This window comes from Chitinophaga varians (assembly GCF_014529945.1).
Taxonomy (GTDB): domain Bacteria; phylum Bacteroidota; class Bacteroidia; order Chitinophagales; family Chitinophagaceae; genus Chitinophaga; species Chitinophaga varians.
This window is the reverse complement of record NZ_JACVFB010000003.1, coordinates 749,728-807,398: the sequence shown is the minus strand read 5'-3', so window position 1 is coordinate 807,398 and position 57,671 is coordinate 749,728. Positions and strand designations below refer to the sequence as shown.

Genomic DNA, 57,671 nt, shown 5'->3' with positions numbered 1-57,671 from the left:
GGTTTTGAATTTGAAATTGTGGATATGGACGCTCACCGTATAGATAAGGTACTGGTAACACCACCTGTGCAAACTGAAGAAGAGTAAAACCTACCATCCCCAAAAGCAAGTATTTGCCGCATGCGTACTTACCCGTAATTCGTGAATGTCCGGGTGGATTTATTTGATTAAATCCATCTTTGTACTATTTTTGAGCACTTTTTCACATAAATAAATAAATAATATAATATAAAATGGTTGTATTAGGAAGTAAGTCGCTGACCCTCGATGAGGTGTACAGAGTGCTTTACGCCGGCGAAGAGCTGAGCCTGGACGCAGCGGCATTACAGCAGGTGGAAGCCAGCTTTTTATTTCTGCAGAAATTTTCTGCCAAAAAGCTGATCTATGGTATCAACACCGGTTTTGGACCGATGGCCCAATACCGTATCAGCGACAGCGATACCTTTCAGCTGCAATATAACCTGATCCGCAGCCACAGCACCGGCGCGGGCAAGCCGCTTTCTCCGGTGATCACCAAAGCGCTGATGATAGCCCGTTTGAGCAGCTTTATGCAGGCCCATTCCGGTATTCATCCGGAAGTGACCATCCTGCTGAAGGACCTGATCAACAAAAACGTATATCCCTGCGTGTTTGAACACGGTGGCGTAGGCGCCAGCGGCGACCTCGTACAGCTCGCTCACCTGGCACTGGTACTGATCGGCGAAGGAGAAGTATGGTATGAAGATAAAATGCAACCTACGGCGGAAGTATTCGCCCGCCTGGGATTAAAACCCATCGGTATTCACGTGCGCGAAGGACTGGCCATCATCAACGGTACGTCCGCGATGACCGGCGCCGGCCTCGTGAACCTGATACAGGCCAGACAGCTGCTGGGATGGGCCGTGACCCTCTCCGCTATGATCAACGAAATCGTGGAAGCATTCGATGACCACCTGTCGGCCGAACTGAATGCCGTAAAGATGCACGTAGGGCAGAACACCGTGGCCGCCAAAATGCGGGAAGTATTACAGGGCAGCCGCATGGTAAGGCACCGTCCGGACCATCTCTACAAAGAACTGGAAGAAGAGATCTTTAAAGATAAAGTACAGGAATACTATTCCCTGCGTTGCGTGCCCCAGATCCTGGGCCCTGTGTATGATACCCTCATACAGGCAGAGAAAGTAGTGATACACGAGCTCAATTCCGTGAGCGATAACCCGGTTGTGGACCACGAACTGGAAAACGTATTTCATGGCGGCAATTTCCACGGCGATTATATCTCATTGGAGATGGACAAGCTGAAGATCGCTACCACCCGCTTGTCGATGCTGGCAGAGCGACAGCTCAATTACCTGCTGAACGAGAAGCTGAACCACAAGTTCCCGCCGTTTATGAACCTCGGCAAACTGGGCTTCAACTTCGGTATGCAGGGCGCACAGTTTACTGCCACCTCTACCGTAGCGGAAAACCAAACCTTGTCTTTCCCGATGTATGTGCACAGTATTCCAAATAACAACGATAACCAGGATATCGTGAGCATGGGCTGTAACTCCGCGCTGATGGCCAATAAGGTGATCGCCAATACCTTCGAGGTGCTGGCTATCCACACACTGACCATCATACAGGCGGTAGATTACCTGCAATGCCAGGACAGACTGGCTGGTTTCTCCCATAAGGTATACCAGGAAGTGAGGGCAATTTATCCTAAATTTATTGAGGACAGTCCTATGTACAAGGACCTCGGCAAGATTAAGGAGTACCTGTTATGTAATGAGCCGGTAAAAATGTTCTGATTTCCCTCCGGTACCAGCAGCATAAATGCGGTGGTCCGTAATTCGTAATTCGTAATTCGTAATTTCACATGAAGTGTGCCTTAATTACAGGAGGCTCTCGCGGTATTGGCAGGGCAATATGTATTAAAATGGCTGAATTGGGATATCATGTCCTGATCAATTATAAAGGCAATGAAGCCGCCGCTCAGGACACCCTGGAAGCGGTGAAGGCAAAAGGCAGCAGCGGAGAGCTGTTGCAGTTCAACGTAGGCGATGCCGCCGAAGTGCAACATGTGCTGGGCGGATGGGTAGAGCAAAATAAAGATCAGCACACCATTGAAATTCTGGTGAATAACGCCGGTATCCGGGAAGATTCCCTGATGTTCTGGATGACCGAAGCCCAATGGAGCAATGTATTGAATATCAGCCTGAATGGCTTCTACCACGTGACCAAACAGGTGCTGAATACGATGCTGTTGAAGCGTTATGGCCGTATCATCAATATGGTATCATTATCCGGCATTAAAGGGCTTCCGGGACAAACCAATTACTCCGCCGCCAAGGCCGGCGTAATTGGCGCTACCAAGGCGCTGGCACAGGAAGTGGCCAAGCGGGGCGTTACCGTGAATGCTATAGCGCCCGGCTTCATCAAAACAGATATGACCGCAGAACTGAATGAGAAGGAACTGGCGGCACAGGTGCCGATGAACCGCTTCGGTACGCCCGAAGAAGTGGCCGAAGCCGTAGCGTTCCTGACATCCAAAGCAGCCGGCTATATCACAGGAGAGGTGTTGAACATCAACGGAGGTCTCCATACTTAAAAAGCAGTTTGTACATGAACCGAGTAGTGATCACTGGAATGGGAATCTACTCCTGCATCGGTAAAGACATGCAGGAGGTAAGAGATTCATTGTATAAGGGCAAATCCGGTATTGTACTGGACCCGGAGCGTAAGGCATTCGGCTACCGTTCCGGCCTGACCGGCCATATAGCGCGCCCCGAGCTGAAAGGGTTGCTGGACCGCCGGTCGAGGCTGATGATGCCCGAACAGGCAGAATTTGCGTATATGGCCACCCGTGAGGCACTTGCCCAGGCGGGAATGGACCAGGACTATATTGACAAAACCCCGGTGGGCCTGTTGTACGGCAACGACAGCTCGGCCAAACCGGTGGTAGAGGCTACAGATATCATGCGGGAGAAGAAGGACACCATGCTGGTAGGCTCCGGCTCCGTGTTCCAGACCATGAACTCCACCGTGAACATGAATCTGGCCACTATTTTTAAGCTGCGGGGAGTTAACTTCACCGTGAGTGCGGCCTGTGCCAGCGGCTCCCATGCTATCGGCCTCGGATACATGTTTATCCGCAACGGCATGCAGGATGCCGTGATCTGTGGCGGCGCGCAGGAAGTGAACGTATATGCCATGGGTAATTTCGATGCCATCGCCGCGTTCTCTGTCCGTGAAAATGACCCGGCCAGGGCTTCCCGGCCTTTTGACCGCGACCGCGACGGCCTGGTGCCCAGCGGCGGCGCAGCCACCGTTATCCTCGAAAGCCTGGAATCAGCCCAGCGCAGAGGCGCTACCATCCTCGGCGAAGTACTGGGCTACGGATTCTCCTCCAATGGCAGCCATATCTCTAATCCTACGGTGGACGGACCGGTACGCTCCCTGCAAATCGCTTTGCAGGATGCCGGCCTGAAAGCAGCGGATATCGAATACATCAACGCACACGCCACTTCCACACCGGCAGGCGATGCCAGCGAAGCCAGTGCCATCTACGAAGTGTTTGGCGCTTCCAACCCATTCGTCAGCTCTACCAAGTCCATGACCGGCCACGAATGCTGGATGGCCGGCGCCAGCGAAATCGTTTATTCTATGCTCATGATGCAGCACGATTTTATCGCCCCAAATATCAATCTGGAAAACCCGGACGGCGACGCGGCTAAACTGAATATTGCCACAAAGACAATTGATAAAAAATTTAATATATTTTTGTCCAACTCTTTCGGCTTCGGGGGAACTAACTCGTCCCTCATCGTCAGAAAATGGAATGGAATGTAGAATTTTGCTATTTATTCATTTTGTCATTTGTTTATTTAAATGGTCCCTGCAGCTGAAAATAATCAAATGTCCAAATAACCAAATAGCTAAATGTTTTAACTTTGGAGGATAAAATCAGGATTGGGTAAGATTAACCGCTATAAATTATTTTAAAACGACCTATATCTGATTCGCACATTTTATGGATATCAAGGAAATAATAACTGTTACGAACAAGTTTCTGGTGGAGGAGTTTGAGGCGAACCCCACTGACATTAAACCTGAAGCTAACCTCAAATCCACGCTGGATCTGGACAGCCTGGATTATATCGACATGGTGGTAGTGATAGAAGATAATTTCGGTTTTAAAGTTAAACCGGAAGACTTCCAGTCTATCGTTACCTTCCAGGATTTCTACGATTATGTAACGGCTCGTGTTCAACAAAAAGAACTGGTATAATGCCATCCTGGCAGGGAAAGTCCAAAGGAAATAAGCTGGGTTACAGTATCTTTATTTTCATATTACGATATGGAGGTGTTTACCCTGCTTATTTTCTGTTGAGATTTGTCGCTTTTTATTACTTTTTATTTTCCCGGAGCTCTTCCAAACCCATCTATCATTACTTTCATACCAAAATAGGTTACGGCAGGTGGAAGTCATTACGCAGCCTGTATCGTAACTATTATATATTTGGCCAGACACTGATCGATAAGATCGTTGTCATGGCCGATATGGCTAATAAGTTCTCATTCGATTTTGACGGGGAACACCATCTGCGCGAGATGGTGGCCGGCGGACGTGGCGGCATTCTGCTGAGCGCCCACCTGGGCAACTGGGAAGTAGCGGGACACCTGTTTAAACGGTTGCAGACCCGTATTAATATTGTCATGTTCGATGGAGAGCATCAGCGTATCAAGGAATACCTTTCTTCCGTGACCGGCGACAGAAATGTGAATATCATCGTGATCAAGGATGATTTGTCACATATCTACGCCATCAACGAAGCCCTGAGCAATCAGGAGCTGGTGTGTATGCATGCCGATCGTTTTCTGCCGGGCAACAAAACCGTGACCGCCCCGCTGTTGGGCCACGACGCCCGTTTTCCTATGGGCCCTTTCCTGTTGGCGTCTACTTTCCGCGTACCCGTTTGCGTGGTATTTGCCTTCAAGGAAACGGCCACCCATTATCATTTTTACGCTACGGAGCCCCGTTCCTACCATGGGCGCCGACAACAAGGCGTAGAAACAGCCGTGGCCGATTTTACCGCCCTGCTGGAAGAAAAGATCCGCCGTTACCCGGAACAGTGGTTCAATTATTATGATTTTTGGGAATAATCCGTGTTTTTACGCGCAAAAATGTCGAAGAATTCGATTTATTTCGTGTTTTGTCTATAAATAATAACTTGTGCAGATGTTTATTCATTCAGACGATATTACCGCTTACATTCCCCAGCGTACACCGATTGTCATGATCAGTGGCATCCTGGAAGTGGATGGCCCGAAAACCCGTACCGCCCTGCATATTGCACCCGATAACGTATTTGTGGAAAACGGCGTGCTCATGCCTCCCGGCCTTATGGAAAATATAGCCCAAACAGCTGCCGCCCGTATTGGCTACATCGCCAGACAGGAAAACAGCCCCGTACCACTGGGCTTTATCGGCGCAGTCAATAACCTCGAGATATTGGAACTGCCTCCCGCAGGACAAACCATCGAAACAACCACGGAAATTGGCGGAGAAGTGTTCAACGCCACGATGGTGACCGGAAAAGTAATGTACGACGGCAGAGTGATGGCACAGTGTGAAATGAAAATTTTCATCAACCCGCTTAATAAATAAATTATGATTATCCGTAAAGTTTTTACCCTGACCATTCTTATCTGTAGCTGCTTCATCAGTGCTACACAGGCCCAGAAACTGAAAAACTTTCTGGAAAACACTGATACCCCCTTTACCTGGCTGGGCGTGGATTTCACACAGGCACGCCTGCTCGGTGATGCCGCCGCCAGCGATATCAACCGCCATTTCGCCGGTATCAACGACGTGATCAGAAATGAGCCTAAAAAATACGATGTGAAAGGCGCTTTCCATCGCTCCAGCGTGGAATTCGATCTCAGCGAAACCAATCAGAGAAATGCCGATATCAACGTCGACAAAATGAAGTCGGAAAATGAAGCTGACTACAGCCGCCTGAAACCGGAAGATATCACCAAACTGGTGAAAGGCTACAAATTCGGCGACAAAAAAGGTATTGGTGTGCTGTTTGTTATGGAAGGCATGAGCAAAACAGAAAAAGAAGCCGCCATGTACGTGACCGTAGTGGACATGAGCTCCCGCAACGTGCTCATGACAGAACGCATGACGGGCAAAGCACAGGGCTTCGGTTTCCGCAACTACTGGGCTTACACCGTACATAAAGTACTGGAACACATCGACTACAAAAAGCTGAAAGAAAAATATGCGGACGCGAAAGATCCTGTAGAAGAAGTACCGGTAGCTCCTAAGAAAGAAACTAAAACGGCGATCGCTAAAGAAGAAAAAGCAAAAAAAGCGCCGAAGAAGAAAGGATAAACCATTTGGATATTTTGTTATTTGGGAATTTGATCATTTAAAGGATTCTCTAAATGATCAAATTCCCAAATGGCCAAATAACAAAATAATATGGACTCAATAACCGAATGCACCGAATTTCCGGTGAAGTTTAACGAAGTGGATTCACTGAGCATAGTCTGGCATGGCCACTATGTAAGGTATTTTGAAGACGGAAGAGAGGCTTTCGGTGAAAAGTATGCTTTACGTTACCTGGATATTTTTAATGCCGGATTTACTGCACCCGTGGTGAATATACAGTGCGACTATAAACGTCCGCTGCGTTATGGCGATCGCGTAAAGGTGGAAACGACCTTCGTAGACGACCTCGCGGCCAAGATCAGATTTAACTATGTGCTTTCCAATCCCGCTACCGGTGAAATCATCGCTAAAGGCTCTTCCGTGCAGGTTTTCCTGGACAAAGACACGGAGCTGTTGCAGTTGACCACACCGACTTTCTTTACCGATTGGAAAAACAGACACTTGTATAACCACCTTTAGATAATGGATGATGGTCTTCGTAGTTGCAGATAATATTGTTGGGCCGCTGGGCGTGAATACGGATGAAAATTTTGAACAGGTCATCCGGGGCAATAGCGGCATCCGTTTACAGGACCGTGAAGACTATGGCCCTGCACCCTTCCATGGTGCGATGATGCCCCATGATATGCTGGAAAAAGCCATACAGGGTCTTAACATCGAAGACTATACGAAATTTGAACAGCTGGTGATCGCTTCCGTTACGGAAGCGTTGTCGCATACAGACATAAGCCTGTCAGATCCCCGTACGGGACTGATTATTTCTACCACTAAAGGAAATATTGAACTGCTGGAACAGCAGGAGGAAGGAGTGATACCACCGCCTGCACAGCTGCAGCCCGCCGCTACGGCCAATAAAATAGCGGACCGTCTCGGTGCCGTCAATACGCCCATGGTGATCAGCAGTGCCTGCATATCCGGACTGGTGGCCATTATCACAGGTCAGCGACTGATCGCTGCCGGCAGGTATGATCATGTAGTGGTAACGGGGGCCGATGTGCTCACCCGTTTTGTATTGTCCGGTTTTCAATCGTTTCAGGCGGTGAGCGCCGTGCCTTGCCGGCCTTTCGATGCCGACCGCACCGGCGTGTCGCTGGGTGAAGCTGCGGCTACCATGGTCCTCAGTAAAGACCCGCACAACGCCACCATTGTACTGGGCGCCGGCGCTATCAGCAACGACGCCAATCATATTTCCGGCCCTTCCCGCACCGGCCTGGAGCTGGCCGCCGCCATGCAACTGGCCCTCAAAGGCAGCGGCCTTCAACCGGAAGATATCGGATTTGTATCCGCTCACGGTACCGCCACACTGTACAACGATGAGATGGAAGCCAAAGCCCTGCATCACGCAGGACTGGCAGCCGTGCCGGTCAACAGCCTCAAAGGCTATTATGGCCACACCCTCGGCGCCGCCGGGCTGGTGGAAGCCATTATCAGTGTAAAAGCCATGAAAACCGGCGTTATACTGCCCACCAAAGGATACGAAACACCCGGTGTAAGTATGCCTGTCAACGTTAGCAATACCCTGCGCCAACAATCGTCCCGCCACTTCCTCAAAACGGTGTCCGGCTTCGGTGGTTGCAATGCAGCCATGATATTCAGCAGTTATGAATTACGAATGACGAATGACGAATTGGGAGCTAACTCCCATGCATAAGTCACTCCTAATTCGTTATTCGTAATTCGTCATTCGTAATTTTTCAAGATTTATGTTTAACAAGGAAACGAAAACAGCATTACAGGCAAAAGAAGCAGCATTGTGGCTGGCCTTCGCTCCGATAGCTTTCCAGGCTACGAGGGCTCTGCGCGACATGGGCATTCTGAAAGCAGTGAGTGACAGCGGATCTGCGGGCATCACCATTGAGGAGATAATGGAAAAAACCAATATGAACCGCTACGCAGTGAGAGTATTGCTGGAAGCCGGTTTGGGTATGGAACTGGTGATCGTGAACGATAAAAAATATACACTGACCAAAACCGGATATTTTATCCTGCATGATCAGCTCACCCGTATCAACATGGACTTTACGCAGGATATCTGCTACAAAGGGATGTATCATCTGGAAGACAGTCTCCGCAATGGTAAACCGGAAGGCCTGAAAGAGCTGGGCCCATGGGACACCATCTACCCAGGTCTGTCTCTCCTGCCACCGGCAGTGGGCAAAAGCTGGTTCGACTTTGACCACTACTACTCTGATCTCGCCACCCCCGGTGCACTGGACATCGTTTTTGAAAATAAACCCAAACGCCTGCTCGATATCGGTGGTAACACCGGTAAATGGGCGCTGGCCTGCACCGCCAAAGACCCGGCCGTAGAGGTAACCATCTTCGATATTCCCGGTCAGGCGAATATCGCGCAGCAGAAAATGAAAGATGCCGGCGTGGCCGACCGTGTGCATTTCCATATCGCCAATATCCTGCATGAGGACATCCCGTTCCCTAAAGGATTTGACGCCATCTGGATGAGCCAGTTCCTCGACTGCTTCTCCGAAGCTGAAATCGTGTCTATCCTTTCCCGCTGCCGTGAAGCACTCAATGACAACGGCACCATCTACATCCTGGAACCATTCTGGAACCGCCAGCAGTTTAAGTCGGCCGCCTTCTGCCTCCAGCAGACGTCCCTGTATTTTACCGCGATGGCGAACGGTAACAGCCAGATGTACCATACCGATGACTTCTTCCAGTGTATCCACGATGCAGGACTGGTGGTAGCGGAAGAGAACGATAAGATGGGGCTCAACTATACGTTGTTAAAAGTTAAAAAACCCTGATTATTTAGCTATTTGATTATTTGGGTATTTGATTATTGGTGTTAGCTGTGGAATTCACTTAATGAATGAAACACAGACAATAAAAAAATGTCTAAATAAAAAAATGAACAAATTAAATTTTACCGTATGAAAACTGAACAAGTAGATGTTTTGGTGATAGGTGCGGGACCTGCCGGTACAGTAGCGGCGTCTATTATCCACCAGGCGGGTTACAAAGTGAAAATCGTTGAAAAGATGAAGTTCCCCCGCTTCGTGATCGGCGAGAGCCTGCTGCCCCGCAGTATGGACGCGCTGAATGAAGCAGGCTTCATCGACGCCATTAAGGCCAAAGGTTTTCAGGAAAAATTCGGTGCCAAGTTTGTAAAAGGCGATGCGCTCTGCGACTTTACGTTCAAGGAACAGTATACGCCCGGCTGGACCTGGACCTGGCAGGTGACAAGAGCTGATTTCGATAAAACACTGGCAGATACCGTAGAAAGTATGGGCGTACCGGTTTCTTACGAAACAACGGTAACGGATATACGTTTTAACGGCACTGATTCAGTGACCACCATAGAAGACAAAGACGGGAACAAATCCACTATCGAAGCCCGCTTCATCGTGGATGGCAGCGGCTATGGCCGGGTGATCCCGCGTTTGTTCAACCTGGAAAAAAATTCCAGCCTCCAGCCGCGTAAAGCGCTCTTCTCCCACACGGTAGACGTACGCCGCTCCATGGCGGATGAACCTAACCGTATCACCGCAGTGGTGCATAAAAAAGGTGTCTGGATCTGGATTATCCCGTTCTCCACCGGCGTTACCTCCCTTGGTTTCGTGGGCGACCCTGAGTTTTTTGCACAGTACCCCGGTACCGACGAGGAAGTGTACCGTGCCCTGCTGGAAGCAGAACCCTATACCCGCGAACGTTTCCGCGATGTGGAACTGGTATTTGAGCCAAGAGTGCTCCAGTCCTGGTCTGCCACCACCGATAAGTTTTATGGAGATGGTTTTGTGCTGACCGGCAACGTGACAGAATTTTTGGACCCGATTTTCTCTTCTGGCGTAACTTTGGCCTGCGTTTCCAGTCAAACAGCAGCCAAACTCGTGATCAAAAAACTGCGCGGAGAGGAAGTAGATTGGGAGAAAGAATATATGGAGCCTACCCTGCAAGGGGTGAATACCTTCCGTTCCTATGTGATGGCATGGTACGAAGGCACGCTGGACACCATCTTCTTCAAGAAAGACGCAGACCCGGTGATCAAAGGACAGATCTGCTCCGTACTGGCAGGATATGTCTGGGATATGAGCAATCCGTTTGTGAAAAACCACGAAACGGCGCTCAAACGCCTGGCCCGGACCATAGAATTAACAGAAAAATTAAAAAGCAGTTCAGAGATTGAATAGCGCGGAAGCATATATTACAGGAAGTTGTATCATACGGCATCACGGCATCTGGTTAAACGGAGCCTTGTTGTGGGAAGCTGACCGGAGCATGGAGCTACAGGAATGGCTGCGGGCCGGATATGACCGGTTTTCCGGACAGTATCCCAAGTTCCATAAAATGGATGCCCTCAGCAAACTGGGATGGCTGGCAGCGGAAGTGCTGCTCAAACATGCCCCCGTGCAGGCGCTGTCGCCGGAAACAGTGGGCATGGTGTTGTCTAACCGCAGTGGCAGCCTGGATACAGACATCCGTTATTATGCCACGGTGAAAGATATCGCCAGTCCGGCCCTTTTCGTATATACCCTCCCTAACATTGTGATGGGGGAAATCTGCATCCGGCATGGTTTTAAAGGAGAGAATATCTTCTTCGTGTCCGAAAATTTCGATGCGGAGCTGATGAGCAGTTACCCTGCGCAACTGCTCGCTACCACGCCGCTACAGGCTTGCCTTTGCGGTTGGGTGGAAGTGATGGGCGATGACTACGAAGTAGCGTTGTTCCTGCTGGAGCAAACACCGCGGGGAATGGCCCAACGGGCAACAGCCGGAGCGCTGAACGAGCTCTATAAAATGTCTAAATAATAAAATATCAAAATCGTAATGGAACAGCTGATGGCAGATCTGAAAAAACAGATCATCGAACAATTGAATTTGCAGGAAGTAACACCGGAAAGCATCAGCAACGATGAACCGTTGTTTAAAGAAGGGCTGGGTCTCGATTCTATCGATGCGCTGGAACTGATCGTATTGCTGCAACAGCATTATAACATCCGTATCGCCAATCCTGAACAGGGACCGGAGATCTTCTACTCCATCCGTTCTATGGCGGAATTTATTGTTGCTCAACAAACAGCCAAAGCATGAGTGAAAAGGTGTGGATAGCAGGTGGCGGCGTCATCAGCGGCATAGGCCTGAACTTACGTGAATGCCTGCAGGCTTTCCGTGAGATGAAACCGGGCATGGGTGCCATGAAATACCTGTCATCTGTGCACCGTAACACTTTCCCCGTAGCAGAGGTGAAGGCAGATAACGACATGCTGGCGGATATGGCCGGATTACCGGAAAATATCAGTCGCACCGCGCTGCTCAGCCTGATCGCTGCCAGGGAAGCGTGGCAATCGTCCGGCCTGGACGATATCTCCCGTTACCGTGTCGGATTGGTGTCCGGCAATACGGTAGGCGGTATGGACAAAACGGAAGACTTTTTCGCGGAATATCTGGCAGACAACCGCAAGGGCCGTCTGCATCAGGTGATGCACCACGAATGTGGCAGCATTACCGAAATAGTGGCCGACGCCCTGGGCATCCGGCATCACGTGTCTACCATTAGTACGGCCTGTTCTTCCGGCGCTAACGCGCTGATGTACGGCTACCGGCTGATACGCAATAATATCGTGGACGTGGTGATTGCCGGCGGTACAGACGCATTGACCCGCTTTACGCTCAACGGTTTTAATACCCTCATGATCCTCGACCAGCAACCTTGTCGCCCTTTCGATGAAACCCGTACCGGGCTTAATCTGGGGGAAGGCGCCGGTTATGTGGTGCTGGTGTCCGACAGCCTCGCTGCCCAACTCCAGCCCTGGTGCCGCCTCAGCGGTTTCGCCAATGCCAACGACGCCTATCACCAGACGGCTTCATCGCCCGACGGCACCGGCAACTACCTGGCCATGAAAGGCGCACTGGACATGAGCGGACTGCAGCCGCAGCAGATCGGGTATATCAACCTGCATGGTACCGGTACCGGTAACAACGATGTGTCTGAAGGTATTGCCATCAACCGCATCTTTGCGCCGCATTTCCCGGCCATGAGCTCCACCAAATCATTCACCGGGCATACATTAGGCGCCAGTGGCGGTATTGAAGCGGTATTATCGGCTGTCTCCGTGAAAGAAGGGATTATCTATCCCAATGCGCGTTTTGAGCACCAGATGAAGGAACTGCCGTTTACACCGGCCACCGCCTGGTCCGAAGGCAATGACCTGCGCCATGTGATGTCTAACTCCTTCGGTTTTGGTGGTAACTGTTCCAGCCTGGTTTTTTCCAGTTTTTAGTGATTAAAAAGAGATGATGTTGACGATCTATATAAACGGCACCGGTTGTATTTCTCCGCAGGAAACTGCGGCAGGAGGACCTTTGCTGGCCAATCTGCGCGAATATGAGCAGGTAAAGCTGGCAACGGTAGATCCGGACTACAAGCAGTGGATCGATGTAAAACAGATCCGCCGCATGAGCCGCGTGGTAAAAATGGGCGTTGGCGCGGCCAACCTCAGTCTGCAGGCCGCAGGCATCACACAGCCGGACGCTATCGTGACCGGCACCGCTTACGGTTGCCTCGACGATACCGGCGTGTTCCTGACCAAAATGGTGAATCAACAGGAAGAAATGCTGACGCCTACCGCTTTTATCCAAAGCACCCACAATACCGTAGGCGGACAGATAGCGCTGCTGCTGGGCTGCAACGGCTATAACAATACTTTCGTGCACCGGGGCTTCTCTTTTGAAAATGCCCTGCTGGACACCGTGATGATGCTGCGTGAAGGCAGTGCGCAAAATATACTGGTAGGCGGACTGGATGAACTCACCCCGCATAGTTACCAGATACTGTCCCGCTTCGGACTGTATAAGAAAGAACCGGTGAAAACCATGGAGCTGCTGAAAAGCCCCACCCGTGGCACTATTGCCGGAGAAGGCGCCGCTTTCTTTACCCTTGGCACCCAACCGGAACAACATACCGTCGCTGAACTGACAGGCATCAGCACCCTCTACAAGCCCATGTGGGAAGGAGAGGTGATCGGCCATATCATGAAGTTCCTCGAAGACAACAACTGTACCCCCAACGATATTGATCTCCTTGTTACCGGCAGAAACGGTGACATCGATCAGGATGACATTTACGAGGAAGTAGTGGAAGCCTTGTTCCCCGAACATCCGGAAGCGAGCTTCAAACATCTCTGCGGCGAATACCCGACTGCTGCCGGTTTCGGTATGTGGCTGGCCAACAGCATCCTGGCCGATCAGGCAGTGCCCGATGTGGCCATGTTCTACGGCAAGGCGCCCCGCAGCATCAAAAAAATATTATTGTATAACCATCATCAGGGTACGCATCACTCCCTGATTTTGCTCTCTCATGTTGAATAGCCGGACCGCAAATATCATCATCATCACGAGTGTGGCCATACTGCTGGGCATCAGATTGTCCGGCCTGTACCCGTTGTCGTTCTGGTGGCTGGTACTGCCGCTGTTGTTACTGCTGCCTTTTTATATCAGAGGCGCCATGAACATCCGCTCTGATTTCTTCATTAAAACCATCTGCGCAGCACCGACCACAGAAAATGTGGTAGCGCTCTCCTTCGATGACGGACCGGAGGAAACACATACGCCGCAGATCCTCGATATCCTCGATCAACATCAGGTGAAAGCCGCTTTCTTTTGTATCGGCAAAAATATCGAGGGCAATACCCACTTACTGCAACGGATACACGCAGAAGGTCATGTGATCGGTAACCATACCTATTCGCATGATTTCTGGTTCGATATGTATACCAGCAGCACCATGGGGAAAGACATGGAAAAGATGGACTCCGTGACCATCAACGCCACCGGGCTGCAACCGCGCCTGTTCCGCCCGCCATACGGGGTCACCAATCCCAATCTGGCGAGGGCCATCAAAAGAAACAATTACCTGCCTGTGGGCTGGAGCATCCGCTCTATGGACACGGTAGCGACAGATGAAAATAAATTATTGCAGAAAATCATGTCGGAACTGCACCCCGGTGCGGTGATCCTGTTGCATGACACCTGCGGCATCACCGCCAGTATCCTGTCCCGGCTGATCAGCGCCATCAAAGCGGAAGGATACCGGCTGGAAAGGATGGATAAAATGTTAAAAGTGCCAGCTTATGTGTAAATGGATGATGATAGGTGTGATCTCCCTGCTGTCGTTGCAACTGCATGCGCAGTCGGGTTTTAAACCGGTCACCGACCTGTCGGTCGTTAAAAAGGAATTTGCCAGGGCTGCCCAGCAGACCCAGAGTATTCAGTGCGACTTTGTGCAGGAAAAGAACCTGAGCATGCTCTCTGATAAAATTACTTCGAAAGGAAAATTCTGGTTCAAGCGGGAAAATAAAGTCCGCATGGAATATCAGCAGCCTTCCTATTATCTGCTGGTGATGAACGGAAAAGACATCCGTATCAAAGATGCCCAGAAGGAAAGTAAAGTGTCTGGCAAGAACAACAAGTTGTTTGAACAGATCAATAAAATTACAGTCGACTGTGTACGCGGCACTGTGCTGGACAATACCGACTTCACCACCAAAGCATATGAAAATGCACAGAGCTACCGGCTGGAGATGGTGCCTGTCAACAAGGCCATGGCTGGTTATTTCAAGACGATCACCCTGGTAGTGGACAAAAAAGATTTTACGGTGTCGAGCATCACCATGGCAGAGCCATCCGGTGATGATACGAACATCAGCTTTTTACATAAACAAGTGAATGCGAATATTCCGGATGCGGTATTTGTGGTTAAATAGTGTACTGTTAGTGACGTTGCTGACCAGCTGCACCTCCGTTTATAAAGGGTTGCGGCGCACCGAAGGTAATGTGGACTGCATCCGGCAGTTCAGCCCTGCTTTCGATGCCACCTTGTACAGTACGCAGGTCAATATTCTGAAGCATCACCTGAGCGGACTGCTGTTTTTTAAACAGATGCCCGACAGCAGCCTGCGGGTGGTATTTGCCAACGAGATGGGATTTAAATTCTTTGATTTCGAATTTGATAAACAGGGAAATTTCACCAAACATTACCTGTTGCCCAGGATGGATAAAAAAGCGGTGGTGACCACGCTGCGTAAAGATTTCGAGCTGGTGCTGCTGCGGCCGGACCTTCGTCAGGCACATGTGGCAACGGATAGCCGGTACCGTTATACCGTAGTGCCCACTGAAAAGGGTCATAACTATTATATCACGGATAGCGCCTGCACGCAGTTGGTACGCATAGAGAAATCCTCTGTGCGCAAACCGGTGGTAAAGGTGTGGATGGAGCACTATACGCAGGGTACGCCGGACACCATCCGTATCGAGCATCAGCACTTCCGGTTCAATATCTCGCTGCAAAAAACACACAGATAAAGCACGAATTACGAGTTGACCGAAGCGGAGAAAGGACTATTTAAATATCAAAATATCAAAATATCAAAATGCTAAAAGGAAACTTTTACAACATTAGAACCGTCGTAAATGAAGATGGCCAGGTAACCCTCACCCTGGAACTGAATGCTGCACATCCTATTTTCGGTGGCCACTTCCCGGAACAGCCGGTGGTGCCCGGCGTATGCATGATGCAGATCGTCACCGAAACGCTGGAAGATGCCGTACAGCAGAAAGTACGGCTGCAGAAAGCCGGTCTGATGAAGTTCCTGAACATGATAGACCCGGTACAGCAACCGCTGGTAGATGTGAACCTGACTTACAAGGCAGAAGAGAACGGAGGATGGAAAGTGAACGCCACCCTAAAAAGGGAAGCCACCACATTTATGAAATTTCAGGGAGTATTTAAATAAGTGACAACCAACAGTACACATAACGAACATTTTGAGCGTCATCGCGCGGCGGTGCTCATTCCTACCTACAACAACGCTGGTACGCTGGAAGAGGTAGTGAAGGGAGCACTGTCCTATACCTCGCACGTGATTGTCGTGAATGATGGTGCTACCGATCATACCAGCACTATTCTCGAGAAATATCCTGCCGTACATAAAGTATCGTATAGCCCTAACCGTGGCAAAGGCATTGCGCTTCGCCGGGGTTTCGAATATGCGCTGACACAGGGATATGATTATGTGATCACCATGGATGCAGACGGACAGCATTTTGCCTCCGACCTGCCCGGTATGCTGGACAAAATCAATACCCATCCGGAAACACTGGTGATAGGCGCCCGCAACCTGAACCAGGAGAACATGCCTGGCAAAAACAGTTTTGCCAATAAGTTTTCCAACTTCTGGTTTTATGTGGAAACAGGCCTGAAGGGGCCAGACACACAATCAGGCTACCGGTTATACCCGCTGCGCCGCATGGGCCGTACCCGCTGGTGGTGCACCAAATATGAATTTGAAATAGAAGTACTGGTGCGTAGCGCCTGGAAGGGGGTGAAGATAGACTGGACACCGGTGAAAGTGTATTATCCGCCTGCAGAAGAAAGGATATCCCACTTTCGTCCGTTTCAGGATTTTTCGCGCATCAGCGTATTAAATACGGTATTAGTATTGATTACTTTTCTGTACATCAAACCGAGAGACTTTTTTCTGTGGATGCTGAAAAAAGAGAACTGGAAGAAGATGTGGAAAGAAGAAATACTGAACGCCGAAGAATCTAATGCACGCAAAGCTGCGGCCATTGGTTTCGGCGTATTTATGGGTATTGTGCCCATATGGGGATTCCAGCTGCTGGTGGCCTTTCTGGTATCCGTTAAACTAAAGCTCAACAAAGCGTTGGTGTTCCTTGCAGCCCACGTGAGCACGCCGCCGTTAACTCCCTTCGTGATCTTTTTCAGTTTCCTGGCAGGAAAAGTATGGATGGGAAGATCAGCCAAAGATCTGTTGTTTGATAAACATTTTTCCATAGCCGCAGTAGGGGATAACCTGCTCCAGTATGTTTTCGGCGCCATTACACTGGCTATTGTCGCCGGACTGGCAGCATGGGCTATCAGTTATGCCTTACTGGCCATATTCAGAAAAAACAAATAAATACTTACGAATTGTCTATTACTAATGGCTTCACCACTCGTAATTCCTAATTCGTAATTCGTAATTGATTCATATATGAGCAGTCTTTTCGTAGCGATTTATAATTTTTTTGACCGTCACAAGCTGGCGTTATGGTGTTGTACCATCATAAGCTTTGTGCTGGTTGGCTTTTTCGCGTCGCGTATCAGGCTGGAAGAAGATATTACCAAAATACTGCCGCAGGACAAGAAGTTGGATAAGTTGCAGCAGGTTTTCCAGGATTCCAAATTTGCCGATAAACTGGTGGTGACGCTGTCCTGGAAGGATACCAGCAAAGCGCCGCTGCCGGATAGCCTTACCGCCTGCGCCGCTTCCCTGGTGGCCTCCGCCGGTAGCCAGTTGTCGCCTTACATCCGTCAGATACAGGGGCAAACAGAAGATGCTCAGGTAATAGGCATGATGGACCTCATCCAGAAAAATCTGCCCATCTTCCTGGAATCGGGCGACTATACGAAAATAGATAGCCTGCTGGCGCCGGAGCAATTGCAACGTTCCCTGCAATACGATTACAATACGCTGATCTCCCCCGCAGGGCTGGTACTGAAGAAAGTAATACAGGCGGACCCCGTGGGTATTTCCTGGATAGGCATCAAAAAGCTGCAACACCTTCAGTACGATGATCAGTTTGAATTGTACGATAACTATGTGATGACGAAAGACCACCGTCATCTGATGATATTTATTACACCGGCTAACCCTCCCGGTGCTACGAAAATCAATGCTAAGTTCCTGGCGGGACTGGATAATATCAAAGACAGCCTTTCCCGCCAATTCCCTGACGTGAGCGTCAGCTATTTCGGTGGTACCGCTGTTTCTGCCGGCAATGCCACGCAGCTGCGGCAGGACACACTGCTTACGCAGGGCATCACCATTGTACTACTGGTAGCGTTGATAGCGTTGTTCTTCCGGAAGAAACGGGCTCCCGTAGTGGTGATGCTGCCGGTGATCTTCGGCGGACTGTTTTCCCTGGCCTGCATTTACCTGCTCAAAGGACATATTGCCGTGATGGCATTGGGCGCGGGCGCTGTGGTGCTGGGCATTGCGGTGAACTATTCGCTGCATGTGTTCAATCACTATCGCCATACTGCCGACATCCGGGAAGTGATTGCCGATCTGGCCACGCCCATGACGCTGGGTAGCTTCACCACCATCGGCGGTTTTCTCTGTTTACAGTTTCTGGGCTCACCGATGCTGCGCGACGTAGGGCTGTTTGCCGCCCTTAGCCTGGTAGGCGCCGCGCTGTTCTCCCTGATCTTCCTGCCGCACTGGATTGTGCTGGGCAAAAAAAGCAGCCAACCGGCGGAGCATCATGACAACTGGCTGGACCGCTTCTCCGCGCTCAGGCCGGAGCGCAATAAATATCTGGTGGGCGCTATCTTCCTGCTGACGATCGTGTTTTTCTTTACCGCCCGCAACGTGTCTTTTGAAAGTGACATGATGCGGATGAACTTCATGTCGCCGGAGCTGAAGGCCGCAGAAGCACACCTGAATAACATCAATGCCTATACGGCGCAGTCTGTGTATGTGGTGTCTGACGGCGACAACCTGGAAGCGGCACTGGAAAACACGGAACAACTGACGCCCGCCATTAGCCGACTGCAGACAGCTGGTATAGTGAAAAAATATGCCGGCGTGCAAACGCTGCTGTTGTCTGAGAAAGAACAACAGGCCCGCATAGAACGCTGGAAACATTACTGGACGCCGGAAAAACAGGCGCAGCTGCTTACCTGGCTCCGCAGCCACGGCGCAGCAGTGGGCTTCAGCGCTACCGCTTTCGATAGGTTTGCTGCCTTGCTGAATACACCTTATCAGCCTATGGCGAAGGAAGATCTGGAAACCTTCCGCAAAGGCACACTGGGTGATTTTATCATCGAGAAGAACGGCCGTACTTCTATTGTAACGCTGCTGAAAGTAGACCCGGCGCGTAAAAAAGAAGTGTACGCGGCCCTCGATCAGCATGCACATACCACCGTACTGGATAAACAATACGCTGCCAACCGATTGGTGGAAGTGATCAAAGATGAATTCAACAGCATCGCCTGGATGACCTCCACACTGGTGTTCCTGGCCCTGTTGCTGTCATACGGCCGCATAGAGCTGGCGCTGATCACCTTTATCCCGATGGCACTCAGCTGGGTGTGGATATTGGGCATCATGGGATTGTTCGGTATCAAGTTTAATATTGTCAACATCATCCTGTCTACCTTTATTTTTGGTTTGGGAGATGATTACAGCATATTTATGATGGATGGGCTGTTGCAGGAATACAAAACCGGCAGGAAAACCCTGTCGTCTTTCAAATCCTCTATCTTCCTTTCCGCTATCACTACTATTCTGGGACTGGGTGTACTGATCTTCGCGCAACATCCGTCGCTGAAGTCGATAGCGCTGATTTCCATTATCGGTATCGGCACCGTGGTATTGATTTCTCAGGTGATGATACCGGTGCTGTTCAACTGGCTGATCACCAACCGCGTGAACAAAGGCTATGCGCCCTGGACCTTCAAAGGTTGGGTGCTGTCCGTATTTTCATTCCTGTACTTCACCATCGGCTGTCTGATCATGACGCTGCTGGGTAATATCCTGATCCGTCTTAATCCGGTCAATAAAGAAAAGGGCAAGCTGCTGTATCACCGTATCCTGTCTGCCTATACACACAGTGTATTGTATATCATGACCAACGTAAAGAAACGTATTATCAATCCGGACAACGAGCAGTTGAAAAAGCCGGCAGTGATCATCAGCAACCATCAGTCCTTCCTGGATATTCTGGTGTCTACCATGCTGCATCCGAAAGTGATTCTGCTCACCAACCAGTGGGTGTGGCGGTCGCCGGTATTCGGCGCCGTGGTACGGCTGGCCGACTACTATCCGGTGGCAGATGGGGCGGAAGGTGCTATTGATAAGCTGAAAGCACGTGTGGCAGAAGGATATTCCATCGTGGTGTATCCGGAAGGTACGCGCTCTCCTGACCCGGTAATCAAGCGTTTCCACAAAGGCGCTTTCTATATTGCAGAACAACTGGGCCTGGATATTCTGCCGATCGTTATTCACGGCACCGCCTACACGATGTCGAAAGGCGATTTCCTGTTGAAAGACGGTCACGTGACGGTGAAGTACCTGCCGCGCATTACGCCGGAAGATCAGCGCTGGGGAGATAACTACAGCGCCCGTACGAAATCTATCAGCCGTTATTTTAAACAGGAATATGAAAACCTGCGCCAGGAGATAGAAATACCTTCTTATTTCCGGGAGCAGCTGAAATACAACTTTATCTATAAAGGACCTGTGCTGGAATGGTATATGAAAGTAAAAACCAGCCTGGAACGCAATTATGAACTGTTTCATCAGCTGCTGCCTACAGAAGGCCGTATCCTGGACCTTGGCTGTGGATATGGTTTTATGAGTTATATGCTGGCCTATGCGGCGCCAGGCCGGGAGATTACCGGCATAGACTATGACGAAGAAAAAATTATCACTGCGGCCCATGGTTACGCTAAACCACAGAACCTGCAATTCATCCACGGTGATATTTCAGCTACACCGTTCGAAAAATATGATGCCTTCATTCTGAGCGATGTGCTGCATTACCTGCAACCTGACGAGCAGGAACAGCTGCTGCAACAGTGCATCAGCAGGCTCACGCCCGACGGTGTGATCGTGGTACGGGACGGTGATGCAGACAAAGCCAGGCGGCACGAAGGCACAAGATTTACTGAATTTTTATCAACCCGGGTAATAGGATTTAATAAGACGAAGAACAAGGAATTATCGTTCTTTTCAGCCACGCATGTGCGTGGTCTGGTAAGCAAATATGGAGCAGTAGCAGAAGAAATAGACAATACCCGTTATACATCCAATGTAATATTTGTTATTAAAAAATCCCCCCAAAAAAATTATGCACAACTATGATGTGATCATTATCGGCAGTGGTCTTGGCGGACTGGTATGTGGAGCCATCCTCAGCCGGAATGGTTATAAAGTACGCATATACGAAAAGAATCGCCAGCCAGGTGGTTGTTTGCAAACCTTTTCCCGCGACAAAGTCATCTTCGACTCCGGTGTGCACTATATCGGCGGACTGGGGCAGGGTGAGAACCTGTACAAAATATTCTCCTATCTGGGCATTATGGACAAGCTGAAGCTGAAACGGATGGACACCGACGGCTTCGACCATATCAATTTGGGCACAGAAGATAAAGTATACCGGATGGCGCAGGGCAGGGACCAATTTATCCGCACCCTGGCGGCCGATTTTCCGGGGGAAACCGACGCCCTGCATGCCTATTGCGATAAGATCAGCGAAGTGTGCAGCAAGTTCCCGCTGTACAACCTGCGGCTGGGCGACTATGACGAAAAACGCAGCGTGCTGCCATTGAATGCCGCCAGCGTGATCGAAGGTTTTACCGACAATTACAGACTACAGCAGGTGTTGGCAGGCAATAACCTGTTATACGCCGGCGTAAAGGATAAAACACCTTTTTACGTACATGCGTTGGTGTTAAACAGCTATATGCAGAGTTCCTGGAAATGTGTGGATGGCGGCTCGCAGATAGCCCGCCTGCTGTGCCGGTGCATTACCGAAAATGGCGGAACTGTTATTCGTAATACCGAAGTGCGGAGGATCGTTGGCCAGGGAGACCGGGTGGACCATGTGGTGCTGGAAAGCGGAGAAAAGGCGAGCGCCGATTATTTTATTTCCAACCTGCATCCCGCCCAGACAACAGCCATCACAGAGAGCGATGCCATACGCGGTGCTTACCGTACCCGTATGCAGCATCTGGAGAATTCCACCGGGGCTTTTGTACTCAATGTGGTATTGAAGCCCGGTACATTTCCCTATCTCAATCATAACTACTACCACCATGCCACAGATGATGCCTGGGCAGGGATTGATTGTACACCGGACCAATGGCCGCAGACCTACGCCATTTACGTATCTGCCAGCTCCCGGCATGAAAAGTATGCCGACTGCCTTTCCGTGATGACATATATGCGTTACGACGAGCTGGCGCCCTGGCAGCATACTTTTAATACCGATAGGATGGAATCCGGCAGAGGGGCTGACTATGAGGCTTTTAAAGTACAAAAGGCAGAGCAGCTGATGGCGGCGGTAGCGCAAAAATTCCCGGACTTCCGCCACTGTGTGCAGTCGTATTCCGTGGCTACTCCGCTTTCCTACCGGGATTATATCGGTACCAGCGACGGCAGCATGTACGGTATCCTGAAAGATAGTGCAGACCCGCTACGGACCATGGTTTCGGCCCGTACCCGGTTGTCTAATTTGTATCTTACCGGGCAAAACCTGAACTTGCATGGTATTTTAGGGGTGACCATGAGCAGTGTGATCACTTCCGCAGAACTACTGGGAATGGAATTTTTGGTAGAAGAAATTAATCAGTCAATACTCAAATAAAAGTGGAAAAGAAAAAAAGAAGCGGATGGCGGAGACTGGGGCGGGTGCTGTTATATACGTTTGGCGCCATCCTGTTGTTGTTCGTTGCGCTGGCCATATACCTGGTGTCTGTCAGCCGGATGACACCGCCGCAGATAGCCGATCAATCGGCCTTGCAGCTACAACGCAAAGCGCTGGACAGCACCGCCTGGACCATTGGCAATAACTGGTTCCGTAAAAGCAACAGCGGGCTGTATGAGATGTATGTGGAAGGCGCTCCTTTCGAAAGAGGAGTGATCAATGGGAAGTTGTCCGGTGAACTGATCCGTCATCAGGAAGATGTTTTTGTGGAACAGATCCGCAAAATGATCCCTTCTGCGTCTTATCTCCACTTCCTGAAATATTTCATCGGTTGGTTCAACAGAAACCTGAGTGATCATGTGGCGGAGGAATTCAAGGAGGAGATCTATGGAGAATCTTTCTCAGCGGCTGCCGGTTACGACTTCATTGGCAGCAACTATGAAAGGCTCATGAACTACCACGGCGCCCACGATATCGGCCATGCCCTGCAAGGCATGATGCTGGTAGGCTGCACCTCTTTCGGTACGTGGAACAGCAATTCTGCCGACAGTAATCTGATTATCGGCCGCAATTTTGACTTCTACATGGGCGACAAGTTCGCCGAGGATAAAATGGTGGTGTTTTATCACCCCGATAAGGGCCATAACTTCATGTTTGTTACCTGGGGCGGTTTTACCGGCGTCGTATCCGGCATGAACGACAAGGGACTCACCGTGACGATTAATGCCGCCAAAACCAGCGTGCCTACCGGCGCTGCCACGCCTGTGTCGCTGGTGGCCAGGGAAATACTGCAATACGCCCGTAACATACAGGAAGCCTGGGCCATCGCACAAAAGAGAAAGATGTTTGTGTCTGAATCCTTCCTGATCGGCTCCGCGGAAGATAACAAAGCAGTCGTGATCGAAAAGACCCCGGAAGGCATGGACCTCTATGATCCTAAAAAGAACTTCATCACCTGCACCAATCACTTTCAGGGCGATTCACTCGGTAGCCTGGAATCCAACAAATTACAAATCAAAGAAAGCGCTTCGGAATATCGTTACGAACGTTTAAACGAGTTGCTGAAAGAAAACGGGCCTAACACGGTGCAGAAGACCATCAACATACTGCGCGACCGCAAAGGGCTGCACGGCGCCAATATCGGTTTGGGCAATGAAAAGGCGATCAACCAGTTCATTGCGCATCATGCCATCGTGTTTGAGCCGAAGAAAAAAATGGTGTGGGTATCTGCCGCGCCATGGCAGCTGGGGCAGTTTGTGGCATACGATCTGAATAAAATCTTCAGCATGCATGGCCTCGATAGTGATCATGAAGTATACGATAGTGTACAGCGTGTTCCTGCCGACAGTTTCCTGCTGACCAACGAATACACTTCCTTTAAAGTATACCGCCAGCTGAAAGCAGCACTGCAGGATGGCAAAGACATCGATACCAAAGCACTGGTCACCTCCAATCCGGAGTATTATCACACTTATGTGCTGGCAGGTGATTACGATTTCAAAAAAGGTAACTTCGCGGAAGCAAAACAATACTATGAAACAGCGCTCACCAAGGTGATAGCCACCAAAGGCGAGGAAATGCATATCCGCAAACAGCTGGAACAATGCAATGCTAAACTGTCAAAGAAATGATTGTTGGTATAGGCACAGATATCACGGATGTAGCGCGTATCGCAGCAAGACTGGCTAAAAGCAGTTTTCGCGACCTCGTGTTTACGCCATTGGAGATCGCTTACTGTGAGCAGCAGGCAGCGCCACAGGAGAGTTATGCCGCCCGCTTTGCCGCGAAGGAAGCATTCCTGAAAGCATTGGGCACCGGCTGGGGCAACGGCGGCGTGAACTTTAATGAAATAGAGGTCCGCAACGATGCGGCCGGAAAACCGGAACTGTTTCTGCTGACAGACAATGCCCGGTTTACATCGCTGGGTGTTAAAAAAATATGGGTGTCCTTGTCACATGAAAAAAATGCTGCCGTGGCAATGGTAATTCTTGAAAGCTGAATATCGTAACATATGTACATTCCCGATATAGAACTACAGTCAAAAGCCGCCATCAGGGCATTTCAGGAGAAGGAAGTCCTGAGGCTGCTCGGCTATCTGCGTGAGTTTTCTCCCTTCTACAGATCGTGGTTCAAACAACATGACATACACCCTGATAAAGTCCGTTCCCTGGAAGCGTTCAGCCTCATCCCTCCGGTAACCAAACAGGAGCTGCAGGAGCATAACTGGGAGTTCCTTTGCGTAGATAAAAGCCATATCGCGGAATATACCACTACCTCCGGTACTTTAGGGCGTCCGGTGATCATTGCGCTCACAGAGAAAGACCTGCAACGCCTCAGCTATAACGAATACATCTCCTTCTGCTGCGCCGATGGTACCGATAGCGATATTTTCCAGCTGATGCTGACGCTGGACCGTCAGTTTATGGCCGGTATGGCTTATTACAACGGTATCCGCAAACTGGGCGCCGGCGTGCTGCGCGTAGGCCCGGGCGTGCCCAGCATGCAGTGGGAGAATATTCAGCGCATCAAACCTACCACTATCGTAGGCGTGCCTTCTTTCATCGTGAAACTGATAGCCTACGCCAGGGAGCATAATATCAACATCAACGAGACGTCTGTCCGTAAAGCAGTTTGTATCGGTGAAAATATCCGTAACACCGATTTCTCGCTCAACGTGCTGGGCAAGAAGATCACCGAGCAGTGGAATATCCAGCTCTATTCCACCTATGCCTCCACAGAAATGCAAACGGCCTTCACCGAATGTAAAGCAGGCAAAGGCGGGCATCATCATCCTGAATTGCTCTATGTGGAACTGCTGGATGAAAACAACCAGCCCGTGGCCCCGGGACAGGAAGGAGAAGTAACCATCACCACGCTGGGCGTGGAAGGTATGCCGCTGCTTCGCTATAAAACCGGCGATATCTGCCAGTATCACGACGAAATATGCAGCTGCGGAAGACATACGCTGCGACTGTCTCCGGTTATCGGCAGGAAAAAACAAATGATCAAATACAAAGGCACTACATTATATCCGCCTGCCCTGTTCGACCTGCTCAACGATATGGAAGAAGTGAAAGAGTTTGTGGTGGAAGTATATTCCAATGAACTCGGCACCGACGAAATACTGATGCACGTTTGGCCCACAGAAGAGTCAGAGGAAATGGACCGGAAGATCAAATCCTATCTGCAGGCTAAATTAAGGGTGATACCACAAGTGAAGTATTGCGGCCAGCAGGATATTATGCGGATGCAGTTTCCGGAGAACAGCCGGAAGCCGGTGAAGTTTGTGGATAATAGGAGTTAAAATGCCAACATTTCAATAAATGCTTTAGCTGCCCCGAGCGTCAATGCCGGGGCTTCTTTATGCGGCGTATGTCCGATGCCCGGTACAATATACTGTGAAGCATTACCGCTCACCTGACTAACGGTTTTTTCCACCTGTGCCATCGTTCCATATTCGTCTGCTTCTCCCTGAATAAATAACAGTGGACAAGTAATTTCGGGTAAGAAATGTTCGATGTTCCAATCCCTGAAATCCGCGCGGGTCCATGTTTCTGTCCATGCCGCGAAAAGCGCGTCTGTTTTGTCGCCATGATACTTTTGCAAGCGTTGTGGCAGGGTCGTAGTTTGATATACATGCATGGCATCCCGTATACCCTTCAGCGTTATATCTTCCACGAAAATATGCGCTGCTTCACAGATAACGGCTTTTATCCGCTCGGGATACTTGCCGGCGGTAATCAAAGCAATAGAGCCGCCATCGCTGTGACCGAACAGTATCACCTGCTCCATTTCCAGATGCGTGAGTAATCCATTTAGTGTAGCTGCTTCCGTTTCCATGTAGCTGACGGGCCTTTCGCCCGCGGGCATCGGTGCTGACAGGCCGTAACCGAGGCGGTCGTATATGAGCGCATTGCATTGGGTAGCATCTGCCAGTTGTTGGGGAAACTCGCGCCATAAAGCGGTGCAGCCCAGGGAATCGTGCAGGAACACGATGACCGGTCTGCCGGGATATTTTTGATAGTGGTGAACTGCCAGTCCGTTGAATGAAAAAGAACGGGTATCCATCTTTCCGAAGTTTGAATAGCTATTTCCGCAAGGATAACTTTTATATTAAAACTCCATCACCGCATTCGCCTTCGGATTATCCAGTTTGGTGCTTTGCCTTTTTCCACCTACGATCACGTGTATCATATTGATCTGCGTGGGATGTTGCTGATATAACAGGTCATTCATCACGCCCACTTTCTTCGGTACAGTAACGTTATCAGCGGAGAGGAAACTCCAGACGGCATCTTCTTCTATCTTATAGCCCAGAAAACGCAGCGGCACTTTTTTGCCGTCGAGGGTGATTTGCAGATGCTGGGAGAGATATGCAGCGATCATTTTGTCTACCTGTTGCCGGTTGACCGGTTTGATGATATCGAAAGATGTTTTGTATTGTGCTTTGAGGGTATTTTCCAGGTCGTCAGCGAAAATACGGCAGCTGACTTCCAGCTCCTTTTTGGCAGCATTGTGCGTAATCTCTGTAACACTCACATAGAACGGGTGCAGAATGGCCATCCAGGCCACTGTCCACCATTTACATAATAATAACCCCACTAGACTATTTTTTTTTGGGAAAATTAATTTTTACTTTCTATAATTACCAAATTTAGACAAAAGAAGGGCAATGGATCTGATGTATTTTGAGCTGGGATGGCAACATATACTCAACTGGGAAGGTTATGATCATATACTTTTTGTGATTGCCCTGAGCGCTATTTATGTGGTGAATGAATGGAAAAAGCTGCTGGTCCTGGTGACCGCCTTTACTATCGGACATTCTATTACGCTGGCTTTGAGTGTATTACACATTATTCGGGTATCCAGTTCGCTGGTCGAGTTCCTGATTCCGGTAACCATCTGTATTACAGCGCTATCCAACATTTTACGAAGAGATGAAGCACCGCAGCACCTGCAGCTCAATTATTTTTATGCTTTATTTTTCGGGCTGATACATGGACTGGGTTTTTCCAACTACCTGAAAAGTCTGCTGGGTAGCCAGGCAAACATCGTCAAACCGCTGCTGGGATTCAATATCGGACTGGAATTTGGCCAGGTCCTGATTGTGGCAGTGGTGATGCTGGTGGCCGGCATTATCGTCAATATCGGGCGGGTAAGCCGTCGCGACTGGAACATGTTTTTATCTTCTGCCACCTTTGGTGTTGCCTTCCTGATGGTGATCCAGGGTGTGAGAGCGCTGTTGAATAACTAAAATCTAAATCTGAAATCGTAAAAACCTCTATGAGAAAAAATCTTTACCTCCTGGGTATCTTATGCAGCACAGCGATGGCACTGCAGGCACAGAATCCGGGATCTAACCACGGTAACCGCTTTGAGCAGCTGGGCACTATGCTCCAGACGCCCAATATGTACCGCTCCGCTTCCGGTGCTCCCGGGCCTAAATACTGGCAACAGCGGGCAGATTATGAGATCAACGCAGAACTGGATGACACCAAACAGCGGCTCACCGGCGCTGAAACGGTCACCTATTTCAATAACTCACCCGACCCGCTGACGTACATCTGGCTGCAGCTGGATGAAAACGAGCACGATCCGAAAAGTGATAACCGCAGCTTCGATGGCAGCAAAATAACCGATAAGATGACCCTGCGGGACATCCGCGGTATCCTGCCGCCTACAGGCGATCTGGGCGTGAAAATCGTGAAGGTGACGGATGCTGATGGCAAAGCGCTGCCCTATACCATCAACCAGACCATGATGCGTATCGATCTGCCTAAAACGCTGATGCCGGGCGAGAAGTACCGTTTCAAAGTAGAATGGTGGTACAACCTGTCCGACCGTATGACCACCGGCGGCCGCGGAGGGTATGAATATTTCCCGGAAGATAAAAACTACCTGTATACCATCACCCAATGGTATCCCCGCCTGGCGGTGTATTCCGACTTCCAGGGATGGCAGAACAAACAGTTTACCGGCAGAGGAGAATTTGCCCTCACCTTCGGTAATTTCCGTGTACGCCTGACCGTGCCTTCCGACCATATCGTAGGGGCTACCGGCGAATGCCAGAACTATAAAGAAGTGCTGTCTCCTGCGCAATATCAGCGCTGGCAGCAGGCACAGAGCAGCAAAGAGCCGGTGGAAGTAGTGACGCTCGATGACGCAAAGAAAGCCATGCAAAACAAAGCCGGTAGCCGTAAAACATGGGTCTATGAAGCGCAGAACGTACGTGACTTCGCCCTGGTGTCTTCCCGCCGCCTGGTATGGGACGCACTGGCTGCGAATGTGGAAGGCAATAAGGTAATGGCCATGTCTTACTACGGCCCGGAAGCTTATCCGCTGTATCGCCGTTATTCTACCAAAGTGGTAGCACATACCCTGAAGTCCTACTCCAGCCATACCATCCCATATCCTTATCCGGTGGCTATCTCTGTAGAAGCGGCCAACGGTATGGAATATCCGATGATCTGCTTTAACTACGGCCGTGCGGATAAAGATGGCACCTATTCAGAATCCACTAAAAACGGCATGATCGGCGTGATCATCCACGAAGTGGGCCACAACTTCTTCCCGATGATCGTTAACTCCGACGAGCGGCAGTGGTCCTGGATGGATGAAGGCCTCAATACTTTCTGCCAGTTTATGGCTGAACAGGAATGGGACGGCAACTTCCCTTCTTCCCGTGGCCCCGCTCATAAGATCGTGGACTATATGAAGATGCCGAAAGATCAGCTGGAGCCTATTATGACCAACTCAGAAAATATTATTCAGTTTGGTCCGAACGCCTATGCTAAACCGGCCACAGCACTCAATATCCTGCGGGAAACCGTGATGGGCCGCGAGCTGTTTGATTTCGCTTTCCGTGAATATGCACGTCGCTGGGCATTTAAACATCCCACACCGCCCGATTTCTTCCGTACCATGGAAGATGCTTCTGCGGTAGACCTCGACTGGTTCTGGCGTGGATGGTTCTACACCATCGAACCGGTGGATATTTCCATCGACAGCGTAAAATGGTACAACCTCGCCAGCAAAAATCCGGCTAACCGCAGCCAGCAGGCTAAAGCGGATTATGAGCGTAATATGGACCACGTGGCCCGCCAACGTAACAAAGCTGCCGGTACTAAATTTGCAGTGGACCAGGATACCAGCCTGCAGGATTTCTACAGCAAATGGAACCGCTTTGAAGTAGCGCCGGAAGATAAAGCCGCTTATGATCAGTTTTATAACAACCTGACACCGGCGGAAAAAGAAATGTATGACAGCAAAAAGAACTTCTATGAGGTGACTTTTTCCAATGTAGGCGGACTCGTGATGCCGGTCATTTTAGAATGGACGTTTGCGGACGGCACTAAAGAAACAGAACGTATCTCTGCGTATATCTGGCGTAAGAATGAAAATCAGGTGACCAAAGTATTTGCCAAAGATAAAAAGGTAGTATCACTGAAGCTGGACCCGCTCCGCGAAACCGCTGATATCGATGAAAGCAATAACAGTTGGCCAAGAGAAGCTGCTCCGTCCCGGTTTGAGATGTTTAAGGATGGTGGAGGAGTGAGAGGCGCTTCTACCGGCGATAACCCGATGAAAAAAGCCCTTAATAAATAACGTTGATGAAATACACGCTCACCCTCTTACTGTTGTTTTTCGGCCTGCAAACGCTTCGTGCGGCCAATGTGGACACTGTCAACATCCCCAGCGCGACGATGCACCGCAGCTACAAATGTGTGGTCGTAACGCCCGCTTCCTATAAAGAAGGCACCCGCCGCTATCCGGTAGTGTACCTACTGCATGGCTACAGCGGCAATTATGCCAACTGGGTCACCAAAGTACCGGCCATCAAGGAACTGGCAGATACCTATCAATGCATGATCGTATGCCCCGACGGCGCTTTCATGAGCTGGTACCTTGACAGCCCCCTCGATAGCTCCATGCGCTTTGAAACCTACGTAGGAAAGGAGATACCGGCTTACATCGACCAGCATTACCAGACCCTGCCCGATCCGCGCCACCGCGCTATTACCGGGCTCAGTATGGGAGGACATGGCGCGTTGTATCTGGCCATCAGGCACCCGGAAATGTTCGGTGCTGCCGGCAGTATCAGCGGAGGGGTGGATTTCAGACCATTTCCTAAAAGCTGGGAAATTGTAAAGATGCTGGGGGAACCTGGCAAAGACGGGGCTAACTGGACCGCCTATACGGTAATGGGACAGCTTAATAAACTTCAGCCAGGCACGTTGCCGATGATTATTGACTGCGGCGTGAAAGATTTTTTCATCGATGTGAACAGAGCGCTACATCAGAAGCTGCTTGAAAAAGGAATTGATCACGATTATACAGAACGGCCGGGACAGCACGACTGGAGCTACTGGAGCAACTCCATCCACTACCAGCTGCTTTTCTTCCACCGTTTCTTTCAATAACCGATACTAAGGCATAAAAAATGAAGCCGTCCCGGGAACGGGGCGGCTTTTTAACTTGCTAATATGTCCTGTTGATCTATGAAAATGTGAATGTGAATGTCGTTTTTGTTGAAAAAAAGCGGCCGTAAGCAGGATTGCAAGCGGCCGGATTATTTTCATGTGACCTAAGTTGAATGCTAAGCGAAATCAGTTGCTTTGTACAGTCCCAGATAGGCGCGGGCGACAATGACTTTGGCATAGGTTTGTCTGTTTGTTGATGACGTAGTACGCCCCCTGTACACCAGAATCGCAGGTGAATCGCAAAAACTTTCAGTTATAGGTACTTCATGTTTTTCATCACGTGTTATCAGAACTATTTTCGTTATCAGCCTAGAAGTCGGGGCAACAGTAAGATGGTACCATCGGAAATGAATTTTTTTTAATGTGTAATGTGTACGCATTGGAAAGGCTGTCATCCGGAGATTCATCTCTTTAAATCATCATAACGTCGGGGTCTCTCAAATTTTCCTCCTCACGTTACATCGTAGCCCCGGGAAACCTGGGTACAAAATAAAAAAGCCGGTCCTCGATAGGACCGGCATTTTTTTTTATGCACGCGATTCAAAATAAGTATATCAACAAAATCAGTGCGGTAAATCCCACCAAAGCCTTACGCCGCCGTTGTCCTGTGCACCTGGGCCCAGCAGCTGGATGGCTTTTTCCACTTCTGCTTTATTGGAAGTGTACTCTGTATTGGGGAATGGTATCCTTCTGATCTGTACGTCGGTGTTGATGGTACCGTTGCTGTAGTTGTTGACCACAGGGAAGAGTTTGGGATAGCCGGTCCTGCGGTATTCAGTCCAGGCTTCCTGTCCTTCCGGATACATGGCGATCCATTTCTGGGTGATGATACGTTCCAGTTTTTGCGCTTTGGAAGCAGCGTCATCCCATTTGATGGTGATGTCAGACATGGCCGCGTGGTTGTTTTTAGCCTCGCGGGGATCCACGTAATCGATCGGTTTGCTGCTGTTATCAGCCACGTAAGCATTTACGGCTACCGGATCTGCGTCCCACTGTGTGAAAGAGGTACGGATACCTTTTTCATACAGTTCACCTGGTGTGCCGCCAGCGTTGCTCCATCCGTTGAGGGCTGCTTCTGCGCGCAGGAACCAGATCTCTGCGGAGGTCATCAGCTGAAGGGGAGTGGTGGCCTTGAAGGTTTTGTTTTCTGCAACTGCCGGAATGGAATAACCGGTGTAATCCGGTTTGGCAGTCACCAGGCTACCGATACGGATACCTTTGTAAGTGCCGGGATAAGCAGTGGCATGGTCAAAATATTTCGGGAGGCGCGGATCTTTATAACCTACCAGGATAGATTCCATGGATGCGTTCATGGCGTTGTCTGTCCAGGCGGTAACGATGGTGTACAGCGGGTTTTTCAGGCCGAAACCGGAAACGGTGGCGTTGTCCCTGTTGATTTCCATCACACCGCCATTGGCAGGGTTCAGGGCTTTTTCACCTTCTTCTTTCGCTTTAGCGGCAGATACGCCGGCTATACGAACAGCGAGGCGCAGACGCAGGGAGTTAGCAAATTTAACCCACTGTTTGTAGTCGCCGCCATACAGCATATCGAACTTACCGAAGAGGGATACGCCAGGGTGTGCTGCGATGTAGGTGTTCAGCGTGGTCACGGCGGTGTCCAGCTCTTTGAAGAAGCGGGTGTACACGTCTTCCTGTTTGTCATAAGAGGAAGAAGTTCCACCGCTACCGTAGCTGCTGTAAGGGATAGGACCGTAGATATCGGTTACCCGGTGCATCGCCTCTACTTTCAGGATGAGTGCTACAGCCCAGAACTCAGGAGCTGTTTGGGCGGCGCCTCTTCTTTTCACTTCATAGATAGGCGCCATCACGTTGTTGTAGGCCAGGTTGAAGGCGGAAGCGTTCCAGCCGTCTACCAGTGAGTACGTCATGTTATTGATGTTACCGCGGAAGTTATTTGGCGGCATCAGATAACCGGAGTATACGTCGCCCATCAGGTTCTGTTGCAGCTGAAAGTCGCCGTTGGTATTATTGAAGTTAAAATAGATGGAAGACTGGATCTGTGGGAAGAAACCGCCGATATAGTTGAAGTCGGGCTTCAACGCGTCTTCGGTCAAACCGGTATTATCCGTGTTGTACTCCTCGAAGTTTTTTGTACAGGCGTTGAGGCCAAGGAGGCCAACCGCCAGCGCGATGACTGCCATCGGCTTGTATAGTTTGAAGCTGAATTTTTTCATCTGTGTTGAATTAAAGGTGAACATCATTAGAAACCAACATTCAGGTTAAAGCCAAAGCTGCGGGTAGCGGGCATACCGAACATATCCACACCAGAGAGACCGTTGCCGGTAGACAGCGCGATTTCAGGATCGAAAGGTGCTTTTTTGGAGATATACCAGAGATTTCTGCCTACAAGGGAGAAACGGAGGCTTTTTACAAAGCCATGGCCCAGCGCTTTGGAAGGAATACCATAACCGAGGGACAGCTCTCTTAATCTTACTACGGTAGCATCATACATGTATTCACCGCTCACACCGTCACGACCGCCAACGGTACCGTACCATTTTTCGGCGTCTACGCTGGTAACAGGTTGTTTGGTGCCTTCATAGATACCGTTGATGGCCACACCTTTAGCTTTGCGGGCATCTCCGCTTCTTTCAGACACACCGTATTTGTCCAGTACTGCTTCGGTCATAGACATTACTTTACCACCGAATTTGCCATCAATCAGGAAGCTCAGGGTGAAGTCGTTGTAAGTGAAACGGTTGTTCCAGCCACCTTGCCATTTAGGGTTGGCATTACCTACCAACTCAAGGTCAGAGCTTACCAGCGGCGTACCATCAGAACCGATGAGTATGCGGCCGCTTTCATCCCTTTTCAGTGTTTTACCATAGATATCACCATAAGAACCGCCTTTGGCCATGATAGAAGCAAAGGTGTTGGAACCTGCTGGTGTCAGGATAAACTGATCAATGTTCTCTGCCAGTTCAATGACTTTGTTCTTGTTCTGAGAATAGTTCACCGTAGTATTCCAGGTGAATTTGCCGGACTGGATAACGTTATAGCCCAATACGACTTCAATACCGCTGTTCTGGATGTTACCAGCGTTGATGAAGCGGAAGCTATAACCGGTTCCGGGAGGCACGGCAATCTGGAAGTACTGGTTAGTGGTATTTGTTTTATAATAGGTAAAGTCGAAGTTCAGTCTGTTGTTCAGGAAACGCCATTCTGTACCGATTTCCAGTGATTTGGTTTTTTCCGGTTTCAGTTCTTTGAAAGGCGCCTGGTTGTTGAACAGGAACGTACCACCTACCTGGCCCAGCCTGTTGAGCGGGTTGGTCACATACCAGGGAACGGTGTTACCTACGATGGCATAAGAGCCGCGCAGTTTAGCGTAGCTAACGGGTTCTGGTAAGTTAAACAGCTGATGGAGCATGAAAGAAAGGCCGGCAGAGGGATAAAAGTAGGAGCCGTTTCCGGTGAATGCCAGGTTGGACGACCAGTCATTACGTCCGCTGAGGTCCAGGAATACCAGGTCTTTATAAGAGAGGTTCACGTTGCCGAATGCTGCCTGCAGCTGGCTGTGGTTCTCTGGTACGGTCTGGATCAGGCTGCCCGGGGTCATGTTCTGAAGGGTGAAGAAGTTGGCCACGTAGAGGTCGCCCAGGTAGCTGTCACCGTTCATGCCTTTGGTACGGGTATCATTGATGCTGGTACCTAAGAGGGCATTCAGTTTGAAGTTGCCGATGCTTTTGTTCAGGTTCAGGATCAGGTCACCATAAAACTGTGTGGTGGTAAGGTTGCTCATGATGTAGCGACCATTGGCACCTGACAGTACGCCGTTGGTACCTGCATAGAACTGACCATCGTAAGTATCGTTGGTACGGTCCATGTTACCGCGGGCCTGGAGATATAACCAATCATTGAAATCATATTTGGCGCTGGCGTTGAAGAGTGTTCTGTTACGTACGGCCTGGCTGGTGTTTTTGTTAACGATCCAGTAGGGGTTCTGTTGCACGTCTTCATTGAAAGGCCAGTTCTGCAGGTTGATCTGACGGGTCTCATCAAATTTCGTGTAGCCGTTTTTGAAAGGCGCCATATCGCGGCCTCTTGGGAACAGGTACAGACCAGTCAGCGGGTTGAAGTACAGACCGTTTACCGGACCGTTGTCGAGTTTCTGGCTGATGATGTTTACGTTACCGTCCAGTGTCAGTTTATCGTTCAGGAACTTAGCTGTTTCCCTGAAAGAGAAGTTATGGCGGTTGAGGTCATTGCCCGGAATAACGCCTTTGGCGTTGGTATTGGCATAAGAGAAATATGTCTGTGCTCTTTCGTTGCCAGCAGTAAAGTTGATGGAATTGATCCAGGTGTTGCCGCTGCGGAAGAAATCAGATACGTTGTCATGTGCGTTGGTGATCTCTGGTCCCCAGCTTTGTGTAGAGCCATCTTTGGTGGCGCCATAAGCGTTCTGCAGCTGGGGTTTGTAAGCTACTTTATCGAGCGTGAAACCACTGGAGAATTCTACTTTAGCGTTACCGGCTTTACCTTTTTTGGTGGTGATGAGGATAACACCGTTGGCTGCCTGGCTACCATACAATGCGGAAGCGGAGGCGCCTTTTAATACGGATACGCTTTCGATATCGTCAGGGTTCAGGTTGGAGATACCGTCACCACCGTCACGACCAGGCGTAAAGGTTGTTGTACCGTCACCACCCCAGGTGCTGTTAGGCTGTTGGGTAGAGTAGTTGGTCATAGGGATACCATCTATCACATACAGTGGCTGGTTGGTACTTTGAGCGGATTTAGCACCGCGGAGGGTTACCTTAACGGAACCGCCTACACCGGAACTGCTCCTGCTCACTGTAATACCAGCGGCTTTACCGGAGATAGAGTTCATGACGTTAGCGTCTTTAGCGGTGGTCAGTTCTTCGTTGCCCAAACGTTGGGTGGAATAGGTGAGTGATTTGGCCGTTTTTTTCACGCCGAGTGCGGTTACTACCAGTTCATTCAATCCTTTTACATTGTCGTCTAATCTTACATCAATTGTTGCACTGTTGCCAACTACTGCTTCATGTGAACCGAAGCCGATGGAGGAAAATACCAATACGTCGCCGGCCTTGGCATTAAGATGATATTGGCCGCTGGCATTGGTTTGTGCGCCTTTGGTAGTACCTTTTACCTGAACGGAAACACCTGGGAGCGGCGCGCCTTTTGCATCACGCACGGTACCACTGATTTCCTTTTCCTGTAAAATGCTACGGAATGAAGCTGTGGGCGTATAAGTATAGCCGGCAGCCTTCGCATATGCATTGTCTGCTAATATGGAAGTGAGCGCCAATCCCGTTACAGCACACACTTTCATAAGGCGTAGGTTTTTTTTCATACTTGCCTTTTTTTTGGTTAATAATTGGTATTTAAATGTTGTGGATAAGATTTGGTCATGTATCGCGTGCCTGCTGATACAATACGCTGTCACGTGCTGCCTGGAAAATACGCTCCCCGTTAGCATGGCGAAAGCCATCCTTTACCACTTGTTTTTTATAAGTTGACGTGGTTTGTTAGCACAGGTATCCCCTTCGGATATACAACACGCGTGTGCCGTGCTGATTCCGTTATAGTTTTTCGTGCCTGTTTTTCTTACATGAAATTTTTATTTTGAATGAAATTACCTCGCTAATGTTTTCATTTGGACGAGCGCATCATAAGCACTACAGGAAGGAAGTCGTATGTTAATGGAAATGGTACTACAGTCATCAAAAAAAAATTACGAATTGCGGAAAAACCAAAATTCGTAAATCAAAAAATCAAAAAATAACAAAATGACTATTTGGTGTCCCACCATAATTGTGTCCCGCCGGTATCAGGCCCCTTTAACATCGCCTTGGCACGCGTCAGTGCTTTGGGATTGGTCACCTGTTCTATCTGGGCAAAGGGCAGGCGGCGGATGAATTTTTCGCTATTGATGGTATTATTGCTGTTGTTGATCACTACGGGAAACAACTTCGGGTAGCCGGTCCTGCGGAACTCCGTCCACGCCTCCTGGCCTTCGGGGAACATGGCGATCCACTTTTGCGTGATAATACGTTCCAGTTTCTCTTCGGGCGAAGCCTGCTCATTCCACTTAATGGTAATGGTACTGAGGTGCTTGCTGCCTGCCGGTACGTTGTTGTCCTTGTTGATGGGGTCTACATAAGGCCTGGGTTTGCTGGTGTCATTTTTCAGATAGTCGTTGACGTTAGAGATGCTGTATTGCTCAAAGGAGGTGCTGACACCTTTCTCGTAATTATAGGCTGCGCTGCCGGCGCCGTCCCATCCATTCAGGGAGGCTTCTGCTTTAAGGAACCAGGCTTCTGCCACTGCCATGTACTGGATCTTATTGTCAAGCCGTACCAGTTTGGAATAACCCGAATATTGTTCCTTCAGGGAGATACGGATACCATTACGAATACCATGATATACATCCTTGCCTTCATCGGTACTCACAAAATAGCGGGGCAGGCGCGGATCATTATAGCCGGTGAGGATAGATTCCATGGGAGCGCTCATGCGGAGGTCGGCCCATGTATAACACATGATGTTGAGCGGGTGGGTGACGGGGGAAATGTCTACGGCAAAAATATCTTTGGCATCCTGCAACAACCCCAACGGATGCTTCAGCGCGGCTTCCCCTTCTTTGCGCGCTTTGTCTTTATCCACCCCGTTGATGCGGATAGCCAGCCGTAGCCGCAGGGTGTTGGCAAATTTGATCCATTTGGTATAATCGCCCTTGTATACCAGGTCAAAGGCCTGGAAACGTTGGGGACTGCCGCTGTTCACGTAATTGGTCAACAGATTGATGGCGGTGTCCAGGTCATGAAAGAAGGTGTAATAAACCTGCTGCTGCGAATCGTATTCAAAGGTGTTTTCGTTGTTGGTATCTCCGAAGTGGCTGTAGATAATAGGGCCGAAGATATCGCTGATACGGTGCATAGCCTCCACTTTCATAATGGTGGCCAGGGCATAGAAGTCCGGATACTTGTCTCCGGCTTTCTGCTGTGCAAACACACAGGGTTTCATCACCCAGTGATAAGCCTCGTTCCAGGGATTGTTGTTCCAGATGTAGAGCAGCCCATAGTTGGTGTTATTGATATTGCCTTCAAACGGCGTGGGCGTCATCATGTACCCGGAGAAAACATCTGCGTTGAGGTTTTGCTGCAGCTGTGCGGTAGGCGGGTGGTTATAGTGTATCAGGTACAACTGTGCCTGGGTAATAGGGGCCCCCATCAGCTGATAGTCTCCTTTCAGATCACTCTCGGTAAAGTCGTATGGATTTTTGTTGATATCGGTGAACTTCCCGGTACAACCGCTGACCAATGTGAGGATGACGATAACCTGCAGTAAAATAAGTGTGCGTGTATACATCATAGTTAGTTTTTTAAAATCCGAATTTCAGGTTGAGGCCCATACTGCGTAGGGACGGCAGTCCAAACACGTCTACACCCTGCAAACCGTTGCCGGAGCCCATGGAGATGTCCGGGTCGAAGGGCGCGTCCAGTTTAAAGAAAAACAGGTTTCTTCCGATGACGCCTACCCGCATGGTGCGCAGCCACTTCCACTTCAACGGCACTACATAGCTGAGGCTGAGCTCCCGCAACCGGATATTGGTGGCGTCGTACATATACATTTCTCCAATGCCGGAACGGCCGCTGATGATGGTGTAATAATTGGCGGCATCTATTTTACCAGTATAGGGCGTGCCGTCTGCCAGCGCTGCGTTGAGGGCTATGCCGCCGTTGTCGCGGGCTTTGGCGGTGGTTTCGCTCACACCGTAAAAATCCAGTATCGCCTGGGTAACACTCATTACTTTGCCGCCAAAACGGCCGTCGATCAGGAAGCTTAAAGTAAAATTGCGGTAATAGAAACTGTTGTTCCAGCCCAGCATAAAATCGGGACTGGGATTGCCCACTTTCTTGAAAGTGCCCACGGTGGACAGTTTCCCGTTTTCATCCACGATAATCTGGCCTTTTTCATTCCGCTTCAGTTCCTTGTTGGAATAAATATCGCCCCAGGAACCGCCTTCCTGTATGAAAGAACCAAACATGTTCACGCCAAAATCGGTGAGGGTAAACATGTTGCTGGTGTCTGCGCCCGCAATGTTGTTATTGCTCAACTGCAATACTTTATTGCGGTTGGTGGAAAAGTTAATGGTGGTGGTCCAGCTGAAACCCTTCTCCTGTACAGGCGTTGCGCTGACGGAGGCTTCCAGGCCTTTGTTCTGGATATTGCCCATATTGAGGTAATAGGTCATAAATCCGGAGCCGGGAGGTGCGGGCACTTCCATGTATTGTTTATAGTTATTGTTTTTGTAGAGGGTGATATCTGCATTGAGCCTGTTGTTGAACAGGTGCACTTCCAGGCCTGCTTCAATGGAACGGTTATCTTCCGGCTCAAGATGTATACCGGGATAAGGAGTCCGGAGATTGAGCAGTACCCTGCTCACACCGGCGGTCGTCTGCATAATGAACGGAGCGGGGTTGGACGCATAGCTGGCGATGTCATTACCTACTTTGGCGTAGGAGAGGCGCGTACGCAGCAGGTTAAAGGCTTTGGGCAGTTTAAACATATCGGTCCATATGGCCGACAGGCCGGCTGAGTAATAGAAGTATCCTTTCCCGAGGGTAGGGGTGAAGGCAAACGTACTGGACCAGTCGTTACGTCCGGTGAGGTCCAGAAACAGGAAATTCCTGATACCCAGTTGAGCGTTGCCGAAGACGGCCTGTAGTTGTTTTTGCTCCACGGAATGCTGCGCATCCAGTGATTTTTCGGCGATATTGGACAGTGAGAATTTATTGGGATAATTGAGGCCGGGTTCTGCATTGGGATTGGCGCCATTGAAGGACCGTTCATGCGCTTTGAGGTCGGTGATGCTGGCGCCCACATTACCGGCGAGGTGCAGCCATTGGTTTACCTTTCCGCTGGCATTTACCATGAGATCGGCATACAGCTGGGTATTGAATTCTTTTTCGAGTATGTAGCGGCCATTGGAATCGGCGAGTACCCGCTGTGTGCCGGCATATGCTTCCAGTTCGTATTGGTCCAGCGATTTATCGAAGCTGGCGCGTCCCTTGAAAGACAGCCAGGTGTTGAGCTGATAGCTGAGCGAAAGGGAGGCCATGCCGCGGTAACGGCTGTCCAGCCGGCGGTTGCGCAGCAACGCCCACATGGGGTTCTGTTGATCGTCCTGTCCTATCCATCCTTTATCGCTACGGATGTTCCACCAGTTTTGCAGATACAGGCTGCGCTTGGCATCGTAATACTCAAACTGGTTTTTATAGGAGTCGAAGTCCAGCCCGCGCGGGAAGACATACAAGCCGGAGATAGGGCTGTAGTATAGTCCGGTCGACAGCCGGTTGGTGGACGACTGTGCGAGGAACGACGCATTGGCGTCCATCACCAGCTTGTTGTTGAGTAGCCGGAGCGTCTCACGGAAATTGATAGTATGTCGGTTGAATTTGTTAGTGGGTAAAATGCCTTTGTTGGTGGTATTGGAATAGGAGAAATAGGTTTGTGCTGTTTCGGTGCCGCCGCTGAACGAAATAGTGTTGATCCAGGTAGCGCCGGTATTGTAGAAGTCTTTTACATGATCGGCTGCTTTTACGGGTGCGCCCCAGCTGCCGAGGGAACCGGGCTTGGGGTCGCTGGCAGAGTCATAGGGTGGCTCTGTTTGGCCATAGCGGTATTGAAGTTTCGGCAGCAGCAACGGCTTCTCGATGGTGAAATCGGAGGCCACGTCTATGCGGCTTCTGCCGGCATTCCCTTTTTTAGTGGTGATGAGAATCACGCCATTGGCGGCCTGGCTGCCGTACAGGGCTGCAGCGGAAGCGCCTTTGAGGATGCTGATGCTTTCGATATCGTCCGGGTTGATGTTGGAGATGCCGTCGCCGCCATCGCGACCGCCGCCGCCGATGGTATTGTTGGCCTGGCCCCATACGTCCTGTGGCTGTGACGGGGTGTAGTTGGCATAAGGCACACCGTCAACGATGTACAGTGGCTGATTCTCGCGGGTAGATTTATTGCCGCGCAACACCACTCTGACGGTGCCGCCGATACCGGAGCCATTACGGGTAATACATACCCCGGCAGCTTTACCGGAGATGCTGTTCATAAAATTGGCGTCTTTTACCAGGGAAGCGTCGTCGCCATCCAGCTGCTGGGTGGAGTAGGGCAGTTCCCTCGATTTTTTCTGTATACCGAATGCGGTGACGATCAGTTCACCCAGTGCTTTAATATTTTCGTGAAGCGTAATGGTAAGCTCACTGCTGGTGCCTACAGTGACTTCGCGTGTCAGGTATCCGACATAACTGAATAACAACACATCACCCGGGCTGGCGGTGATGCTAAACCCGGCGTCGGCGTCTGTTTGTGTTCCTTTATTGCTGTTCCTTATTTGAACGGTTACTCCCTGAAGCGGCGTGCCTTTATTATCGCGTACGGTCCCGGTGATTTCTCTTTCCAGTGAAACGTGCTTTAGGAGGTCAACAGTTGGTGATCCTCCCGTGTCAATGTCGGCTCCTACAATTATTTTGTTGTTGATACGGGTAAACTTCAATCCGGTTTGTGCTGATAACAACGCCAGAACGTCTTCAATGGGTGTTTTGGTGCAGTTGAGCGTAACCTTTTTTTTCAGGTTAAGATCAGTTTTGTCGTAGTGGAAGTTCAGCCCGGTTTTGACCGATATTTCGGTCATCACGTCTTCCAGGTTTTTGTTTTTGGCCTGGATACTGACAACAATCGTGGATGGCGGCTGCTGTGTTTCGGCAAACGCGCTACTCAGGGTGTTCAAGCTACCGGCTAGCAGCAATGTCAGCATTAACCCCATGGATATCAACCATGTCATGGGGTAAGGCTTTACCCTCATATGAGTCTAATTTTTGTTTACAAGATAAACGGTGTCGCTTTTAATGGTATATGATAAGGATTTCGCTATACAGATAATGTCCATTACTTCGGATAGGCTTTCATTTCTGAAATTGCCGGTATAATTCCATGCTGTTTTACTGCTTTCATTGATGACGGTCACACCGTAACGGTTTTCGATGCCGGTCATGAGTTCGGTATAGGGTGCATCTTTAAACACGAGATAACCTTGTTTCCAGCTGATGATTTCCTCCGGTTTGCTGAAGGTGGTTTTGATCATGCTCAGCAGCTGGCGGTCATAGCTCATTTGTTCGCTGGGAAGCAGCACAATGGAGCCGGTGGTTGGGCTGTTCTGCAGCGGGTCTATTTTTACCTTGCCGGTGAGCAGGGCTACAGTAACTTTATTTTCGGCGCTATAGGCGCGGATGTTGAAGGTGGTCCCCAGTGCGGTGGTGGCCAGTTCGGGGGTACGTACCACAAAATGCCGGTTGGCATCGGGGGCGGCATTGAAGAAGGCTTCTCCTTCGTCGAGGTATATGCTTCTTTCGGTAGTGCTGAAGTGTTCCGGATAACGCAGCTTACTGTTGGCATTCAGTGCCACGGTACTGCCGTCTTCCAGGGTAATATTTTCCTGATGACCTTTGGGCGTGGTGATTTCGACCACACCGTCTTTCACCACACGGTTGCTGCCGGTGGCCGGGTGATGGGCCAGCGGGGCATTCGTGGGAGTGGCGGTGTGTCGGTTGCTGTTAAACCAGAACAGGCCTGCCGCCAGTACTACGGCAGCAGCAGCGGCGGTGGATATCAGCCATGGCCGCAGGCGACGCACACGGGGCGCCGGCGTGATCTGTTCCTGAATACGCAGCTTCACTTCTTCCAGCTCCAGATCGAGCGCATGCTCGTCTGCAATGGAAGACTGATGGGCGTTGATCTGTTCAAACCACTGTTCTATGATTTTCGCTTCCTCCGGTGAGCAGTCCCCCTGTTGATATCGCTCCAGCAATATTTTTATCTGTTCTGTGTCCACCTGATAGCGTTTTTGGATGATAATAAGTCGTGGTAACGTGGAATTAGTACCATGGCAATACAGGAATATTTTTGTGAAAATTAACGGTTGGCAGTGAAAATCAGCGAAATAACGAGTAAAATGACGTCTGTTTGCGCATAGCTGGCCCGTAATATCTTGAGGGCTTTTGTGATCTGGTTTTTCACCGTTTGCTGGGACAGGCCCAGGTGGTTGGAGATCTGTTCTATAGAGAGATTTTCAAATCTGCTTAACATGAAAATTTCTTTCATTTTCTCCGGCAGATGGTTGATCGCTTCAAACAGCTCCTGTGATCTGGCTTTGTAATCCACCGTATCTTCCACGGAGTGCGGCTGCGCATCAAAATGTTCTATCAGCTGTTGAAGGTACTTCCGGTAAGTAGCATTTTTCCGGTAAATATCGATGATCTTATGCCGGGCAGCCTGATAGAGGTACGATTTCAGCGATTCCTTCAGTACAAGGGAATGACGTTTCTCCCAAAGGGAAACGAACAGGTCCTGCAGTACATCTTTACTGATCTCCCCCGCCTCCAGTTTGCTGTAAATAAAGAGATACAACATTTTACTGTAGCGGTCATAGATGGCATTAAAGGCAGCACTGTCATCGCTTTTGAGCAGCGACACTAACTGGGTATCTGAATAACTGCTGAACATTGAATTACAGTAGCAATTAGATGTTTTGGTTGAATTACTATCGATGAAAGTAAGAAGAAATTTTGTTATTTAGCTATTTTGTTATTGGGTTATTATCTGATTCTCTCTGGCAGTAACGATAACAGGCATAACAAAGGGTTGCTAAACAATCCAATAACCAAATAAAAAAATAATCAAATTACCAAATTATCAGGCTTCTTTTAGCCGCAGTTCATTCTTGTATTCCTTTGGCGTTTTTCCCACGATCTCTTTAAAAAACCGGTTAAAATTAGACAGGTTCTTAAATCCGCAGGAATAGGCAATTTCTGCAATAGACCAGTCCTCTTCTGTCAAACGCTTACAGGCATGGCCTATCCGTACTTCGTTGAGGAACTGTACAAAAGATTTTTTGGTGCGGTTCTTAAAGAAACGGCAAAACGACTGCGGTGAGAGGTTCGTGATGCTGGCCACATCCTGCAATGAAATTTCTTTGGAGAAATTGTTCATGACATATTTGAATACCTCGTCTATTTTGTGGTTGTCTTTTACATTGTAGGCATGGGAATACCCCGTGCTGGCCAGATAGTAGCAATCACGTGTTTCTGACAGCGTTTTCAGGATGTTGAGCAGGGAGATGATCCGGTCCAGCCCCTCTTTTTTAGGAAGAGAGAGAATCTCCGGCTTCAGTTTGTCGTACGTGGGCCCTATAATTTTCATCCCGCGCTGCGCGCGATGAAAAAGCTCGCTCAGCGCCTTGGTTTCGGGTAAACCATAAAATTTCTCACCAAAAATATCCTTCGGGAAATAAATCACGACAGAACGGGCTTTCAGGTTTTCGTCGCCCTTATAATATTCTTCTTCATTATACCATACATGGGGGATGTGTGGCCCCAGAAACACCATATCGCCCTCTTCAAAGCTCTCAATGCTGTCCCCAACAATCCTCTTCCCGTGGCTCTCCGTAACAAACACCAGCTCACATTCCGGATGGAAGTGAAATGGCGTGTTAAAATACGGATCACATCGCTCTATAATAGTGATCTGATTATCGGCAAAAGCCCCAACTTTAATAAGAATGGGTTTCATTCAAGTATTAATTTTTAAACTGGTGTTACCAGACAATACCCTATTTAGTATTGTCATTGTCCTATGAATGTTGCCAAATTATTAAAATTTGGTTAAAAAAATATCATTATTGGGAAAATGACCCTTAAATGTCATATCCCGCTGTTCATCCCTGTTTATAAGATTTAGCAACTTTTTTGGAATAATTGGCACAAGAATGTAAATTTCAGCTTTCATTTTGTAAATTACGCTGGGCTAAATCGATATAGCATTTGTTGTCTATGAAAGGAATCTCTATAAAAGATATCGCAAAACAGGCAGGGGTTTCTCCCACGACTGTCTCATTTGTGCTCAACGGCAAAGCGAAAGAGAAACGGATCAGCGAGCAGGTAAGTAAAAAAATCCAAAAGATCGCTTCCCGGCTGAAGTATAAACCAAATCAGCTGGCCCGTGGCCTCCGTACCGGAAAAACCAAAACCATTGGCCTTATCGTGGAAGATATCGCCAACAACTTCTTCGCCAGCCTCGCCAAAGTAATGGAGGACGAAGCCGATAAACACGGCTATAAAGTGCTCTATGGCAGTACGGAAGACAATACCGAAAAAGCAAAGGGACTCCTGGAAGTACTCAAGTACCGCCAGGTAGATGCCTATATCGTGACCCCTACCAAAAACCTGGACAAGGAAATAGAACAACTGAAAGCCACTTCCAAACCGGTTGTGCTGATGGACCGCTATTTTCCACATGTAAGCTCCCACTATGTAGTAGTGGACAACTACCAGGGCGCCTACAATGTTACCAGCCACCTGGCCAATCAGGGCTATAAAAAAATCGCGATCGTCACCATCACGTCCGACCAGATACAGATGAAAGACCGTCTCGAAGGATTTACGGCCGCACTCAAAGATCATCATCTCCCTTTTAATAAAAGCCTTGTCAAAAAGATACCGTTTGAACTGGAACGCGAAGCGTTTAATACAGAAATCAAAAAATTCCTGACCTCCATCAAAGGTCTGGATGCGGTATTCTTCGCCACCAACTACCTCGGCATCTATGGCATCGAAAGCATCCGTTCCCTCGGATGGGAAATAGGGCCACAAATTGGCGTGGCCAGCTTTGATGACCACGACCTCTTCCGCCTCCACAGCCCGTCTATTACCTGTGTGGCGCAACCGATTACCGAGATTGGTAAAAACATCGTGGAAGTACTCATGCAGGAACTCAACCATCCTTCTGCAAGTCCCCGCCAAATTGTGCTGGAACCTTCTGTGATCGTCAGGGCTTCTTCAGATCCCGGAAAAAAATAAACCCCCACTCCTGATCATATGCGGCTGTTCCTGTGATACTTGCGGGAACAAAAAGTCATGTCCTGTTGTTAAGTAATGCAGCTTCCGGTTTTGCGGCTTCTCACCCCGTCAACCCGAAGCGGGACTATTCAACCAAAACCATCTCCGGTTTATTTCTTCACTTTTATCGCATTAAACATGATCAGAAACTTTACTCATGTGCTGTTGTTCGTGTTATTGTTGTTGACCACCCCCGTGGTATGGGCACAACAGGCCATTACCGGAAAGGTAACGGACAACACCGGCCAACCCCTCTCCGGTGTTAATATTCTCGTGAAAGGTACTTCCAAAGGAACGGTAACCAACGCAGAAGGTAACTTCTCCCTCACGGTTGCTCCGGGCAGTACGCTTGTCTTCCGCTACCTCGGCTATCTGCCACAGGAGGTGCCGGTAGGCAACGAGTCTCATCTAACGATCGCCCTTAAAACAGATGAGAAAAGTCTCGGTGAAGTAGTAGTGACGGCGCTCGGCATCAAAAAGGAAAAAAAGGCACTGGGATATTCGGTGTCGGAAGTAAAAGGAGAGGAGCTTACCCAGGCCCGCAGTACCAATATCGCTAATACCCTCTCAGGTAAAGTGGCGGGCCTCAACGTCACCTCCACGGCCACAGGGCCCGCAGGTTCCAGCCGTATCATCCTCCGCGGTAACACTTCTATCGATAAAAACAGAAACAACCAGCCACTCATCGTGGTAGATGGGATTCCTATCAATAATGACAACCTGGGTTCAGCCGGTGAATACGGCGGTACAGATGCTGGTGACGGTATCTCCAGTATCAACCCCGACGACATCGCTACCATTTCTGTGCTGAAAGGCGGTACGGCCGCAGCATTGTACGGGTCCCGCGCTTCCAACGGCGTTATCCTCATTACCACCAAAGGCGGCGCCAACCGTAAAGGGGTAGGGGTGGAATTCAGCAGTAACATCGTCATCGATCGCCCTATTGTGGAAAACCTTGACTGGCAGTATGATTATGGCATGGGGCTCAACGGGCAGAAACCACAGACGGCCGCGGAAGCCCGTTCGGCTGGCCTCTTCAGCTGGGGCGCCCCGCTCGATGGCTCCTCTGTTATCCAGTACGATGGTATCAGCAGACCTTACAGCGCGGTGAAAAATAACTTCAAAAAATTCTATCGCAGCGGTTATACTTTCACGAACTCCGTTGCGGCCAGTGGTGGTAATGATAAAGTAACCTGGCGCTTCGGAGCAACCGATATGAAAAACGAAGCCACGCTTCCCAATTCAGGTATCCGCCGCGATAACCTGTCGCTAAACCTGTCGGCCTGGCTGGGTAAAAAATTACACCTCAACGTGTACGCTAAATACATCCGTGAACGGACCACCAACAGGCCCCGCGTGTCCGACTCGCCCGGTAACGCCAACTTCGCGCTCTACCTGCTGCCTACGTCACTGGCCGTACAAACATTAAAAGACAGTAAACTGAATGCAGACGGGAACGAATTCAGGTGGAACGCCAATGAATTCATCACCAACCCCTGGTTCTCTGTGTATGACTTTGAGCAGCAAGATAAAAAAGACCGCTTTATCAATTCAGCAGAACTGCGCTACGATATCCTCGACTGGCTCTATGTAAAAGGCCGAATCGGCGCAGATATGTTCTTCCGCGACAACAAAGCAGTCACTCCTAACGGTACCGCCTATATTCCCGGTGGCCAGATCAATGACCAGACCCGCCAGAACTTCTACGAGCTCAATGCGGACGTCATGGTGGGGGTGGAAAAAGGATTCGCTGAAAAATGGCGTATCTCCGGTTTTGTGGGCGCCAACGTGATGCGGAACAAAAATGACAAACTGTTTCTCAACGGAAACACCTTCAACATCCCTTATTTCTACGATCAGAGCAATCTGCAAACGAAAACCGTTACCAACGATATTTTCGAAAAGAAAATCAATTCGCTGTATGCTTCCGCGGAACTGTCCTACAACAGTTATCTGTACCTGACGCTTACCGGACGTAACGACTGGTTTTCCACACTACCGCTCAATAGTAATAGTATCTTCTACCCATCGGCAGGCCTCAGCTTTGTGCTGTCTGATGCCGTGACCATGCCCAAATGGATCAACTACGCTAAACTGCGTACCTCCTGGGCGCAGGTGGGCGGCGATACCGACCCGTATCGCCTGCGACTGTCGTACCAGGTGCAAAACCCGCTGGTGCTGGGGACCAACAGTCTCCCGGTGGCTGACGTGAAGAAGGCGCAGGACGGTAGCTATGCCGTTCCCAACGCCAACCTGAAACCTTACGTTAATACCAGCTTTGAAGCCGGTTTTGAAGCCCGCTTCTTCGACAGCCGCTTGTCGGTAGACTTCTCCTGGTATACCCGAAAAACGAAGGACGATATCGTACAAACCACTATCTCCAATGCCTCCGGATATAATACCGCCTTTATCAACGTCGGTAAAGTGAGCAATAAAGGGGTAGAATTAATGATAACAGGAACGGCTATACGGAGTAAGAATTTTACCTGGGACATCACCCCTAATTTTGCTTACAACAAAAGCGAAGTGATTCAACTGGATGGTAAACTGAATGCCCTGAAAGTAGCGGATGTCCGTACTTTCAACGTCACTATTCAGCAAGTGCCGCACCAGCCGTTTGGCGTACTGCAGGGATATAGTTTTCTGCGTGATGACCAGGGCAACATCCTGTTTAACGCAGCCGGCAAGCCATTACAGGGACCGCTCACTATCTTCGGCACCGGCGTGGCGCCTTATACCCTCGGCGTCACCAATACATTTACCTATAAAGCGTTTTCGCTGGGTATCCTGATCGACTCCCGCTGGGGCAACAAATTATATTCCGGTACCAACGACTATGCGTACTTTTTTGGTTTGCAAAAAGCCACGCTGAGCGGCCGTTCCGGAGGTATTACCATTAAAGCCCAGGACCCGAACGATCCAACCAAGTATGTAGACAAGGTGGTAGATGCGCAGGACTATTACCAGAACATCGCGTTTAATATCGCCGAACCATTTATTTACAATGGCGCTTTCATAAAACTGCGCCAGGTGATACTGACTTACAGCCTGCCTTCCGCTATTCTGAATAAAACACCGTTCACCGGCGCATCGCTGTCGTTTGTAGCGAGGAACCTCTGGATCATTTATAAGGATGTGCCCAATGTGGACCCGGAATCCACTTACGGCAACGGCGCCGGACAGGGGGCTGAACTGCTGGGTTATCCACAGTCCAGAAGCTACGGTTTGAACCTGAATGTAAAATTCTAAATCGCTTCGATCATGGTTAAGTCAATATACACACATGGAACAGTAGTACTGCTGTTATGGCTGTCGCTGATATCCTGCACCAAAAATTTTGAGAAGATCAATACCGATCCAACTGCCGCTCCGGTAGTGGCGCCGGGCATTCTGCTAACGAGGGGGCTGTTGTATGTCTCCGGTGGTGAATTCGAAGCATGGCGGGCCAATCTGATTTACTGCGGCCCCATGATACAGCACCTGTCGTCCACCAGCCTCACTTACGTGGGAGACAAATACCTGTATAATGATGGGTATAGCGGCGCAGCGTTCAACTCTTTTTATCCGAATGGCGTAAAAATACTGACCACGCTGATTGAGCAGACGAAAACCGATCCCGCCCAGGCCAATTTTAATGCGATGGCGAAAATTGCCCGGGTGATGATGCTGCAGCGGTTGACCGACCTTTACGGCAATGTGCCCTACGTCGCCGCCGGCAAGGGTTTCATCGATCAGAACTTCACTCCGGCATATGATCCGCAGGATGCTATTTACGCCGGTTTCGCTGCTGAATTGCAGGAGGCCGCCGCACAGCTGGACGCTTCGAAGCCCACACCGGGTAATTCGGATATTTCCGGATATGCCGGTTCACCTACCCAGTGGAAAAAACTGGCTTATTCTCTCCTGCTACGCGTGGGGCTGCGGCTCTCCAAAAAGACGGACCCGTCGCTGGGGAAAAGCTGGGTGCAGAAGGCTTTAGCGGGAGGTGTGTTCACCGCTAATACCGATGCTTTTTATATTCAGCATGCAGCCGGTGACTACGATAACCCCAACAGTCACGTGATCGGGGTGTATCCGGGCAGCAGGGCTGAAACGGGGAAAGACAACATGAGCATCAAACTGGCAAAGTTTTTTGTAGACCTGCTGAAAACCAAGGCAGATCCGCGGTTGCGGATTATCTCCGAGCTGCCTAAGGCCGATTCCACTCCCGGTGGTTCCGATGATCCGGCCTTACAGAAAGGGCTTCCCAGCGGGTTTGATAATACATCTGATCCGGTATATGGCATCGGGTCTACCGGCGATGCTAACCTGGCGCATTATTCACAGCCCAAGCAGGTAATAGCCCAACCTAATTCCCCCAATATCTTCATTACCTATTCAGAAGTGCAGCTGATGCTGGCGGAAGCCGCTGCCCGTGGCTGGATTGCCGGTAGTCCGGCGACCTATTTTACGACCGGCGTAAAGTCGGGCATATGGCAATGGACCCTGTATTCCACTTCCATCGTGTATGACGATGCCGCTGCCACTACTTACGCCACCGCCCAGGCCGCAGCGCTGGCAGGGCCGCTGGCCGCCCAGCTGGAAGCGATCAACACGCAGTATTATATTACTACTTTCCTGAACGAGTATGAAGCATATGCCAATTGGCGCCGTAGCGGTTTTCCGGTCCTGAAACCAGTGAACTATAAAAATAACGAAACCAATGGCCAGATACCGCGCCGGTTGCGCTACCCGAGAAATGACTATGATGTAAACCGGCCCAATGTGGAAGCAGCCAATGCAGCGCAGGGGCCCGATGTGTTTATGACGCCTGTATGGTGGGACAAGCCCTGACCGTTTATTATTTGTACCGTAATAAAAAAACGCCATGATAAAAACCAGTTTGCTTTCAGCCATTTTTGTATTAGCCTGCCTGGCGCTACGGGCGCAGGATTCGTTGGGACTGTCCCAGACAGTCAGTTTCCGGAATGCAGTATCCAACAACCTGGGCGTCAGGTTCAGTGCTGTGTTTAGTTTTAGCCCGAAAGAGAATACGGTTGGCAGTCCTTATTTGTATCCCGAATGGGGCCGGTTGTGGATTGACTCCATGGATAACAAGCCGGTGGCCCGTTCGGTGGTGTATGACGCCAATATCGACCTGGAGAAGAACATGGTGATCGTGAAGGGAGGGGATGGGAAGGCTTATGTACCGGAAGTCAATAATGTGCAGGCATTTCATTTCAGAAAAGGGGAGGAGGAAAATGCATTTGTCGCCATGCAGCTGGATGGGGCGAACAAGTTCGTAGAGCAGCTGGCTGGTGGCAAATACAGGCTGGTAAAGGAGGCTAAGGTAACATTCCATCCGGCGGACTTTGTAGACAAGGGCATGGTGCAATCAGGCAAAAATTATGACGAATACAAGAGGACATATACTTACTATCTGGTAAAAGGCCAGGTGCCGGTGAAAGTGAGTTTGCGCAGGAAGCAGTTCCTCGACGCATTGGGTAATGATCCGGCCGCACAGGCGGCGGCGCGGAAGTTCCTGGCCGACTACCACGGGCCTTTTGATGAAACCGCCGCCCGGCTCACCATCGAGGCGGTGAATAAATAGCCGTCGCTCATATCGTACATAGATTAGCACTCACCTGACCCAATAGATTTGACTAACATATTAACCCCGGGCTGAAGCCCGGGGTACCAGGGTTCTCAGCATCGGGAAATCCGCGACTATGTTCCGGTATACGTGGAATGATAGTATTTTCCTCCTTAACTATATTATTTTAATACTTTTAACGAGTTGTTAACCAAACATCAAAAAATTGTTAAATCTTTTTTGCACTTCTCATAATTATCCCTAAGTTTGAAACCAATATTTCTGTTGAGAAAACTTGTTGTGAAATGAAAAATGAGGATGCACGGGAGAACAGGTTTTTTTTTGAAACGAATTGCTAAAACGTTTTACCACTGTAGCAATACGGGGAACAGTGAACAATGAAATAGCCAATGGAGTAATTCCATGTAATTACGGAAACGGAAACTATGTTTTGCCTGCCTACTGTACTGCCTTCTGCAGTCATTTGCTGGTGACGGGTTTGCCATGCGTTATCATGTGACTGATCACTTTGTTATAATTTAAACCAAAAGGAAGCTATGCGAAGATCATTTCTTCTCACCACGTTGCTTTTCTTATGCTGTTGCATGGCTGCATGGGCGCAGGATAAGAAAGCTGTTACGGGAACCGTAAAAGATGAAAAAGGAACGCCTTTGCCGGGAGTTACGGTAAAGGAGAAAGGGACTGCCAACGGTGCCATGTCGGGCGCTGATGGTACCTTTAAAGTACAGGTGGGCCCTAACGCTACCCTGGTACTCTCTTACATCGGTTTTATCAATCAGGAAGTGCCGGTAAACGGACAATCCTCCCTGACCGTTGTTCTGAAAGAAGACAACAAAAATCTGAACGAAGTTGTGGTTACCGCCATGGGCCTGAAACGTGAACAACGTAAACTCGGCTATGCGGTAACAGAATTGAAAGGTGCGGACGTTGCCAAAACCAACTCTATCAACCCCGTGTCTGCATTGCAGGGTAAAGTAGCCGGCCTGGATATCTCCGCTGCTGCGGGTGGCCCTGCTGCTGCTCCCCGTATCGTGCTGCGTGGTGCTAAATCATTAAATGGTAAAGACCAGCCTATCTTCATTGTGGATGGTGTGATCTTCGAAAACGATGAAAGTGCCGCTGACGTGAACTTCGGTAACGTACTGAAAAACCTCAACCCGGACGATTATGAGTCTGTAACCGTGCTGAAAGGCGCTGCTGCAACAGCTCTCTACGGTTCCCGCGCTATCAACGGCGCCATCCTCATTACCACCAAAAAAGGGAATGCGAGAAAAGGAATAGGCGTTACCGTTAGCCAGACTGCACAAATCGAAAAAGTATATCGTGGCGCCATCGACCTGCAAAATGGCTACGGTCAGGGTGTTGACGGCTCTTACGACAACACTGCCGGTGGTTATAGCTTCGGTCCTAAAATGGACGGCAGAATGGTACAACTGGCCAATGGCACAAGCGTTCCATTCACGCCTAAACCAAACAACGCTAAAGATCTTTACCAGACCGGTAAATATTTTAATACCAACGTGGCCATGGAAGGTGGTAACGACAAAGGAACTTTCCGCCTGTCTTACTCCCACCTGGACAATAACAGCGTTTCTCCGAACAACAGCTTCGGCAGAAATACCTTCGCATTCCGTGGTTCCTCCCAGATATCTAAAGTACTGAGCGCAGATGCAGGCGTAACTTACGCTACCTCTAAAACATTGAACCCCGACCGTCAGGGTGGTGACTACACCAGCTACAACGTAGGTCGTAAATGGGTGTATGTGTTCCCCCGTAACTACGATCCGTCCATCTGGAGCAAACCGGAAAATTATCTCGGACCTAATGGTGGCCGCGCTAACCTGAGCACCAGCCCGGGCGCCGACTATTTCTATCAGCAGGCTTACAACAGCTGGACCCGTAAAGAGTCCCTGGTTACCGGTAACTTCTCCCTCACGGCAGTAGCTACCGACTGGCTGAAATTCGTTGGTAAAGCCAACTTCAGCAGCGAGCAGTCTACCGACGAACGTAAGGAAGTGGGCACCTCTGCCTTCTTTAAAGGTTCCGACGGCTTCTACTCTGTTGCCGGCGTCAACAAATCCCAGTACACCTTCACCGGTATGGCGATCATCACCCCTAAACTGGGCAAAAAATTCGATGGTAACCTGAACCTGGGCGCTGAAACATGGAACAGCGGTATCGGTAAACAATACAACAACTACACCGATGGTGGTCTGCGTATTCCTTTCCTGTATGATATCACCAACAGCGTGAACGCACCGATCGTGAAAAATGATCCGCTGCTCCGCAAACGTATCAACTCCGTGTTCTTCGCAGCCAGCCTGGCTTACAATAATGAACTGTTCCTGGACGTGACCGGCCGTAACGACTGGTCGTCTGCCCTGACTTATCCTGCTGGCAGCAAAGGAAGCACTACTAACTCTTACTTCTATCCTTCTGTAAGTGCTGCGTGGGAATTCACCCAGACACTGAAAGAAGAAATGCCTTCCTGGATCAGCTACGGTAAACTGCGCGCCTCCTACGCGATGGTGGGCGGTGACCTCGATCCATATCAGATCAACACCGGTTATTATACTACTGGCCTGTTCCAGGGTGCTTCCTCCGGCAAAAACCTGCCGCTGGTAAACATCTTCAACTCAGACATTCTGCCGAACATGAACCTGAAACCTTCCATCTCTAAAAGCTGGGAGCTGGGTGCTAACGTTCGCTTCTTCAACAACCGTCTGGGCTTTGACTTCGCCTGGTACCGCACCAACATCACCAACCAGATCATCAATCTGCCTACGCCGATTGAATCCGGTGTTACCTCCCGTTATATCAATGCTGGTAGCATGATCAACAGAGGTATCGAGCTGTCCATCAACGGTACACCTATCCAGAACAAAAACTTTACCTGGGACGTCACGCTGAATGGTAGCCGCAACAAAAACAAAATCATGAGCCTCACTCCGGGCGTAGATCAGCTGCAACTGAACGAAGACCAGGGTGTGAAAGCCATCGCTTCTGTAGGTGGTAGCTACGGTAACCTGGTAACAGACTACGGTTATACCCGCGATGCCAACGGTAAACCGATCATTACCCTCGGTGGTAGCGATTTCCCTTACAAATTTGTACGCGGCAATGCTGTTGTAGGTAACATCATGCCTGACTTCAACCTGGGTTTACAGAACAACTTCACTTACAAAAACTGGAGCCTCGGCGTATTGATCCAGGCACGTATCGGTGGTGACTTCTTCTCTGCTTCCCACCAATATGGTACCGGCCGTGGTACTACCGCCAACACTATGCAGGGTCGTGACACCGAACACGGTGGTATCACCTTCACAGATGCTTCCGGCGTAAAACGCAACGACGGTATGATCCCGGACGCGGTGTTCCAGAAAGGAACGACTATCTCCAAAGATGGTCAGAATGTGGTGCTGGATGGTATGACTTACCAACAGGCATATGAAAAAGGTTATGTAACTCCGCTGACGCCATTCCAATATTATGGTATGATTGGCGACTGGGGTATCGGTATCCGCGAAGCTTCTGTATTCGACGCTTCTTACGTGGCACTGCGTGAAGTATCCCTGGGTTACTCCCTGCCTACCGAAATGGTACAACGCTGGAGACTGAACAGCCTGCGCGTGTCCCTGGTGGGCCGCAACCTGGGTTACCTGTTCAACAACCTGCCGGACCACATCAACCCGGAAGCGGTACGTAACAACAAAACTTCTGCCTTCTCTGAGTATGGCGCGGTTCCATTTGTTCGTAACATGGGCCTGACTGTACAGGTAGGATTCTAATAACCGTTTAACAACTGACCAACATGAAAAATGTAAATAAATGGGGATTGGGCGTAGCAGTAGCAGGTATGATGCTGAGCGCCTGTACCAAAAACTTTGAAGATCTCAACACTAATCCGCAGGTAAGCCAGGACGTTCCTCCGGAAATGTTGATCACCCAGTCTGAAAAAGGTATCGTAGACCGTGATTTTGACTGGTTCTATGATGCATACACCTATCAGATGAAGTGGATGCAGTTTGGTGTGGCAGCTCCGGGAGCTTCTCCCACCGGCCTTTTCAGCCCAACCAATACCAACGATTTCTACAACGCCTTCTATAAAAACATCGGTCGTAACCTCGTGGAAATGGAAGCGGTAGTGGCAAAAAAACCGGAAGCAGAACGCGGACAGTATGGCAATGTGCTGGCCATCGCTAAAATCCTGAAGGTGTACAGCGCCTGGAGAGCTTCCGATGCCAACGGCAGCATTCCTTACACCAATGCGTTCCAGTCACGCTCCGATGCTAACTATACCCCTACTTACGATACGCAGGAGAAAATGTTCCCTATCTGGGATAGTGAACTGAAAGCGGCGGTTGCCACCCTGCAGAGCGGCCTTTCCGGGCAAGCTTCTCCCGGCAACGCTGAAATCTTCTATTCCGGCGACATCAACAAATGGGCGAAAGCGGGTAACGTACTCCGTATCAAACTGGCCATGCGCCAGCTGAAAAGAACACCGGATAAAGCTACCGCTATCATTACAGACGCGATGGCCGTTAAAAACGGTCTGTTCGAAAGTAATGCTGATGAGTGGAAGTTCATCTCCGCAGATCAGAGCTTTGCCCGTGCCGGTAACTGGGCTATGGACAACAACCCGCTGTCTGCCAGCAAAAACATGCTGGACTACATGTACAACAACAGCGATCCCCGTCTGGGCATCTTCTATGAGAAAAACAGCTATACCAAAGAGCTGGTGGACAGTCTCGTAAAAGGTGGTGTTTTCCCTTCCATGCAGTATAACGAACGTCGTTATTTCGGTCTGCCTGCCAGCCCTGACAGAAGAAACGTGAAAGCGGATACTGTGATCTTTAACGTGAAACGTTATACGATGACCTTCAACGGCAAGGAAGTCACTCGTACCCTGGATACTATTTCAGCCGTACAACGTCGCCTGTTTGACCTGGACGCTGAAAACGGTAACAATAACGGTGCCCGCTATACGCAGCCAATCCTGAGCTATGCAGAACAATGCTTCATGCTGGCGGAACTGGCGGTAAGAGGTATCATCTCCGGTACTGCCGCTACTTATTATAACAACGGTGTGGAAGCTTCCATCAAAGCATACGATGACATGGGCCGCGAAGCGAAAATCCGCGACTATGCTCCGCTGGACGCCGCTGCGATCACCAAGTACATGGCGAACGATGCGGTAGCCTTCACCGGCGCCAACGACGTTCTCCTGGAGAAAATCAACATTCAGAACTTCCTGAACCTGTTCAAATCCCCCTGGGAAGCATGGGGCGCCTGGAAAAGAACAGGTATCCCGAAAGAAGGTGGTATCCTGGCATTTGAACCCATGCAGGTGGCTGGCCAAACTGTCGTGATCCCTCGTCGCTGGGCACTGCCTCAGCCTACCATCGCTAACCAGGTGAACTGGCGCAATGCGATCACCGAAATGGGACAAACCGGAGAGTACGGCAATGCCGACAACGATTTCACCGGACGTGTATGGTGGGATAAAAAATAGGATGATAGCAAGTACAGCTATTTAACAAAGTTTGCTGATAAAATAAAAGGCGGCTGTTCCGAAGAAGGGGCAGCCGCCTTTTTATTCCCGCTCCTAAAGGAACTTAGGTTATGATCCCAAATGTATACGTTGGATTTCAATCTTATCGGTGTACATGCCGGAATGTCTTTCCTGTAGTAATAATTCTACAGTATAGCAGTATTATGACTATCACTTTGAAGAACTACTACAAATAGGCCTACAATTAAGCAGTAATTTTGGGTATTGGTGA

Annotated in this window: 44 protein-coding genes (1 of these 44 running past the window's edge); 35 read left to right on the top strand and 9 right to left on the bottom strand. The window is 49.6% G+C overall.

The window, feature by feature from the left end:
* The 26 genes from ICL55_RS17690 to flxY all read left to right on the top strand — a co-directional run.
* Positions 1-87, top strand: partial view of a hemolysin family protein gene (locus tag ICL55_RS17690; protein ID WP_188099633.1) — the final stretch only. Its footprint begins 1,206 nt before the window's first position; only the last 87 of its 1,293 coding nucleotides appear in the window; its start codon lies off the left edge, out of view; the stop codon is at positions 85-87.
* Between the two features lie 146 nt (positions 88-233).
* A complete protein-coding gene (gene flxA, locus ICL55_RS17685; RefSeq protein ID WP_188099631.1) occupies positions 234-1,772 on the top strand; it encodes a flexirubin biosynthesis tyrosine ammonia-lyase FlxA in 1,539 nt (512 codons plus the stop codon).
* 68 nt (positions 1,773-1,840) lie between these two features.
* Positions 1,841-2,572, top strand: a complete 732-nt coding sequence (gene flxB, locus ICL55_RS17680; protein WP_188099629.1) for a flexirubin biosynthesis SDR family reductase FlxB — start codon at positions 1,841-1,843, stop codon at positions 2,570-2,572.
* A 14-nt stretch (positions 2,573-2,586) separates the two neighbouring features.
* Entirely contained in the window at positions 2,587-3,813 is a 1,227-nt protein-coding gene (locus ICL55_RS17675; RefSeq protein WP_188099627.1) for a beta-ketoacyl-[acyl-carrier-protein] synthase family protein, read from the top strand.
* Between the two features lie 181 nt (positions 3,814-3,994).
* Positions 3,995-4,252: an acyl carrier protein gene (locus ICL55_RS17670; protein WP_078667209.1), complete on the top strand. Its 258-nt coding sequence runs from the start codon at positions 3,995-3,997 to the stop codon at positions 4,250-4,252.
* A complete protein-coding gene (locus ICL55_RS17665; protein WP_188099625.1) occupies positions 4,252-5,127 on the top strand; it encodes a lysophospholipid acyltransferase family protein in 876 nt (291 codons plus the stop codon). Before ICL55_RS17670 ends, ICL55_RS17665 begins: the two co-directional genes overlap by 1 nt.
* Before the next feature lie 76 nt (positions 5,128-5,203).
* Positions 5,204-5,632: a hotdog family protein gene (locus ICL55_RS17660; RefSeq protein WP_188099623.1), complete on the top strand. Its 429-nt coding sequence runs from the start codon at positions 5,204-5,206 to the stop codon at positions 5,630-5,632.
* 3 nt (positions 5,633-5,635) lie between these two features.
* Positions 5,636-6,364 (top strand): hypothetical protein, encoded by a 729-nt coding sequence (locus tag ICL55_RS17655; protein WP_188099621.1) that lies wholly within the window; start codon positions 5,636-5,638, stop codon positions 6,362-6,364.
* Between the two features lie 90 nt (positions 6,365-6,454).
* A complete protein-coding gene (locus ICL55_RS17650) occupies positions 6,455-6,883 on the top strand; it encodes an acyl-CoA thioesterase (protein WP_188099619.1) in 429 nt (142 codons plus the stop codon).
* Positions 6,884-6,890: 7 nt separating this feature from the next.
* Positions 6,891-8,075 carry a beta-ketoacyl-[acyl-carrier-protein] synthase family protein gene (locus ICL55_RS17645; RefSeq protein ID WP_188099617.1) on the top strand — a complete coding sequence of 395 codons (1,185 nt, stop codon included), beginning with the start codon at positions 6,891-6,893 and terminating at the stop codon, positions 8,073-8,075.
* Between the two features lie 52 nt (positions 8,076-8,127).
* On the top strand, positions 8,128-9,189 hold the full coding sequence (locus tag ICL55_RS17640; RefSeq protein WP_188099615.1) for a class I SAM-dependent methyltransferase: 1,062 nt from the start codon (positions 8,128-8,130) through the stop codon (positions 9,187-9,189).
* Positions 9,190-9,315: 126 nt separating this feature from the next.
* Entirely contained in the window at positions 9,316-10,572 is a 1,257-nt protein-coding gene (locus tag ICL55_RS17635; protein WP_188099613.1) for an NAD(P)/FAD-dependent oxidoreductase, read from the top strand.
* Positions 10,573-10,636: 64 nt separating this feature from the next.
* On the top strand, positions 10,637-11,191 hold the full coding sequence (locus ICL55_RS17630) for a beta-ketoacyl-[acyl-carrier-protein] synthase family protein (RefSeq protein ID WP_188099610.1): 555 nt from the start codon (positions 10,637-10,639) through the stop codon (positions 11,189-11,191).
* A gap of 18 nt (positions 11,192-11,209) precedes the next feature.
* Positions 11,210-11,473: a phosphopantetheine-binding protein gene (locus ICL55_RS17625; protein ID WP_188099608.1), complete on the top strand. Its 264-nt coding sequence runs from the start codon at positions 11,210-11,212 to the stop codon at positions 11,471-11,473.
* Entirely contained in the window at positions 11,470-12,663 is a 1,194-nt protein-coding gene (locus ICL55_RS17620) for a beta-ketoacyl-[acyl-carrier-protein] synthase family protein (protein ID WP_188099606.1), read from the top strand. Before ICL55_RS17625 ends, ICL55_RS17620 begins: the two co-directional genes overlap by 4 nt.
* A 16-nt stretch (positions 12,664-12,679) precedes the next feature.
* On the top strand, positions 12,680-13,750 hold the full coding sequence (locus ICL55_RS17615) for a beta-ketoacyl synthase chain length factor (protein ID WP_188099604.1): 1,071 nt from the start codon (positions 12,680-12,682) through the stop codon (positions 13,748-13,750).
* Complete coding sequence (locus tag ICL55_RS17610) at positions 13,740-14,519, top strand: polysaccharide deacetylase family protein (protein ID WP_188099602.1); 780 nt, start codon at positions 13,740-13,742, stop codon at positions 14,517-14,519. The genes ICL55_RS17615 and ICL55_RS17610 overlap by 11 nt, the downstream gene beginning before the upstream one ends.
* The gene (gene lolA2, locus ICL55_RS17605) at positions 14,512-15,144 is read left to right on the top strand and encodes a flexirubin biosynthesis/transport protein LolA2 (protein ID WP_188099600.1); all 633 of its coding nucleotides are present in this window, start codon (positions 14,512-14,514) and stop codon (positions 15,142-15,144) included. The genes ICL55_RS17610 and lolA2 overlap by 8 nt, the downstream gene beginning before the upstream one ends.
* Complete coding sequence (gene lolB2 / locus ICL55_RS17600; RefSeq protein WP_484484287.1) at positions 15,122-15,742, top strand: flexirubin biosynthesis protein LolB2; 621 nt, start codon at positions 15,122-15,124, stop codon at positions 15,740-15,742. Before lolA2 ends, lolB2 begins: the two co-directional genes overlap by 23 nt.
* A gap of 68 nt (positions 15,743-15,810) precedes the next feature.
* Positions 15,811-16,173: an ApeI family dehydratase gene (locus tag ICL55_RS17595; protein WP_188099596.1), complete on the top strand. Its 363-nt coding sequence runs from the start codon at positions 15,811-15,813 to the stop codon at positions 16,171-16,173.
* Complete coding sequence (locus ICL55_RS35595) at positions 16,174-17,358, top strand: DUF2062 domain-containing protein (RefSeq protein ID WP_188099594.1); 1,185 nt, start codon at positions 16,174-16,176, stop codon at positions 17,356-17,358.
* Positions 17,359-17,433: 75 nt separating this feature from the next.
* On the top strand, positions 17,434-21,309 hold the full coding sequence (locus ICL55_RS17585; RefSeq protein WP_188099592.1) for a trifunctional MMPL family transporter/lysophospholipid acyltransferase/class I SAM-dependent methyltransferase: 3,876 nt from the start codon (positions 17,434-17,436) through the stop codon (positions 21,307-21,309).
* On the top strand, positions 21,296-22,813 hold the full coding sequence (locus tag ICL55_RS17580; RefSeq protein WP_188099590.1) for a phytoene desaturase family protein: 1,518 nt from the start codon (positions 21,296-21,298) through the stop codon (positions 22,811-22,813). The genes ICL55_RS17585 and ICL55_RS17580 overlap by 14 nt, the downstream gene beginning before the upstream one ends.
* Positions 22,814-22,815: 2 nt before the next feature.
* Positions 22,816-24,504, top strand: a complete 1,689-nt coding sequence (locus ICL55_RS17575; RefSeq protein ID WP_343067810.1) for a C45 family autoproteolytic acyltransferase/hydrolase — start codon at positions 22,816-22,818, stop codon at positions 24,502-24,504.
* The gene (gene acpS / locus ICL55_RS17570) at positions 24,501-24,872 is read left to right on the top strand and encodes a holo-ACP synthase (protein WP_188099588.1); all 372 of its coding nucleotides are present in this window, start codon (positions 24,501-24,503) and stop codon (positions 24,870-24,872) included. The genes ICL55_RS17575 and acpS overlap by 4 nt, the downstream gene beginning before the upstream one ends.
* 12 nt (positions 24,873-24,884) lie before the next feature.
* The gene (gene flxY / locus ICL55_RS17565) at positions 24,885-26,177 is read left to right on the top strand and encodes a flexirubin biosynthesis putative acyl-CoA ligase FlxY (protein WP_188099586.1); all 1,293 of its coding nucleotides are present in this window, start codon (positions 24,885-24,887) and stop codon (positions 26,175-26,177) included.
* Here the strand turns inward: flxY and ICL55_RS17560 are convergent.
* Together ICL55_RS17560 and ICL55_RS17555 are read right to left on the bottom strand one after the other, a co-directional pair.
* A complete protein-coding gene (locus ICL55_RS17560; protein ID WP_188099584.1) occupies positions 26,174-26,941 on the bottom strand; it encodes an alpha/beta fold hydrolase in 768 nt (255 codons plus the stop codon). The two genes, flxY and ICL55_RS17560, sit on opposite strands and share 4 nt — an antisense overlap.
* A 45-nt stretch (positions 26,942-26,986) precedes the next feature.
* Positions 26,987-27,475, bottom strand: coding sequence for a DUF6702 family protein (locus ICL55_RS17555; RefSeq protein WP_188099582.1), 489 nt, complete (start codon positions 27,473-27,475; stop codon positions 26,987-26,989).
* Positions 27,476-27,545: 70 nt separating this feature from the next.
* Here ICL55_RS17555 and ICL55_RS17550 point away from each other — a divergent pair, with 70 nt between their 5' ends.
* Genes ICL55_RS17550 through ICL55_RS17540 form a run of 3 tightly spaced genes read left to right on the top strand, consistent with a single transcriptional unit; the run spans position 27,546 to position 31,296 of the window.
* Positions 27,546-28,130: a HupE/UreJ family protein gene (locus tag ICL55_RS17550; protein ID WP_188099580.1), complete on the top strand. Its 585-nt coding sequence runs from the start codon at positions 27,546-27,548 to the stop codon at positions 28,128-28,130.
* A 29-nt stretch (positions 28,131-28,159) separates the two neighbouring features.
* Positions 28,160-30,481, top strand: a complete 2,322-nt coding sequence (locus ICL55_RS17545; RefSeq protein WP_188099578.1) for a M1 family metallopeptidase — start codon at positions 28,160-28,162, stop codon at positions 30,479-30,481.
* A 5-nt stretch (positions 30,482-30,486) separates the two neighbouring features.
* Complete coding sequence (locus ICL55_RS17540) at positions 30,487-31,296, top strand: alpha/beta hydrolase (protein ID WP_188099576.1); 810 nt, start codon at positions 30,487-30,489, stop codon at positions 31,294-31,296.
* Positions 31,297-31,919: 623 nt separating this feature from the next.
* On the opposite strand, the gene ICL55_RS17535 is transcribed toward ICL55_RS17540, so the two are convergent.
* The 7 genes from ICL55_RS17535 to ICL55_RS17505 all read right to left on the bottom strand — a co-directional run bounded on the left by ICL55_RS17535 (position 31,920) and on the right by ICL55_RS17505 (position 44,970).
* Positions 31,920-33,551, bottom strand: a complete 1,632-nt coding sequence (locus ICL55_RS17535; RefSeq protein WP_188099574.1) for a RagB/SusD family nutrient uptake outer membrane protein — start codon at positions 33,549-33,551, stop codon at positions 31,920-31,922.
* Positions 33,552-33,577: 26 nt separating this feature from the next.
* Positions 33,578-36,694 carry a SusC/RagA family TonB-linked outer membrane protein gene (locus ICL55_RS17530; RefSeq protein WP_188099572.1) on the bottom strand — a complete coding sequence of 1,039 codons (3,117 nt, stop codon included), beginning with the start codon at positions 36,692-36,694 and terminating at the stop codon, positions 33,578-33,580.
* A gap of 440 nt (positions 36,695-37,134) precedes the next feature.
* Positions 37,135-38,715: a SusD/RagB family nutrient-binding outer membrane lipoprotein gene (locus ICL55_RS17525; RefSeq protein WP_188099570.1), complete on the bottom strand. Its 1,581-nt coding sequence runs from the start codon at positions 38,713-38,715 to the stop codon at positions 37,135-37,137.
* Positions 38,716-38,725: 10 nt separating this feature from the next.
* On the bottom strand, positions 38,726-42,187 hold the full coding sequence (locus ICL55_RS17520; RefSeq protein ID WP_188099568.1) for a SusC/RagA family TonB-linked outer membrane protein: 3,462 nt from the start codon (positions 42,185-42,187) through the stop codon (positions 38,726-38,728).
* Positions 42,188-42,214: 27 nt separating this feature from the next.
* Positions 42,215-43,234 carry a FecR domain-containing protein gene (locus tag ICL55_RS17515; RefSeq protein WP_188099567.1) on the bottom strand — a complete coding sequence of 340 codons (1,020 nt, stop codon included), beginning with the start codon at positions 43,232-43,234 and terminating at the stop codon, positions 42,215-42,217.
* 80 nt (positions 43,235-43,314) lie between these two features.
* Positions 43,315-43,905 carry an RNA polymerase sigma factor gene (locus ICL55_RS17510; RefSeq protein ID WP_188099565.1) on the bottom strand — a complete coding sequence of 197 codons (591 nt, stop codon included), beginning with the start codon at positions 43,903-43,905 and terminating at the stop codon, positions 43,315-43,317.
* A gap of 189 nt (positions 43,906-44,094) precedes the next feature.
* Positions 44,095-44,970 (bottom strand): AraC family transcriptional regulator, encoded by an 876-nt coding sequence (locus ICL55_RS17505; protein WP_168872001.1) that lies wholly within the window; start codon positions 44,968-44,970, stop codon positions 44,095-44,097.
* A gap of 260 nt (positions 44,971-45,230) precedes the next feature.
* Between ICL55_RS17505 and ICL55_RS17500 the strand changes: the two genes are divergently transcribed.
* From ICL55_RS17500 to ICL55_RS17475, 6 genes are all read left to right on the top strand, one after another.
* A complete protein-coding gene (locus ICL55_RS17500) occupies positions 45,231-46,256 on the top strand; it encodes a LacI family DNA-binding transcriptional regulator (protein ID WP_188099563.1) in 1,026 nt (341 codons plus the stop codon).
* Between the two features lie 177 nt (positions 46,257-46,433).
* On the top strand, positions 46,434-49,544 hold the full coding sequence (locus tag ICL55_RS17495) for a SusC/RagA family TonB-linked outer membrane protein (protein ID WP_188099561.1): 3,111 nt from the start codon (positions 46,434-46,436) through the stop codon (positions 49,542-49,544).
* A 12-nt stretch (positions 49,545-49,556) separates the two neighbouring features.
* The gene (locus tag ICL55_RS17490) at positions 49,557-51,128 is read left to right on the top strand and encodes a SusD/RagB family nutrient-binding outer membrane lipoprotein (protein WP_188099559.1); all 1,572 of its coding nucleotides are present in this window, start codon (positions 49,557-49,559) and stop codon (positions 51,126-51,128) included.
* Between the two features lie 34 nt (positions 51,129-51,162).
* Positions 51,163-51,885, top strand: coding sequence for a hypothetical protein (locus tag ICL55_RS17485; RefSeq protein WP_188099557.1), 723 nt, complete (start codon positions 51,163-51,165; stop codon positions 51,883-51,885).
* A 539-nt stretch (positions 51,886-52,424) separates the two neighbouring features.
* Entirely contained in the window at positions 52,425-55,676 is a 3,252-nt protein-coding gene (locus tag ICL55_RS17480; RefSeq protein WP_188099555.1) for a SusC/RagA family TonB-linked outer membrane protein, read from the top strand.
* A 23-nt stretch (positions 55,677-55,699) separates the two neighbouring features.
* Positions 55,700-57,400 (top strand): SusD/RagB family nutrient-binding outer membrane lipoprotein, encoded by a 1,701-nt coding sequence (locus ICL55_RS17475; RefSeq protein ID WP_188099553.1) that lies wholly within the window; start codon positions 55,700-55,702, stop codon positions 57,398-57,400.
* The last annotated feature ends 271 nt before the right edge of the window (positions 57,401-57,671 follow it).

Coding starts and splice junctions, on each gene's coding strand:
- ICL55_RS17640 (WP_188099615.1), top strand. CDS start 8,128: ATGTTTAACAAGGAAACGAAAACAGCATTACAGGCAAAAGAAGCAGCA.
- lolA2 (WP_188099600.1), top strand. CDS start 14,512: ATGTGTAAATGGATGATGATAGGTGTGATCTCCCTGCTGTCGTTGCAA.
- ICL55_RS17560 (WP_188099584.1), bottom strand. CDS start 26,941: ATGGATACCCGTTCTTTTTCATTCAACGGACTGGCAGTTCACCACTAT.
- flxY (WP_188099586.1), top strand. CDS start 24,885: ATGTACATTCCCGATATAGAACTACAGTCAAAAGCCGCCATCAGGGCA.
- ICL55_RS17635 (WP_188099613.1), top strand. CDS start 9,316: ATGAAAACTGAACAAGTAGATGTTTTGGTGATAGGTGCGGGACCTGCC.
- ICL55_RS17540 (WP_188099576.1), top strand. CDS start 30,487: ATGAAATACACGCTCACCCTCTTACTGTTGTTTTTCGGCCTGCAAACG.
- ICL55_RS17610 (WP_188099602.1), top strand. CDS start 13,740: ATGTTGAATAGCCGGACCGCAAATATCATCATCATCACGAGTGTGGCC.
- ICL55_RS17665 (WP_188099625.1), top strand. CDS start 4,252: ATGCCATCCTGGCAGGGAAAGTCCAAAGGAAATAAGCTGGGTTACAGT.
- ICL55_RS17545 (WP_188099578.1), top strand. CDS start 28,160: ATGAGAAAAAATCTTTACCTCCTGGGTATCTTATGCAGCACAGCGATG.
- ICL55_RS17505 (WP_168872001.1), bottom strand. CDS start 44,970: ATGAAACCCATTCTTATTAAAGTTGGGGCTTTTGCCGATAATCAGATC.
- ICL55_RS17580 (WP_188099590.1), top strand. CDS start 21,296: ATGCACAACTATGATGTGATCATTATCGGCAGTGGTCTTGGCGGACTG.
- ICL55_RS17625 (WP_188099608.1), top strand. CDS start 11,210: ATGGAACAGCTGATGGCAGATCTGAAAAAACAGATCATCGAACAATTG.
- ICL55_RS17520 (WP_188099568.1), bottom strand. CDS start 42,187: ATGACATGGTTGATATCCATGGGGTTAATGCTGACATTGCTGCTAGCC.
- ICL55_RS17490 (WP_188099559.1), top strand. CDS start 49,557: ATGGTTAAGTCAATATACACACATGGAACAGTAGTACTGCTGTTATGG.
- ICL55_RS17510 (WP_188099565.1), bottom strand. CDS start 43,905: ATGTTCAGCAGTTATTCAGATACCCAGTTAGTGTCGCTGCTCAAAAGC.
- ICL55_RS17550 (WP_188099580.1), top strand. CDS start 27,546: ATGGATCTGATGTATTTTGAGCTGGGATGGCAACATATACTCAACTGG.
- ICL55_RS17530 (WP_188099572.1), bottom strand. CDS start 36,694: ATGAAAAAAAACCTACGCCTTATGAAAGTGTGTGCTGTAACGGGATTG.
- ICL55_RS17485 (WP_188099557.1), top strand. CDS start 51,163: ATGATAAAAACCAGTTTGCTTTCAGCCATTTTTGTATTAGCCTGCCTG.
- ICL55_RS17585 (WP_188099592.1), top strand. CDS start 17,434: ATGAGCAGTCTTTTCGTAGCGATTTATAATTTTTTTGACCGTCACAAG.
- ICL55_RS17670 (WP_078667209.1), top strand. CDS start 3,995: ATGGATATCAAGGAAATAATAACTGTTACGAACAAGTTTCTGGTGGAG.
- flxA (WP_188099631.1), top strand. CDS start 234: ATGGTTGTATTAGGAAGTAAGTCGCTGACCCTCGATGAGGTGTACAGA.
- ICL55_RS17535 (WP_188099574.1), bottom strand. CDS start 33,551: ATGAAAAAATTCAGCTTCAAACTATACAAGCCGATGGCAGTCATCGCG.
- ICL55_RS17620 (WP_188099606.1), top strand. CDS start 11,470: ATGAGTGAAAAGGTGTGGATAGCAGGTGGCGGCGTCATCAGCGGCATA.
- ICL55_RS17480 (WP_188099555.1), top strand. CDS start 52,425: ATGCGAAGATCATTTCTTCTCACCACGTTGCTTTTCTTATGCTGTTGC.
- ICL55_RS17615 (WP_188099604.1), top strand. CDS start 12,680: ATGTTGACGATCTATATAAACGGCACCGGTTGTATTTCTCCGCAGGAA.
- acpS (WP_188099588.1), top strand. CDS start 24,501: ATGATTGTTGGTATAGGCACAGATATCACGGATGTAGCGCGTATCGCA.
- ICL55_RS17645 (WP_188099617.1), top strand. CDS start 6,891: ATGATGGTCTTCGTAGTTGCAGATAATATTGTTGGGCCGCTGGGCGTG.
- ICL55_RS17650 (WP_188099619.1), top strand. CDS start 6,455: ATGGACTCAATAACCGAATGCACCGAATTTCCGGTGAAGTTTAACGAA.
- ICL55_RS17500 (WP_188099563.1), top strand. CDS start 45,231: ATGAAAGGAATCTCTATAAAAGATATCGCAAAACAGGCAGGGGTTTCT.
- ICL55_RS17660 (WP_188099623.1), top strand. CDS start 5,204: ATGTTTATTCATTCAGACGATATTACCGCTTACATTCCCCAGCGTACA.
- flxB (WP_188099629.1), top strand. CDS start 1,841: ATGAAGTGTGCCTTAATTACAGGAGGCTCTCGCGGTATTGGCAGGGCA.
- ICL55_RS17655 (WP_188099621.1), top strand. CDS start 5,636: ATGATTATCCGTAAAGTTTTTACCCTGACCATTCTTATCTGTAGCTGC.
- ICL55_RS17495 (WP_188099561.1), top strand. CDS start 46,434: ATGATCAGAAACTTTACTCATGTGCTGTTGTTCGTGTTATTGTTGTTG.
- ICL55_RS17675 (WP_188099627.1), top strand. CDS start 2,587: ATGAACCGAGTAGTGATCACTGGAATGGGAATCTACTCCTGCATCGGT.
- lolB2 (WP_484484287.1), top strand. CDS start 15,122: ATGCGGTATTTGTGGTTAAATAGTGTACTGTTAGTGACGTTGCTGACC.
- ICL55_RS17595 (WP_188099596.1), top strand. CDS start 15,811: ATGCTAAAAGGAAACTTTTACAACATTAGAACCGTCGTAAATGAAGAT.
- ICL55_RS17525 (WP_188099570.1), bottom strand. CDS start 38,715: ATGATGTATACACGCACACTTATTTTACTGCAGGTTATCGTCATCCTC.
- ICL55_RS17475 (WP_188099553.1), top strand. CDS start 55,700: ATGAAAAATGTAAATAAATGGGGATTGGGCGTAGCAGTAGCAGGTATG.